This is a genomic window from Mesorhizobium newzealandense (assembly GCF_042682145.1).
In the GTDB taxonomy this organism is placed as follows: Bacteria; Pseudomonadota; Alphaproteobacteria; order Rhizobiales; family Rhizobiaceae; genus Mesorhizobium; species Mesorhizobium newzealandense.
Genome location: NZ_JBHUGZ010000019.1, coordinates 115,047 through 169,372 on the forward strand (window position 1 = coordinate 115,047; position 54,326 = coordinate 169,372).

60 protein-coding genes, 1 pseudogene and 1 riboswitch (2 of these 62 cut by a window edge) are annotated in these 54,326 nt (G+C 62.4%); of the genes and pseudogenes, 12 read left to right on the forward strand and 49 right to left on the reverse strand.

All coding sequences use genetic code 11. The features are described 5' to 3' along the window. Window positions 1–177, forward strand: the final stretch of a protein-coding gene (locus ACFSOZ_RS28910) for an HAL/PAL/TAL family ammonia-lyase (protein ID WP_379103663.1). The gene continues 1,341 nt to the left of window position 1, outside the view; the window shows 177 of its 1,518 coding nt (coding positions 1,342–1,518); its start codon lies beyond the left edge, outside the window; the stop codon is at window positions 175–177. Here the strand turns inward: ACFSOZ_RS28910 and ACFSOZ_RS28915 are convergent. The 11 genes from ACFSOZ_RS28915 to ACFSOZ_RS28965 all read right to left on the reverse strand — a co-directional run bounded on the left by ACFSOZ_RS28915 (window position 142) and on the right by ACFSOZ_RS28965 (window position 11,451). Continuing rightward, window positions 142–942 carry a 3-methyl-2-oxobutanoate hydroxymethyltransferase gene (locus ACFSOZ_RS28915; RefSeq protein ID WP_379103665.1) on the reverse strand — a complete coding sequence of 267 codons (801 nt, stop codon included), beginning with the start codon at window positions 940–942 and terminating at the stop codon, window positions 142–144. The two genes, ACFSOZ_RS28910 and ACFSOZ_RS28915, sit on opposite strands and share 36 nt — an antisense overlap. A gap of 34 nt (window positions 943–976) precedes the next feature. Further along, entirely contained in the window at window positions 977–1,291 is a 315-nt protein-coding gene (locus tag ACFSOZ_RS28920; protein WP_379103667.1) for a MocE family 2Fe-2S type ferredoxin, read from the reverse strand. A gap of 17 nt (window positions 1,292–1,308) precedes the next feature. Continuing rightward, window positions 1,309–2,403 (reverse strand): fatty acid desaturase family protein, encoded by a 1,095-nt coding sequence (locus tag ACFSOZ_RS28925; protein ID WP_379103669.1) that lies wholly within the window; start codon window positions 2,401–2,403, stop codon window positions 1,309–1,311. Window positions 2,404–2,464: 61 nt separating this feature from the next. Next, the gene (locus tag ACFSOZ_RS28930) at window positions 2,465–3,649 is read right to left on the reverse strand and encodes an aldose 1-epimerase family protein (protein WP_379103671.1); all 1,185 of its coding nucleotides are present in this window, start codon (window positions 3,647–3,649) and stop codon (window positions 2,465–2,467) included. A 58-nt stretch (window positions 3,650–3,707) separates the two neighbouring features. After that, window positions 3,708–4,622, reverse strand: a complete 915-nt coding sequence (locus ACFSOZ_RS28935) for a sugar phosphate isomerase/epimerase family protein (RefSeq protein ID WP_379103673.1) — start codon at window positions 4,620–4,622, stop codon at window positions 3,708–3,710. A gap of 42 nt (window positions 4,623–4,664) precedes the next feature. Next, entirely contained in the window at window positions 4,665–5,753 is a 1,089-nt protein-coding gene (locus ACFSOZ_RS28940) for a Gfo/Idh/MocA family protein (RefSeq protein ID WP_379103675.1), read from the reverse strand. 35 nt (window positions 5,754–5,788) lie between these two features. Continuing rightward, window positions 5,789–6,850: an ABC transporter ATP-binding protein gene (locus ACFSOZ_RS28945; protein ID WP_379103677.1), complete on the reverse strand. Its 1,062-nt coding sequence runs from the start codon at window positions 6,848–6,850 to the stop codon at window positions 5,789–5,791. Window position 6,851: 1 nt separating this feature from the next. Further along, entirely contained in the window at window positions 6,852–7,943 is a 1,092-nt protein-coding gene (locus tag ACFSOZ_RS28950) for an ABC transporter ATP-binding protein (protein WP_379103679.1), read from the reverse strand. Beyond that, on the reverse strand, window positions 7,940–8,899 hold the full coding sequence (locus ACFSOZ_RS28955; protein ID WP_379103681.1) for a carbohydrate ABC transporter permease: 960 nt from the start codon (window positions 8,897–8,899) through the stop codon (window positions 7,940–7,942). The genes ACFSOZ_RS28950 and ACFSOZ_RS28955 overlap by 4 nt, the downstream gene beginning before the upstream one ends. After that, window positions 8,896–9,756, reverse strand: a complete 861-nt coding sequence (locus ACFSOZ_RS28960) for a carbohydrate ABC transporter permease (protein ID WP_379103683.1) — start codon at window positions 9,754–9,756, stop codon at window positions 8,896–8,898. Before ACFSOZ_RS28960 ends, ACFSOZ_RS28955 begins: the two co-directional genes overlap by 4 nt. 81 nt (window positions 9,757–9,837) lie before the next feature. Continuing rightward, a complete protein-coding gene (locus ACFSOZ_RS28965; protein WP_379103685.1) occupies window positions 9,838–11,451 on the reverse strand; it encodes an extracellular solute-binding protein in 1,614 nt (537 codons plus the stop codon). Between the two features lie 329 nt (window positions 11,452–11,780). On the opposite strand from ACFSOZ_RS28965, the gene ACFSOZ_RS28970 reads away from it, so the two are divergent. Beyond that, a complete protein-coding gene (locus ACFSOZ_RS28970) occupies window positions 11,781–12,809 on the forward strand; it encodes a LacI family DNA-binding transcriptional regulator (RefSeq protein WP_379103687.1) in 1,029 nt (342 codons plus the stop codon). A 52-nt stretch (window positions 12,810–12,861) separates the two neighbouring features. Here ACFSOZ_RS28970 and ACFSOZ_RS28975 read toward each other — a convergent pair whose 3' ends face one another. The 7 genes from ACFSOZ_RS28975 to ACFSOZ_RS29005 all read right to left on the reverse strand — a co-directional run bounded on the left by ACFSOZ_RS28975 (window position 12,862) and on the right by ACFSOZ_RS29005 (window position 19,489). Further along, window positions 12,862–13,314 carry an aconitase X swivel domain-containing protein gene (locus ACFSOZ_RS28975; RefSeq protein ID WP_379103690.1) on the reverse strand — a complete coding sequence of 151 codons (453 nt, stop codon included), beginning with the start codon at window positions 13,312–13,314 and terminating at the stop codon, window positions 12,862–12,864. After that, the gene (locus ACFSOZ_RS28980) at window positions 13,311–14,561 is read right to left on the reverse strand and encodes an aconitase X (RefSeq protein WP_379103692.1); all 1,251 of its coding nucleotides are present in this window, start codon (window positions 14,559–14,561) and stop codon (window positions 13,311–13,313) included. Before ACFSOZ_RS28980 ends, ACFSOZ_RS28975 begins: the two co-directional genes overlap by 4 nt. Before the next feature lie 71 nt (window positions 14,562–14,632). After that, the gene (locus ACFSOZ_RS28985; RefSeq protein ID WP_379103694.1) at window positions 14,633–15,700 is read right to left on the reverse strand and encodes an ABC transporter ATP-binding protein; all 1,068 of its coding nucleotides are present in this window, start codon (window positions 15,698–15,700) and stop codon (window positions 14,633–14,635) included. Next, window positions 15,700–16,488 (reverse strand): ABC transporter permease, encoded by a 789-nt coding sequence (locus tag ACFSOZ_RS28990; RefSeq protein ID WP_379103696.1) that lies wholly within the window; start codon window positions 16,486–16,488, stop codon window positions 15,700–15,702. The genes ACFSOZ_RS28985 and ACFSOZ_RS28990 overlap by 1 nt, the downstream gene beginning before the upstream one ends. Continuing rightward, window positions 16,488–17,351, reverse strand: a complete 864-nt coding sequence (locus tag ACFSOZ_RS28995; protein WP_378915563.1) for an ABC transporter permease — start codon at window positions 17,349–17,351, stop codon at window positions 16,488–16,490. The genes ACFSOZ_RS28990 and ACFSOZ_RS28995 overlap by 1 nt, the downstream gene beginning before the upstream one ends. 67 nt (window positions 17,352–17,418) lie before the next feature. Then, on the reverse strand, window positions 17,419–18,480 hold the full coding sequence (locus ACFSOZ_RS29000; RefSeq protein ID WP_379103697.1) for an ABC transporter substrate-binding protein: 1,062 nt from the start codon (window positions 18,478–18,480) through the stop codon (window positions 17,419–17,421). A gap of 58 nt (window positions 18,481–18,538) precedes the next feature. Further along, window positions 18,539–19,489, reverse strand: coding sequence for a PfkB family carbohydrate kinase (locus ACFSOZ_RS29005; protein WP_379103865.1), 951 nt, complete (start codon window positions 19,487–19,489; stop codon window positions 18,539–18,541). Here ACFSOZ_RS29005 and ACFSOZ_RS29010 point away from each other — a divergent pair. Next, window positions 19,403–19,594: pseudogene (locus ACFSOZ_RS29010) on the forward strand (hypothetical protein); the annotation flags it as partial. The gene ACFSOZ_RS29005 and the pseudogene ACFSOZ_RS29010 sit on opposite strands and share 87 nt — an antisense overlap. Here ACFSOZ_RS29010 and ACFSOZ_RS29015 read toward each other — a convergent pair. The 3 genes from ACFSOZ_RS29015 to ACFSOZ_RS29025 all read right to left on the reverse strand — a co-directional run bounded on the left by ACFSOZ_RS29015 (window position 19,507) and on the right by ACFSOZ_RS29025 (window position 21,779). Then, a complete protein-coding gene (locus ACFSOZ_RS29015; protein WP_379103699.1) occupies window positions 19,507–20,547 on the reverse strand; it encodes an ADP-ribosylglycohydrolase family protein in 1,041 nt (346 codons plus the stop codon). The pseudogene ACFSOZ_RS29010 and the gene ACFSOZ_RS29015 overlap by 88 nt on opposite strands. Window positions 20,548–20,550: 3 nt before the next feature. Then, window positions 20,551–21,276, reverse strand: a complete 726-nt coding sequence (locus tag ACFSOZ_RS29020) for a GntR family transcriptional regulator (RefSeq protein ID WP_379103701.1) — start codon at window positions 21,274–21,276, stop codon at window positions 20,551–20,553. A gap of 230 nt (window positions 21,277–21,506) precedes the next feature. Further along, window positions 21,507–21,779 carry a DUF982 domain-containing protein gene (locus ACFSOZ_RS29025; RefSeq protein WP_379103703.1) on the reverse strand — a complete coding sequence of 91 codons (273 nt, stop codon included), beginning with the start codon at window positions 21,777–21,779 and terminating at the stop codon, window positions 21,507–21,509. Between the two features lie 71 nt (window positions 21,780–21,850). Between ACFSOZ_RS29025 and ACFSOZ_RS29030 the strand changes: the two genes are divergently transcribed. The 3 genes from ACFSOZ_RS29030 to ACFSOZ_RS29040 all read left to right on the forward strand — a co-directional run bounded on the left by ACFSOZ_RS29030 (window position 21,851) and on the right by ACFSOZ_RS29040 (window position 23,813). Continuing rightward, window positions 21,851–22,108, forward strand: coding sequence for a hypothetical protein (locus ACFSOZ_RS29030; RefSeq protein WP_379103705.1), 258 nt, complete (start codon window positions 21,851–21,853; stop codon window positions 22,106–22,108). A gap of 159 nt (window positions 22,109–22,267) precedes the next feature. Continuing rightward, on the forward strand, window positions 22,268–22,552 hold the full coding sequence (locus ACFSOZ_RS29035) for a hypothetical protein (RefSeq protein WP_379103707.1): 285 nt from the start codon (window positions 22,268–22,270) through the stop codon (window positions 22,550–22,552). A gap of 190 nt (window positions 22,553–22,742) precedes the next feature. Then, window positions 22,743–23,813 (forward strand): sensor histidine kinase, encoded by a 1,071-nt coding sequence (locus ACFSOZ_RS29040; RefSeq protein ID WP_379103709.1) that lies wholly within the window; start codon window positions 22,743–22,745, stop codon window positions 23,811–23,813. 6 nt (window positions 23,814–23,819) lie between these two features. Here the strand turns inward: ACFSOZ_RS29040 and ACFSOZ_RS29045 are convergent, their stop codons facing one another. The 7 genes from ACFSOZ_RS29045 to ACFSOZ_RS29075 form a co-directional block, all read right to left on the reverse strand. Then, window positions 23,820–24,305, reverse strand: coding sequence for a pyridoxamine 5'-phosphate oxidase family protein (locus ACFSOZ_RS29045; protein ID WP_379103710.1), 486 nt, complete (start codon window positions 24,303–24,305; stop codon window positions 23,820–23,822). Window positions 24,306–24,430: 125 nt separating this feature from the next. Beyond that, on the reverse strand, window positions 24,431–24,652 hold the full coding sequence (locus ACFSOZ_RS29050; RefSeq protein WP_379016657.1) for a hypothetical protein: 222 nt from the start codon (window positions 24,650–24,652) through the stop codon (window positions 24,431–24,433). After that, the gene (gene istB / locus ACFSOZ_RS29055; RefSeq protein ID WP_206073656.1) at window positions 24,649–25,425 is read right to left on the reverse strand and encodes an IS21-like element helper ATPase IstB; all 777 of its coding nucleotides are present in this window, start codon (window positions 25,423–25,425) and stop codon (window positions 24,649–24,651) included. The genes ACFSOZ_RS29050 and istB overlap by 4 nt, the downstream gene beginning before the upstream one ends. Continuing rightward, window positions 25,415–26,914 carry an IS21 family transposase gene (gene istA, locus ACFSOZ_RS29060; RefSeq protein ID WP_095085188.1) on the reverse strand — a complete coding sequence of 500 codons (1,500 nt, stop codon included), beginning with the start codon at window positions 26,912–26,914 and terminating at the stop codon, window positions 25,415–25,417. Before istA ends, istB begins: the two co-directional genes overlap by 11 nt. A gap of 856 nt (window positions 26,915–27,770) precedes the next feature. Beyond that, complete coding sequence (locus tag ACFSOZ_RS29065; protein WP_379103712.1) at window positions 27,771–27,944, reverse strand: hypothetical protein; 174 nt, start codon at window positions 27,942–27,944, stop codon at window positions 27,771–27,773. Window positions 27,945–28,221: 277 nt separating this feature from the next. Then, window positions 28,222–28,386, reverse strand: a complete 165-nt coding sequence (locus ACFSOZ_RS29070; RefSeq protein WP_379103714.1) for a DUF3309 family protein — start codon at window positions 28,384–28,386, stop codon at window positions 28,222–28,224. 210 nt (window positions 28,387–28,596) lie between these two features. Then, window positions 28,597–29,232 (reverse strand): methyltransferase family protein, encoded by a 636-nt coding sequence (locus ACFSOZ_RS29075; protein ID WP_379103715.1) that lies wholly within the window; start codon window positions 29,230–29,232, stop codon window positions 28,597–28,599. 267 nt (window positions 29,233–29,499) lie between these two features. Between ACFSOZ_RS29075 and ACFSOZ_RS29080 the strand changes: the two genes are divergently transcribed. Genes ACFSOZ_RS29080 through ACFSOZ_RS29090 form a run of 3 tightly spaced genes read left to right on the forward strand, consistent with a single transcriptional unit; the run spans window position 29,500 to window position 33,658 of the window. Then, window positions 29,500–32,727 carry a tetratricopeptide repeat protein gene (locus ACFSOZ_RS29080; protein WP_379103717.1) on the forward strand — a complete coding sequence of 1,076 codons (3,228 nt, stop codon included), beginning with the start codon at window positions 29,500–29,502 and terminating at the stop codon, window positions 32,725–32,727. A 48-nt stretch (window positions 32,728–32,775) separates the two neighbouring features. Further along, a complete protein-coding gene (locus ACFSOZ_RS29085; protein ID WP_379103719.1) occupies window positions 32,776–33,123 on the forward strand; it encodes a hypothetical protein in 348 nt (115 codons plus the stop codon). Window positions 33,124–33,139: 16 nt separating this feature from the next. Further along, window positions 33,140–33,658 carry a hypothetical protein gene (locus ACFSOZ_RS29090; protein WP_379103721.1) on the forward strand — a complete coding sequence of 173 codons (519 nt, stop codon included), beginning with the start codon at window positions 33,140–33,142 and terminating at the stop codon, window positions 33,656–33,658. Here the strand turns inward: ACFSOZ_RS29090 and ACFSOZ_RS29095 are convergent. The 5 genes from ACFSOZ_RS29095 to ACFSOZ_RS29115 form a co-directional block, all read right to left on the reverse strand. Continuing rightward, the gene (locus ACFSOZ_RS29095) at window positions 33,636–34,658 is read right to left on the reverse strand and encodes an ABC transporter substrate-binding protein (protein ID WP_379103722.1); all 1,023 of its coding nucleotides are present in this window, start codon (window positions 34,656–34,658) and stop codon (window positions 33,636–33,638) included. The two genes, ACFSOZ_RS29090 and ACFSOZ_RS29095, sit on opposite strands and share 23 nt — an antisense overlap. After that, a complete protein-coding gene (locus ACFSOZ_RS29100) occupies window positions 34,651–35,430 on the reverse strand; it encodes an ABC transporter ATP-binding protein (protein ID WP_379103724.1) in 780 nt (259 codons plus the stop codon). Before ACFSOZ_RS29100 ends, ACFSOZ_RS29095 begins: the two co-directional genes overlap by 8 nt. After that, window positions 35,427–36,236, reverse strand: coding sequence for an ABC transporter permease (locus ACFSOZ_RS29105; protein ID WP_379103726.1), 810 nt, complete (start codon window positions 36,234–36,236; stop codon window positions 35,427–35,429). Before ACFSOZ_RS29105 ends, ACFSOZ_RS29100 begins: the two co-directional genes overlap by 4 nt. Before the next feature lie 35 nt (window positions 36,237–36,271). Next, a complete protein-coding gene (locus ACFSOZ_RS29110) occupies window positions 36,272–36,880 on the reverse strand; it encodes a YkoF family thiamine/hydroxymethylpyrimidine-binding protein (protein ID WP_379103728.1) in 609 nt (202 codons plus the stop codon). Beyond that, a riboswitch (TPP riboswitch) is annotated at window positions 36,871–36,984 on the reverse strand. Its footprint overlaps the gene before it by 10 nt. A gap of 171 nt (window positions 36,985–37,155) precedes the next feature. After that, a complete protein-coding gene (locus ACFSOZ_RS29115; protein WP_379103729.1) occupies window positions 37,156–38,067 on the reverse strand; it encodes a LysR family transcriptional regulator in 912 nt (303 codons plus the stop codon). A gap of 151 nt (window positions 38,068–38,218) precedes the next feature. On the opposite strand from ACFSOZ_RS29115, the gene ACFSOZ_RS29120 reads away from it, so the two are divergent. Then, window positions 38,219–38,956 carry an SDR family oxidoreductase gene (locus tag ACFSOZ_RS29120; protein ID WP_379103731.1) on the forward strand — a complete coding sequence of 246 codons (738 nt, stop codon included), beginning with the start codon at window positions 38,219–38,221 and terminating at the stop codon, window positions 38,954–38,956. Window positions 38,957–39,141: 185 nt separating this feature from the next. Here ACFSOZ_RS29120 and msrA read toward each other — a convergent pair whose 3' ends face one another. Both msrA and ACFSOZ_RS29130 read right to left on the reverse strand, forming a co-directional pair. Beyond that, a complete protein-coding gene (gene msrA / locus ACFSOZ_RS29125; protein WP_379103733.1) occupies window positions 39,142–39,660 on the reverse strand; it encodes a peptide-methionine (S)-S-oxide reductase MsrA in 519 nt (172 codons plus the stop codon). 133 nt (window positions 39,661–39,793) lie between these two features. Then, window positions 39,794–41,338: a glycosyltransferase family 39 protein gene (locus tag ACFSOZ_RS29130; protein ID WP_379103735.1), complete on the reverse strand. Its 1,545-nt coding sequence runs from the start codon at window positions 41,336–41,338 to the stop codon at window positions 39,794–39,796. A 193-nt stretch (window positions 41,339–41,531) separates the two neighbouring features. On the opposite strand from ACFSOZ_RS29130, the gene ACFSOZ_RS29135 reads away from it, so the two are divergent. Further along, entirely contained in the window at window positions 41,532–42,239 is a 708-nt protein-coding gene (locus tag ACFSOZ_RS29135) for a hypothetical protein (protein WP_379103737.1), read from the forward strand. Between the two features lie 169 nt (window positions 42,240–42,408). Here ACFSOZ_RS29135 and ACFSOZ_RS29140 read toward each other — a convergent pair whose 3' ends face one another. From ACFSOZ_RS29140 to ACFSOZ_RS29170, 7 genes are all read right to left on the reverse strand, one after another. Continuing rightward, window positions 42,409–42,882, reverse strand: a complete 474-nt coding sequence (locus ACFSOZ_RS29140; RefSeq protein ID WP_379103739.1) for a hypothetical protein — start codon at window positions 42,880–42,882, stop codon at window positions 42,409–42,411. Window positions 42,883–42,889: 7 nt separating this feature from the next. Further along, a complete protein-coding gene (locus ACFSOZ_RS29145; RefSeq protein WP_379103741.1) occupies window positions 42,890–43,183 on the reverse strand; it encodes a DUF982 domain-containing protein in 294 nt (97 codons plus the stop codon). 290 nt (window positions 43,184–43,473) lie between these two features. Further along, window positions 43,474–43,797, reverse strand: coding sequence for a hypothetical protein (locus tag ACFSOZ_RS29150; RefSeq protein ID WP_379103744.1), 324 nt, complete (start codon window positions 43,795–43,797; stop codon window positions 43,474–43,476). Beyond that, complete coding sequence (locus ACFSOZ_RS29155) at window positions 43,797–43,982, reverse strand: hypothetical protein (RefSeq protein ID WP_379103747.1); 186 nt, start codon at window positions 43,980–43,982, stop codon at window positions 43,797–43,799. Before ACFSOZ_RS29155 ends, ACFSOZ_RS29150 begins: the two co-directional genes overlap by 1 nt. After that, window positions 43,967–44,194, reverse strand: a complete 228-nt coding sequence (locus ACFSOZ_RS29160) for a hypothetical protein (RefSeq protein ID WP_379103749.1) — start codon at window positions 44,192–44,194, stop codon at window positions 43,967–43,969. Before ACFSOZ_RS29160 ends, ACFSOZ_RS29155 begins: the two co-directional genes overlap by 16 nt. A gap of 1 nt (window position 44,195) precedes the next feature. Then, entirely contained in the window at window positions 44,196–44,417 is a 222-nt protein-coding gene (locus tag ACFSOZ_RS29165) for a hypothetical protein (RefSeq protein ID WP_379103751.1), read from the reverse strand. Continuing rightward, window positions 44,417–45,133 carry a glycoside hydrolase family 108 protein gene (locus tag ACFSOZ_RS29170; protein WP_379103752.1) on the reverse strand — a complete coding sequence of 239 codons (717 nt, stop codon included), beginning with the start codon at window positions 45,131–45,133 and terminating at the stop codon, window positions 44,417–44,419. Before ACFSOZ_RS29170 ends, ACFSOZ_RS29165 begins: the two co-directional genes overlap by 1 nt. Window positions 45,134–45,216: 83 nt before the next feature. On the opposite strand from ACFSOZ_RS29170, the gene ACFSOZ_RS29175 reads away from it, so the two are divergent. Beyond that, a complete protein-coding gene (locus ACFSOZ_RS29175) occupies window positions 45,217–46,314 on the forward strand; it encodes an acyltransferase family protein (RefSeq protein WP_379103754.1) in 1,098 nt (365 codons plus the stop codon). Window positions 46,315–46,400: 86 nt separating this feature from the next. On the opposite strand, the gene ACFSOZ_RS29180 is transcribed toward ACFSOZ_RS29175, so the two are convergent. The 7 genes from ACFSOZ_RS29180 to ACFSOZ_RS29210 form a co-directional block, all read right to left on the reverse strand. Beyond that, on the reverse strand, window positions 46,401–47,948 hold the full coding sequence (locus ACFSOZ_RS29180) for a hypothetical protein (protein ID WP_379103756.1): 1,548 nt from the start codon (window positions 47,946–47,948) through the stop codon (window positions 46,401–46,403). A 305-nt stretch (window positions 47,949–48,253) separates the two neighbouring features. Further along, window positions 48,254–49,345 (reverse strand): acyltransferase family protein, encoded by a 1,092-nt coding sequence (locus tag ACFSOZ_RS29185; protein WP_379103759.1) that lies wholly within the window; start codon window positions 49,343–49,345, stop codon window positions 48,254–48,256. Between the two features lie 98 nt (window positions 49,346–49,443). Next, window positions 49,444–51,480 carry an SGNH/GDSL hydrolase family protein gene (locus ACFSOZ_RS29190; protein ID WP_379103761.1) on the reverse strand — a complete coding sequence of 679 codons (2,037 nt, stop codon included), beginning with the start codon at window positions 51,478–51,480 and terminating at the stop codon, window positions 49,444–49,446. 515 nt (window positions 51,481–51,995) lie between these two features. Then, entirely contained in the window at window positions 51,996–52,466 is a 471-nt protein-coding gene (locus ACFSOZ_RS29195; RefSeq protein WP_379103763.1) for a hypothetical protein, read from the reverse strand. A 48-nt stretch (window positions 52,467–52,514) separates the two neighbouring features. Continuing rightward, window positions 52,515–52,736: a hypothetical protein gene (locus ACFSOZ_RS29200; protein WP_379103764.1), complete on the reverse strand. Its 222-nt coding sequence runs from the start codon at window positions 52,734–52,736 to the stop codon at window positions 52,515–52,517. Window positions 52,737–52,929: 193 nt separating this feature from the next. Beyond that, window positions 52,930–53,538, reverse strand: a complete 609-nt coding sequence (locus tag ACFSOZ_RS29205) for a T6SS immunity protein Tdi1 domain-containing protein (RefSeq protein WP_379103766.1) — start codon at window positions 53,536–53,538, stop codon at window positions 52,930–52,932. Next, window positions 53,501–54,326, reverse strand: partial view of a hypothetical protein gene (locus tag ACFSOZ_RS29210; protein WP_379103768.1) — the final stretch only. 1,787 nt of this gene lie beyond the right edge of the window; 826 of the gene's 2,613 nt are visible here — the last part of the coding sequence; its start codon lies beyond the right edge, outside the window; the stop codon is at window positions 53,501–53,503. The genes ACFSOZ_RS29205 and ACFSOZ_RS29210 overlap by 38 nt, the downstream gene beginning before the upstream one ends.

Below are 54,326 nucleotides of genomic sequence, written 5' to 3' on the forward strand. Positions count from 1 at the left end.
GGGTTCATGCCGGCGCCCCGCACTGCCGCTGTTCACGCGGCGATACGCGGGCTCGTCCCCGCCCTGAAAGAGGACCGGCCGCTCGGCATCGACGCCGAAGCGCTTTACGCCGCGCTCGCCAATGGGCCTTGGCAGACGGCCTTACGTGCGGCCGACCTTGTCGAGGAACAGCCGTAGCTCGGTCGGGTCCATGTGCACGACGTGCCTGTCCTCGGGATAGGCCAGGCTGTTGACGTCGGCGACGTATTCCGAGAACGCGGCGATACGCTCGGCCTGCAGGCGATCATATTCGGCGGCGAAATTGCGATAGACCTTGGAGTGGCGGGGCATGTGACCGCGGTTCTGGCCGAGAATGTCGTCGGCGAACAGATATTGCGCGTCGCAGCCGGTACCCGCCCCCATCGACAGCATGATCAGCGAGGTCCGCTCCGAGATTGCTTTCGCGACCTCGACCGGCACCACTTCGATCTCGGCGCCGATGGCGCCGGCAGCCTCCAGCTGCTTCACCGCTGCGAAAATCTCCATGGCGGTGTCGGCGGTCTTGCCGACCGCCTTGAAGCCGCCCGTCCAGGTGGCGCGCGATGGAATGAGGCCGACATGGCCGATGACCGGGATGGCGTCGTCCGCCATCCGCTTGATCGTGGCGTAGCCGGCGCTGCAATAGACCGCGTCGGCGCTCGCCTTGTAGAGCCGGAAGGCCCAGCGGACAAAATCGTCTGATGTGCCGATCTCGAAAAAGTTCTCGCCCGGCATGGTGAACAGGCTGGGTGCTGCGTCGCGGTATTGCGGGTTGAGCACCAGTTCGGGCGGCACCGAGACAATGTCGACCCCCGCCCTCTCGGCGGCCTCGGCTTCGTCCATCGTCAGCACGCGCAGCATGGTCAGCTGGCGCTTGCCCTTCATGGCGCGCAGGTCGGCGACGGTCGGTCTTTTTCGGTTCATCGAAGGGGGTCCCTCTGTTACGTGCTGCGGCGGGTCAGCCGATCTGGATCATCACTTTGCCGGCCTCGACCTTCACCGGATAGGTCGCGAGATTGACGCAGACAGGTGCGCCCTTGGCGGCACCGGTCTTGTAGTTGAAACGGCCATTGTGCTTGGGGCATTCGATGATGTCGTCCATCACCAGCCCGTCGGCCAGATGGGTCTTCTCATGCGTGCAGAAACCGTCGGTGGCGAAGAACTCGTCGTCCGGGCTGCGATAGATGGCAAAGCTGCGTCCGCCATGGTCGAAGCGGATGACGTCCTCTTCCTCGACATCATCGATGCCACACGCTTCAACCCAGTCGGCCATCTGTCTCTCCTGCAACTTTATTCCGCTGCCGCCGGGACGGTCAGGGCGTGGAACTCCTCCCGGTACGGCCGCGCCGTCGGTGGCAGCTCGCGCTTGAGGAAGTAGTCCTCGTACTGGAGTTGTTTGATGAGCACCGGCCAGACTTCGCGATAGGCATGCCACATCGAAGGGTTCGGCTCCGGCAGATCATGCTTGATCAGGTCATGCAGCTTCGGCAGCGCGTGATAGGGCACCATCGGAAACATATGATGTTCGACGTGGTAGTTCATGTTCCAGTAGATGAAGCGGCTGATCGGGTTCATGGTGACGGTGCGCGTGTTCAGCCGGTGGTCGGTGACATTGTCGGCCAGGCCGATATGCTGCAGCAGCCCGGTCAGCACCATGTGCCAGCTGCCGTAAAGACGCGGCAGGCCGATCAGCACCAGCGGCAGGAACGACCACAAATAGAGCGCCAGCGCGATCGCAGCGACATAGATGGCAACATGCCAGCGTGCGGCGATGACAGCCTTGTGCTGTTCCATCTCGGGTACGAAGCTTTTTTCGTCGGGCGAGAGATTGCCGAACGCGTTGCGCACCAATGTCGGCAGCGAATAGCGGAAATCGAGGACGCCGGTGAAGGCAAGTGCGGCGCGCAACAGGTCAGGCGGACGCATCACGGCGATCTCGGCGTCGCGGCCGACGATGATGGTGTCGGTGTGGTGGCGGGCGTGGCTCCAGCGCCAGGTAACCGGATTGCGCATCAGCATGAAGCTGGCGATCTGGTAGACGACGTCGTTCATCCAGCGGGTGCGGAAAGCGGTGCCATGACCGCATTCGTGCCAACGCGAGTCGCTGGAGGAACCGTAGAGCACACCGTAGGCGAACAAGAACGGCACGCACCACCATGAACCCCAGAACCAGATGCCGCCGGCAGCCGAGCCCAGGATGGCGGCGATCCAGATGATGGTGTCGCGAATCGCCGGCCCGTCGGAGCGCTGCATCAGCTCCTTCATCGCTTTGCGCGAGACGTCGGTGTGATACCATTCGGCCGAGGCCAGCCCGGTCTCGATCGCGGTTCGCGTGCTTTCGCCGACCAGGCTGTAGTCGCGCTTTGTCGTGCCAGCCGTCATCATGGCCTCCGGATAGTGAACCGGGCGGGCGGATCGGCCTGCCCTTTCTGGCGGCGCGCACCCGTCATCGACCTGTGCCCCCGAGAATCGCAAAATCGCCCGACGGCACCGGGTAATCTTCTTGCGGCTGTCTAGCGATCGCCGCGATCCGCCGCTCGCAAGCGGCGATCGCGCCAGCGCCGTCGAGAACGCGAAACACCACATCATAGGAGCGGCTGTCGCCATGCTCCAGCCAGATCATCTCGCTGCGTTCGCGGGCGGCGAGATTGCCCAGCACATGATGCGTCGAGGGCTCGATGCCCAGCGCATACTGCCCCGCCTGGAAATTCTGCCATTGATAGGCGCAAGGCAGCTGGTCCTTGCGCGTCACCACTTCGAAGCCAAGCCCGAGCTGATCGTTGACCACAGCCACGGGCACGTCGCCATTGGTACCGGCCACCATCTCGTGCTGCCAGACTTGCTCGCTGAAATCCAATTGCGGCGCCGGCACCGTGCGGTAGCCGACCTTCTGCGCCCGGTAGCGCTCGCCGCCATGGCCGGCCCAGACGACATCCCGGATCGGCGCCAGATAGCGCGAGCCTTCGTCGAGCAAGGGATGGCTGACATTGACGTGGTAGAAATACATATGCGGCGTGCGGTTGAAGCCGTGATTGACGACACGGTCGAAGAGCCGGATCTCGTTACCGCCGACATCGGCCTCGATGCGCCGCAGCAGATGCAGGTCCTCGCCGAACACCGCCGACTGCTGGATGATGCCTTCGGCCCACAGCACGCAGCGGTCGCCGTCCCAGGTCTCTCCATAGCCGGTCAGCCTGGCCGGAATGGTGCCGACGCGGCCATGCAGCGAGTGGACCACGGTCTTCTTGCCTGGGTAGTTGTAGTTTTCGGCCGGCACTTCTTCCCGGCCCAATATGTGGTCGAGACCGCACGTCACCAGCAGACCGGAGAACGACCGAGCCCAGCCCAGCCCCCCTTCCCCCTCATACTCGTGCAGACCGGGGTTGCGAAAACCGCTCGGCGAATGCCAGCCGATCGCCTGGCCCTTGAAGTCGCAGTCGGCGAGATCCAGCGCCCGGTCGACCAGCGCGGTGAAACGCAGGCCCGAACCGGTGCGGAATTCCAGCATACGGATGCCGCGCTCCACACCGTCGCCGAGTGTCATCAGCCGCACGCCGGCGAATTGCGACAGCATGCCCGAGCGTTCTCGGACCTGCCGGCGCGACAGTGTCTTGCCGTAGAGTTCTACCATGTCACGGCCGCTTCTTCACTTCACTGTCGTCCCTTCAACCGGCAGCGCGCAGCGACCATCACAGGCCGCTGGCGCGGAACTTCCCGTCAAGGAATTTCTTGGCGCGCGGCACGTCGTCTTCGGCCAGATGCTCGATGATGACGGGGATGTTCGGATGCTTCTCGGCCAGCCGCTGGAGATAGAGATCGTAGTTCAGCGAGCCGAGGCCGGGCGCCGGCAGTTCGATCTCGCCAACGCCGCGGAATGTGTGGCTTTCCATTGCGTTGTCGTCGCCGATATCGGCGTGCTTCTCGGATTTGTCGCTGCCCGAGCGCTTGACGTCCTTGGCGTGAGCGATCTTGATCCTGTCAGTCAGCGTGTCGAACACCTGGTTCAGGATCTGGTCCATCCTGTCGATGTTGTGCGTCTCGAAATAGTTGGTCGGGTCCATCAGCAGGCCGAGCCCGGGATGATCGACCTGGGCGAACATCCTCACCGTCTCCTCGACCGAGCCGACGACGTTGTTGACGTAGGTTTCGAGCAGGAAGACCGCGCCATGGTCATAGGCCGTCTGCGCGAGGTCGGCGACCACCTTGCGGCATTCCTCGAAACCTTCCTCGGTCTTGTTCTTGGGGTGATGCACCCAGTCGGATTCGGTGTTGTAGGTGCCGGTTTCCGAGATCACGTAGGGGCTGCCGAAATGGCGGGCGTTGCGGATGATCTCCTTGAGGTAGCCAACGCGCTTGTCGCGCTCGGCCTTGTCCGGATGGATGATGTTGGTATAGCCCGACACGCAGCAGATCGGCAGATTGTGTTCGCGAAACGTGTCGCGGACTTTCTTGGCCTTGTCCTTGGTGATCTGCCCGGCCGACAGGTCGACATCCCTGAAATGCAGGTCGAGCTGCACCGTGTTGAAATCGAGCCCGCGGATCTTCTTCGCCGTCTCTTCGAGACCGTACGGGAAATAGCCCGTGAAAATACCTGCCTGCATCATGGTGTGAATTCCTCCCTGTAAACGATTCAGTTGCCTGGTGATTCAGTTGATCGAGATTTCGGAAAGCCTGACCGTGCGGCCCTCGTCGATCGAGCGGTAGCCCGCCTCGACCAGCGCCATGGTCTTGACGTTGTCGGCGACGGAAAGCGCCGGCGGCGTGCCGGTCTTCACCGCGTGCTGCAGCTGCTCCATCACGCCGATGAAGGCATGCGGAAACCACATCGTGTCCCAACGCGGCGTCACCCACGCGCCACCGGTCGTCTCGGTCGAGGCGTAGGTCAGCGTCGAGGCCGAGCCCGTCGGCCAGCCGATGCTGCCCTTGGCGACACCCTTGGTGCCGTCGACGCGCCAGTTGATGTGCTGGTCGTCCTTGTAACCATCCTGGCGCGGGCCGGACCAGACATCCTCCAGCGACACGGCGAGCACGCCGGACGGAAAACGCAGCGTCGACACAGTGATGCCGTCCGAATGGTCGAAGCGCGTGCGCGGATCCTTGCGGGTCAGCGTCGTGATCTCGTCGGGATCGCCGAACAGGAAGCGCAGCACGTCGAGATGATGCACGCTCATATTGGCGAGCGTCAGCCGGTCGTAGTCCTCGAGGAAGCTCTGCCAGTGCGGAATGGCGTGCATGTCGATCTGCGCGAAGACGATGTCGCCCAGCGCGCCGCTCTCCATGATCTGCTTCAACACCCGCATCGACTGGTCGTAGCGCATGTTCTGGTTGACCGAGAGGATCTTGCCGGCCTTCGCTGCCTCGTCGCGCAGCTTGACCGCTTCCTCGACCGAGAGCGCCAACGGCTTCTGCGCCAGGATCGCCTTGATGTGCTTCTGCTTCAGCGCATGGCGGATCAGAGCCGGCTGCTGGTCGGGCGGAAAGGCAAGGTCGATGATCTCGACATTTGTATCCTCGATCAGCTTTTCCGGCGTGTCGTGGACGGTCGGGATGCCCCAGCGCGTCGCCACCTTCTCGGCGCTGGCCCTGGTGCGAGAGGCGATCGCCACCACAGGGAAACCGGCTTCCTTGTAGGCGGCGAGATGGCACTCGGCCATGATCATGCCGGCGCCGACGCAGCCTATCCTGTATTCTTTCGTGCGCACCTTCACGTCCGGCTCGAAGCCATTATCTGCCATCTGATCCTCCCGAAGCTTTTTTCTCGCGGCCGCCGTCATCTTGCCAGCGCTCCCCCGCTCTGCCCGAAATAATGCACGCGGGCCGGCTCGCAGGATATCGCCACTATCGCATCGGGCCTGATGTCAGGCTGGCCGCGCAGCAATGCCTTCAGCCGCGCCTGCCCGGCAGCGAGCGTCACCACGGTGTAGCCGCCAAGCGGCTCAACCTCGAACACCCGCGCCGGGCGGCCCGAGCCCCCGTCCGCCCATGGTCCAACCTTGATATCTTCCGGCCTGAGCCCGATCTCGACGGCATCGGTGGGAGCAGCCTTGTCGGCAATGCGGATCGTGCCTTCGGCCGCTTCGACACCGCCCTCACCACGCGCCGATCTGAGGATGTTCATCATCGGCGAGCCGAGCAGCCGCGCCACATAGGTGCTGGCCGGGCGGTCGTAGATTTCAGCCGGTGCGCCGATCTGCCTGATGCTGCCGTCCTCGAGGATGGCGATGCGGTCGGCGACCGACATCGCCTCTTCCTGGTCGTGCGTGACATAGATCAACGTCTTGCCGAGTTCGCGCTGGATGCGCTTCAGCTCGACGCGCGTCTCCTCGCGCAGCCTGGCGTCGAGCGCCGAGATCGGGTCGTCCATCAGATAGGCGTTGGGATCGCGCACCAGCGCGCGCGCGATCGCCACACGCTGCCGCTCGCCGCCCGAAAGCTGCGCCGGCGGCTTGTGCAGGATATGACCGATATGCAGCTTCGCCGCGACGTCGGCGACCCGCCTTTTGATCTCCAGCTCGGCGACCCGGCGTTCGACCAGGGGGAAGCGGACATTGTCGAGCGCGCTCATATGCGGAAACAGCGCCAGGTTCTGGAACACCATCGCCACGTTGCGTTCGGCCGGCGACACCATGTTGACCGGCTTGCCGCCGATCAGGATTTCTCCGGTGTCAGGCGTCTCCAGCCCGAGCACCAGGCGCAGGATTGTCGACTTGCCCGACAGCGGCGGACCGAAGAAGCAGAAGAACTCGTTGTCGTTGACCGTGAACGAGGCGTCATCGACGGCGAGTGTCTTGCCGTAGCGCTTGGTCACATTGCGAAAGACAATATCGGCCATCTCAACCTGCCTTGATCGCACGGCCGGTCGCGGCGTCGAAGACACGCACCGACGACGCGGCGGGGGCGACGACGGCGGTGTCGCCGATCGCCAGTCCGACATCATTGTCGAACACCGTCTTTACCGCGCTTTCGCCCTCGCCGAGATGAACGATAGTGCGCGCACCGATCCGTTCGACGAAACTCACCGGCATGGCGAGGCCTCGCCCGTCTTGCACCAGCGACGCCTGTTCGGGCCGAAATCCGTAAAGCACCTCGCCGCGCGCGCCACGCATGGCCGCCGCGAGCGCGTCCGGCAGCGGCGGGGTGATGCCCAACGGCCCGAGATCGACGACCAGCCCACGATCGCTCTCCGCCGGCCTGCCCTTGAGCAGGTTCATGCCCGGCGCGCCGATGAAGCGAGCGACGAAGACATTGACTGGATCGTTATAGACCTCGAGCGGCGTGCCGACCTGCTGCAGCACGCCGTGATCCATAACAGCGATGCGGTCGGCCATGGTCATCGCCTCGAGCTGGTCGTGGGTGACATAAACCATCGTCTGCTTGAACTGGCGCTGCAGCTGCTTCAGTTCGGTGCGCATGACGGCCCGGAAAGCGGCGTCGACATTGGAAAGCGGCTCGTCGAGCAGGAAGATCGCCGGCTCCATGATCGCCGAGCGGCCGATCGCCACCCGCTGCAATATGTTGACCGACAGCCGATCGGCTTTGCGGTCGAGCAGCGGCGTCAGCTGCAGCATCTCGGCAATGGCGCCGACGCGGCGGTCGATCTCGGCCTTCGCGGCACCACGCATCTTCGGCCCGTAGGCGAGGTTCTGGCGCACCGTCATATGGGTGAAGATGGCATAGTTCTGGAAGACGAAACCGACGCCGCGCCGCCCCATCGGCACGCCGGCCATGTCGCGCTCGCCGAACAGGATCTTGCCGCCGGTCGGCTCCTCCATGCCGGCGATCATGTTCATCGTCGTCGACTTGCCGCAGCCCGAAGGCCCAAGCAGCGCCATGAACTCGCCGTCCGATATGGCAAGATCCATGGTCTTCAGCGCGGTGAAGTCGCCGAACTTCTTGACCAGGCTCTGCAGGTGGATGGCACTCATGCCGGCACCTCGCGCGACCGCGCCATGCGCTTCATGGCCAACACCGCGACGATGGACAGCACGATCAATATGGCCAGCGCGATCGCCGCCACATAGCCCCAGATCAGGTCCTGTGTGGTGAGCTTGTAGATGTAGACGGAGATGGTTTCGGTGGCGACGCCGGGGCCGCCGCCGGTCATGATGTAGAGCGTGTCGAAGATCTTGAAGTTCTCGATCACCCTGATCGCCAGCGCGATGATGATGATCGTCTTCATCTTCGGCAGCACGATGGTGACGAAGCGCTGCCACGGATTGGCGCCGAGCAGCGTCGCCGCCTTGATCTGATCCTCCGGCACGCCGACCAGGCCGGCAAGCAGGATGAGGAACATCAGCGGGGTCCACTGCCAGATGTCGGCGACCATGACTGCAAACAGCGCCAGCGTCGGATCCGACAGCCAGGCAATGGTGACGGGAGAGCCGTTGAGCGACGACAGGATATCGTTCACCGGCCCTCCCGACTGGAACAGCATGAAGAACATGTAGCCGGCCACCGCCGGCACAACCATCATCGGCATCAGCAGGATCGAGTAGAAGATGCGTTTGCCGGGAAAATCGTCGGCAAACAGCGTCGCCAGCGCCAGCCCGAGCAGGAACTCCGCGGGCACGCAGACGATCATGACGATAGCGGTGCGCTTCAGCGCGCTCCAGAAGCGCGCGTCGGCGGCAAGGTCGGTGTAGTTGGCGAAGCCGTTCCACAGCGACCAGGCGTTCCACCAGCCAAGGCCCGACAGCGGCGACCAGTCGGTGATGCTGATGTAGAGCTGCATCAAAAGCGGGAAGGCCGAGATGAACAGCACGAGGATCTGCGCCGGCAGGGTCAGCCGGAAGCCGAGCTTTGCCCCTTCGTCGCGCAGGACCGGTCTTGCCTGGACGGTTTTCATCGCGTCCTCTGAAATCGTAGCCATCACCGCGCTCATTGCTTGAGCGCCCCGAAAGTCAGCCCGCGCACCAGATGGCGCTGGATGGCGATGCCCATGATGACGGGCGGCACGGCGGCGATGAGGCCAAGGGCTGCCTTGGCGCCATAGAGCTGCCCGGTCATCGAGGACGACAGCGAAGCCATGTAGACCGGGATCGTCACCCATTCGCGCGTCGTCAAAAGCAGCGCGATCAGATAGTCCGACCAATTGAGGATGAAGACGAAGAGCGCGGCACTGGCCAGCGGCGCGCGCATCATCGGCAGCGTGATGCGGGTGAAGACGCGCAGCCGCGAACAACCTTCGACCAGTGCGGCCTCCTCGATCTCGCGCGGCATGTCGTCGAAGAAGGTCTTCATCAGCCAGAAGGCGAAAGGCAAGGTGACGATGCCGTAGATCAGCGACAGCCCCCACCAGCTGTCGGTGAAATTGAGGAAGGCCCACATGATCATCACCGGGATCATGACCGCCATCGGCGGAAACAGCCTGAGCTGGATCAGCGCCAGCGGCAGGTTCTGGCCCGAGCCGAAACGTGACAGGCCGTAGGCGGCGGCCGTACCCGCCGACATGGCGATCACCGTACCGAACACCGCCGACAAGAGCGACGACAGGATCGGCTTCAGCGCTGTGCGGTCGAGCGCGACGATCAGATTGTTGGTGGATTCGCCGAAGACGAAACGGAAATTGCTGAGCGTCGGGTTCTTCGGCCACCATGTCAGGTCGGCACCGGTCGCCGACCATTCGGCGATCGGCTTGAAGGCCATCGACACCATCCACAGGATCGGCACCAGCGTCACCGCCATGGCCGCGAGGATCGCGGCGTAGCGGAATATCTCGAAAGGGATGGAACGCTTCATCTGGCGGCTTTTCTGGTGGCGTTGCGGGCAGAGGGGAGAAGCAAGCTCCTCCCCTCCTTCGATGTGATCCTGGGAGAAGGATCAGGCGATTGGATCGAGAACTGTCGGCCAGGCCTCCTTGTTGGACTTGATGGCTTCGAGCAGCTTGTCCTCGCCGGTGCGCCGGGCGATCTTCTTCCACTCGACTTCGGTGTCGGCCATCGCCTGATCGGCGGTCTTGGCCTTGGTCAGTGCCGCCATGAGGTTCTCGTCCAGCGCATTGTGGAAGGCAGTCGCGCCGGGATAATTGATGGTCGGCACCGTCCGCGCCACCGTCTCGCGCACAATGTCCATGTGGTAGGCATGGTAGGTCTGGCGGACCAGCGGATCGGAGAAATCCGAAAGCCGGAACGGATCCAGATAACCGCCGGGATTGGCGCTCATCCAGGCGTAGATGCGGGCGGAGCCCAGCCATTGCAGCAGGAGATAGGCGACCTCCTGGTTCTTCGACTGTGACGAGACCATGCCGGTCAGCGAGAACCAGAGGACGGAACGGCTGATCAGCTTGCCGTCGATCTCGCGTCCGGGCGGCAGCATCGAACCGATCTTGCCGGTGACAGCTGAATCCTTGTTGCCGGCATTGTCGAGGAATTTCGGCAGGTTGGAGAAGGCGCAGGTCATCGCCGCACCACCCTTGGCGAAATTGCCATACTGCTCAGGCCAGCCCCACGAGATCGCATCCGGCGAATGATGCGACAACGATGCGATATATTCGTTGGTGGCGGCGATGCCTTGCTCCGAATTGATCAGCGGCTTGCCGTCATCGCCAAACAGGAACTGGTTGGGCGAAGCCATCGAGACATAGCGCTGGTACCAGTTGGTGTAGCCCCAGCCCTGGTTGCGCAGGTCGGTCGAGCCGAACAGGCCCTTGTCCGGGCGCTGGAAGAAGGCGGCGATGTCGCCGTGCTGCTTCCAGGTTTTCGGCGGCGCCAGATCGTAACCATACTTGTCCTTGAAGGCCTTCTTCTCGGCCTCGTCGCCGAACAGGTCGGTGCGGTAGACCCAGGTCTGGAAGTCGCCGTCCAGCGACACGCCATAGTTCGAGCCGCGATATTTGTTGAGCAGCGACACGCCCTTGGCGCCGTTGACATAGCCGGTCACCGGATCGTCACACTCAGGCTTGTACTGCGCGACAAAGTCGTCGAGCTTGGCGATGCCGCCGGTTTCGGCGAGGTCGCCGAGGCGGTTCCATTCGGTCGAGTAGATGTCGTAGGCCCCACCCTTGGTGGAGATGTCCTGCATCGTCTTGGTGAATTCCTGGCCGTTCGGCAGGCCGACGATTTCGATCGGAATGCCGGTTTCCTTTTCCCACAGATCCTTGATCGACGGCGCGCCGGCCGGGAACGGCTGCGTCAGTTGGCCGATCGAACCGTCCGACAGGCCAAGCACGATCTTGGCCGGTGCCTTGCCGGCACCCTTCAGCGCCTTGGCCGCCTCGATGGCGCGGCCTTCCGGCGTGTCGGCGCCATACTGGTAGTGCTCGGCTCCATCGAAGCCCGTCGGGCCGCCGATCATGCCTGGCGCCAGCGCGTCGGCCGCATAGGCGCGGCTCGGACGAATGAATTTCGGTGCAATACCAGCGGCGGCCATGATCACGGCCGCTTTTCCTCCGGACGCCAGCAAGCGGCGCCGCGACATGCGGATCAAGTCAGACATTGAACTCCTCCCTCAGGGTCACGTTTCCTCCACGACCCGATGAGGGATATTGACGGCAGCATGGTAAGGCTGTCAACATCATAAATACTCAAAACACATCACAACATTGCAAACAGGGCAGAGAAATGCGTCATACTGGGATCCATGCCTCGCTCCTGATGCCTCGATTTGATGGAAAACGCATCTTGCCAGTCCCATGCGGCCCTGCCGGACGATTTGATTTAGCCCGACGGCTTGCACATCGGCCAAGGGCGGATACATCATTTCCCATCAGAATCGCGAATGGCAGAGAAGCCAGCCGACCTGACGCATGCAGGAGATGAAAGACGGTGCGGTCCACCCTGACTGACATAGCCCGGGAAGCCGGTGTCTCGGCCGCCACGGTCGACCGAGTGCTCAACAACCGCCCCGGCGTGCGGGCGCGCACGCGCGAAATCGTGCTCGAAATGGCGCAGCGGCTCGGCTACATCGCCGAAAGCCCGAACGGGGCGCCGCCGCGGCATTTGCCTGGCGATGTCATCCGGCTCGACTTCGCGCTGCCGGCCGGCACCAATTCCTTCATCAAGATGCTGCACCGCCAGATCGAGGCGCAGGCGCAGTCACGGCCCGACCTCGATGTGCACATCGCCACCATCGAAGGTTTCAACCCGGACGGCCTCGCCCGCCTGCTGCAGGAATTGCGCGGACGGACGCAAGGCGTCGGCGTCATCGCGCTCGACCATCCGACGGTGCGCGAGGCGATCCGCTCGCTGTCAGCCAACGACATCAAGGTGGTGACCATCGCCTCCGACATCCTGCATGTGCCGAGGGTTGCCTATATCGGCATCGACAACCGCGCCGCCGGGCGGCTGGCCGGCTATCTGCTCAACCGCTTCATGGGATCGGGGCGTCCGGGCAAGGTGGCGCTGTTCGCCGGCTCGCTGTCCTATCGCGGCCATGAGGAACGCGAGATGGGGTTCCGCCATATCCTGACGGAGGAATCGCCCAATCTGCAGATCGTCGAGATGCGTGAAATGCTCGACGACCGCGAAAAGGCCTATTTGGAGGCGTCCGCCCTGCTGGAGCGGCATCCCGACCTTGCCGCGATCTACAATGTCGGCGCCGGCAACACCGGCATTGCCCGGGCGCTCAAGGAGCGCGGCCGCGCGCAGTCCATGGTCTTCCTCGGCCATGAGGTGACCGACGGCACCAAGGACCTTCTGCTCGATGGCACGCTCGACGCGGTCATCGACCAGAACCCTCGCGTCGAGGCCCGTGAGGCGCTCAACACCTTGACCCATGCGGTCAGGGGACTGCCCTATGAACTGCACCAGCCAAGGCTGCAGGTGATCTTCAAGGAGAATATCCCGGAGATCTGACCCAGCCGAGCGGGGCAGCGCTGCAAAGGCCCGCCCCATCAGATGCTTCCACTCAGTCTGGGAGACTCCCGATGCTGACAATCGCCCGGCCATCCGCTCCGAGGCCGACCGCGATACGGTCACCGGAAGCGATGCCACCGATATCGCACACCACCAGCGGCATGCGGATGTCGTAGAGGAATTCGGCGACGATGGCGCCCACCGCAATGATCGGGTCCGGCCGCTCCAAAAGAATGCCGGCCGGCGCCGTTCCCCTGCGGATCGCCTCAGCCAGGACCGAGGACGAGGACGACGAGCCGCGCCCGCTCGGCAGGACCAGGATCCTGCCGGCGACATTCTGGCCGAGACCGGGATGCGAATGATCCGTTATGTCGCCGGTCTCGGCGTCGACGCCGCCCCAGAAGCTGAGTGGCTGCGAAAACACCAGCGCCTGGCCCGAAGCCTCGCCGGCCAGTTGGAAAGTGCCTGACCGCTCGATGGCCCTCGTTTCCACTGGCTGCGTCATGAGGCGCTCCGCACGACATGCCCGACTGCTGCGGAGCGGATGCAATCCTTCATGTCGGCGAAGGCGACGGACACGCCGATATTGCCCGGCGCATAATGCGCCCATTTGCCGGAATTGGTCATCACCACGCCGTCGAGGCGCTCGAGGATCGAGGTGACATAGGTACAGGTGTCGGCGACCGGGATCAGTCCGAAGGCCTCCATGCCGGCCAGCGCGCCCTCCTCCTGCAATCGCGTCAGCGTTGCGCGGCCAGTGTTGACATAGATCGGGATGCGCCTGCCTGGCGCGACCTCGCGAAGCAACAGCAACAGGCGCATCCATTCCTCATGGGAGAAATGCGGCGTGCCGAGCGATACGGCCGAAAGCGGCGCGCCATCGGGCACACTCGAGAGCTTCGCCAGCGCGTGATCGATGTCGGCGCGGGTGATGCGGATCGTCTCTTCCGGCGCATGGCCCTGGAACGCCTCGTCGAGCGTTCTTGCTTCCGGCGTGATGCCGACCGCATGGAACAACGCCACCGCGCCGGTGGTTGCCGCGGCGGCGCCCAGCGCCTTCAGCTGGTCCTCGTCGCGCGGCTGCGGCAAGCCTGCAATGACCGAAATGCGGTCGCCGCTCGCTTGCCCGACGATCAGTCCGACGCCGACGAACAGGCTGTCGCTCGGTTCCGGCTCGGCAACGGCCAGTTCGAACAGGATCCGGCCGCGCCGGTTCTTGCTCAGATGCAGCCCCCAGGCCGGCGCGCGTCCGGTCATGGCGCAGCACAGGTCGATGAAATCACCGTAGCGGTTGGTGCGGGCGCCGATCACCGAATTGGCAAAGACGATGGCGTTGGATTCGCCCCAGGCGATCTGCTCGCCGAAGCGTGGCCGGAACCGCGTCTGATAGGGCGCGCAGGTGAACGTCGCCTGACAGCCAAGCTCCAGATGCGCCTTCATCAGCCGCCGCGCCGGCACCTCTTCCGCCGCCGGCATCTTCACCATGCCGGGATGGATGAGATCGAACGAGCCGACATTCAATGTCGTCGGCACCCGGACACGGCCGCCGCCCTCGACCAGCCGTTCGACGAAATCGAGCCCGGCCTTGCCGTGGTAGAGACAACCATCGATATGGGCGCCGGCAATATCGAGCAGGCTGCCCGCCCCGACCGCATTGGAAAATGCGACCAGGATCTTCATCGCGGCGGCTGCGGACGGGCCACGCTCGCCGTCGCGCATGGATCGGTCCTCGGCCGTCAATTCCAGCGTCATCGATGTGCTCCGGGCTCGTGCCCGGTTATGCTGTCCCTGATTACGGACAGTCTGGCAAGACCCAGCAAGTGTCAGTTTGCTGCTATCAGCACGGTGCTCTCCGGCGACCAGCGCAGCACCACGTCCTGCCCCTCCGCCAGCCGCTCGATGCCGGTGTTCTGCACGATGACCTTGAGCGTTTGGCCGGCACGCTCGACGAAGTAAGTGCTGTTGTTGCCGGCGAAGATGCGTTTCGACACTTGCCCCCGCAGCACATTCGCATCCGCGGCATCCGAAGCCCCGGCATCGGTGGCGATGCGGATCCGCTCGGGCCGCACGGCGCAGCTCGCCTTGGCACCGGCGGCAAGCTTGGCACCGGCGCCGGCAGCAATCGCCGTGCCGTCCGCCAGTCGGATGCCGTTGCCGGTCGTGTCGCCGCGAAAGATGTTGGCGTCGCCGAGGAAGGTGGCGGCGAATTCGCTCTTCGGCCGGTCGTAGATCTCCTCGGGCGGGCCTTCCTGCACCAGCCTGCCGTCGCGCAAGATGCCGATGCGGTCGCTCATCGTCAGCGCTTCTTCCTGGTCGTGGGTGACGAAGATGGTGGTGATGCCGATCTCGCGCTGGATGCGCTTCAGCTCGATCTGCATGTCGACGCGCAGCGCCTTGTCGAGCGCGCCGAGCGGCTCGTCGAGCAGCAGCACGCGCGGTTTGGTGACGATGGCCCGTGCCAGCGCCACGCGCTGGCGCTGGCCGCCTGACAATTGATGCGGTCGGCGGCCGCCGAGCTTGCCGAGTTGCACGAGGTCGAGCGCGCGCTGTACCTCGGCGGCAATCACCGTCTTGGCCTCGCCGCGCACCGACAGGCCAAAGGCGACATTGTCGGCAACGCTCATATTGGGAAACAGCGCGTAGTTCTGGAACACCATGCCGATGCGCCGCTTCTCGACCGGTACCCGCTCGACGCTCTCGCCGCCGATCGCAATGCGGCCACTGTCGGGAAAGTCGAACCCGGCGATCTGCCGCAGCAGCGTGGTCTTGCCGCTGCCCGACGGTCCAAGCAGCGCATAGAAGCCGCCGTCGGCGAAATCGATGGAGACGTCGTCCAGCGCCTTGTGCGCACCAAAGCTGCGCGACACATTCGATACCTGCACGCCAGCCATTACTTCTCTCCGCCGAATTTGAAGAACCGTGCCGTGAGCAGCATCAGCGCCATCGACACGACAATGATGATCGTCGAGACCGCATTGATCTCGGGCGTGAAACCTTTGCGGATCGCCGCGTAGATTTCGACCGGCAGCGTCGTCTGGCCCGGCGTCGCCAGGAAATAGGACACCACGAACTGGTCGAACGACACCGCGAAGGCGAACAGCCCGCCGGCAATGACGCCGGGCATGATCCACGGGAGCGTGACGCGCCGCGTCACTTGCCACTGGTTGGCGCCGAGCGAGCGCGCCGCCTCTTCCAGTTCCGGCGCGAAGGTCTGCAGCCGGGCCGAGACGACGACGATGACATAGGGCAGCGCCAGCGCGACATGGCCGAGCAGGATGGCATGCAGGCCGCGGCCGATGCCGACGCCGAAGAAGAAGATCAGCATCGCCGTGCCGGTGATCAGCCACGGAATGGCGATCGGCGGAAACAGCAGCGCCTGCAGGAATTTCTTGCCGCGAAATTCATAGCGATAAAGCGCCAGCGACGCCGCCGAGCCGAGCACCGTGCAGATGATGGTGGTGATGATGGCGATCTCGACACTGTTCCAGGTGGCGGCAATCAGCTGATCGTTCTGCCACAGCGATGCGTACCATTCAGTCGTCCATTCGAACGGCAGTTGGTAGAAGGGCGAGACGTTGAACGACATCAGCGCCATGATGATGATCGGCAGATAGAGGAAGGCGAGCAACAGCCAGATGTAGAGGCGGCCGACCCATTCCAGGATGCGGGTCGTCGCCATCACGCAGCCCTCTTCAGCACCGGCGAGGCCACCGCCAGGATAACCAGCACGACGGCCAGCAGGATGAAGGAGAGCGCCGCGCCCAGCGGCCAGTTGAACACCGCCACGAACTGGTCCTCGATCACCGTGCCGTAGAAGGTGCCAGTGCGGCCGCCGAGGATGCGCGGTTCCATGAACGAGCCGACAACCGGCACGAAGATGAGTGCGGCACCCGCCACCAGTCCGGGCATGGAGAGCGGGATGATCACCCGCTTCAACACCTGCAGCCGCGAGGCGCCAAGCGAGCGTCCGGCCTCGATCAGCGAGTCGTCGATCGCCTGCAGCGTGAGGTAGCAGGTCAGCACCATGTAGGGCACGTAGGAATGCACCAGCCCGATGATCACGGCTGGATAGGAATACATCAGGTCGATGTTGATCTTGAACGGCAGCACCGCGTTGAGCGCCGTGTCGAGGATGCCGCCTTCGCGCAGCACCATCGCCCAGGAGAAGATGCGCACCAGCCCGTTCGACCAGAACGGCAGGATGACCAGCAGGAAGATCGCCTCGCGGCTGCGGCCCTTCAGCACCTTGGCCAGCACATAGGCAGCCGGGTAGCCGATGACGATGCACCACAGCGTCACCTCGAGGCCGAGGCGCAGCGAGGCGAGCAGCAGCGTCAGATAGAGGCTTTGCGAGAAGAAGGCGGCATAGTTGCCGAGCGTGAACGCCCACGGCTTTCCCGACAGCGGCAGCTCGGTCATGAACGAGAAGAAGACCATCGCCGACAGCGGCAGGAAGATTGCCACCGTCAGCCAGAGATAGGCTGGTGCCAGCAGCGGCAATGCCGATCTCAGCCCGCTTCGCGACGCTGTCGCAGCTGCCATGATACGCTCCTCCCCAGGATTGAAAGGGCCAGCCGGCGCGAACCGCCGGCTGGCCCGGACGCGAGCTTTACTTCACGTCGACCTTGAGCTGCTGCCAGAGCGCCAGATAGGCTTCGCGCTGTGCGTCGGTGATCGGCGCCTGGAACTGGATGCGCTTGGCCACTTCGGGGTCGCCCATCACCTTGCGGTTGAAGGCATCCTCGGGCAGCGCTTCCACCGCCTTGGTGTTCGCCGATACCGGCGCGCCGACCTTGGTGACCCATTCGACATAGAATTTCGGGTCGATCATGTAGTTGATGAAGGCCTCGGCGCCGGCGACGTTCTTGGCGCCAACCGGAATGGAAAAGGCGTCGAGCCAGGCGACGGCGCCTTCCTGCGGAACAACCAGCGCGACCGGCAGCTTGAAGTGGGTCTTGGCGCGGTCGGCCGAGCCGCTCCAATAGGTGCCGATGTCGATCTGGTTGGATGCGACCATCTGGTTCCAGTCGTTCTCCGAGCTCCAGAACGTCTTGATCTGCGGCATCAGCGAGGTGAGCTTCGCCTTGACGGCGTCCATATCCTTGATGTCGTTGATGTTCTGGCCGGTGGCGATGGCGCCGAACTGCACCGCCTCGACGGCATCGTCACGAATGACGACACGTCCCTTGTGGGCGGCGTCCCACATCTCGGCGATGCTGGTTGGCGGCTTGTCGAAGGATTTCTCGTTGATGGCGAGCGCCGTCAGGCCCCACACCCACGGCACGCCATAGACCTTGCCGTCATGGACGAGCATTGGCGATCCCGCCTTGTCCTTGCTGATGTCGGCGTAGTTCGGCAACTTGGACGTATCGATCGGCTGGATCAGCTTTCCGTCCATCGCCTGGTCGTTGAAGGCGGCATTGATCATGACGACGTCGTAGAGGCCGGGATTGGTCCGGATCTTGGTCAGCATCTCCTGTTCGGAATTGAAGAAGTCGTTGATGACCTTGTTGCCGGTGGCCTTTTCGAAAGCCGCGACGGCCCACGGCTCGTCGGTGCCGTAGCCTTTCCAGTTGAGCACATGCACGTCGTCGGCCTTGGCGGCGAACGCGAGTGCGGAGGTGAAGACGGCGGTCGCCGTCAGCAGAGCAGTCAAGTCAGGCATGCGCATGGTTGGTTCCTCTCTGTGGGTTTGCCCGCTTTCCCGGGCTTGTCAGGCTTTCTGGCAGTTATGCATTGGCCTTCTGTGTCCGGCCTGCGCGCGACGGGTCGGCGGCATGGCTCAGGAATGTCTGGATTTCGTGATCGGCCGGCGCCGACGAGCCGCCATGGCGGGTGACCGAAATGGCCGCCGCCGCATTGGCGTAGCGCGCTGCCTCGAAGGGCGGGATGCCGCGCGCCATGGCGCTGACGAAGGCGCCGATATGACTGTCGCCGGCGCCATTGGTGTCGATGGCGTCAACCTTGAATCCGGCGATGGCCTGCGCTGTTCCGTCGGCCAGCCGCACATGGCAGCCCTTGGCGCCGGCGCGGATGACCACGCCCGCTGCCTTCGGGCAGTGAACGTCCAGCAGCCACGCGGCGACCGTTTCAACGTCGCCCGAACCGGCGATCTCGGCCGCTTCCGTCGTGTTGCAGCTCAGCCAGGTGGTGCGGGCGAGCACCCGCGACAGGATGGGGCGCGGAATGTCCGATATCACCGGCGTCGGATCGAAGACGAAGGGAATGCCTGCCGGCAGTGCCTCGATCCAGTCGGTGAGCGCGTCGCGGCTTGCCGGATAGCTCAGCGTGTAGCCGGAGGTGAACACCCAGTCCCCCGGCGCGACCACCACGGGCTCCATCATGTCGAGGCTGAGCACGCTCTCCGCACCTGGCCAGGACACGAAGGTGCGTTCGGCATCGGCGCTGATCATGGCGACGCAGTTGCCGCTGTCCATGACAGGTGATGACGGCGTCAGCGTCTCGATGCCTTCGCTGGCGAAGGCGGCACGCAAGAAATCGCCATTCGGTCCGCTGCCGAGCTGGCCGCCGAACACCACCTTCATGCCGGTGCGGGAGGCCGCGACCATCATGTTGAAGCCGCCGCCGGCGACCTGGGCGAAGCTCGATGCGGTCTTCTCAGCGCCAGGCGCCGGCAAGGCATCGATACGGTAGACATAGTCGACCACGGCGCTGCCGATATGGACGAGGCGCCCGCTCATGCCGCTGCGTCCTTGCCGGAGCCGGTTTTCGCCACCCTTGCCGCCACGAGATCGGCGGCAAGCGTGCGAACCTCTGACATGTCGATGCCGACGAGCCTGGCGATGTGCTGTTGCGGCAATCGGGAAAAGCCGGTGCAGGCGCCGGCCATGCCCGCCGCGACGGCGCCGATCGTGTCGGTGTCGCCTCCGAGATTGGCGCTGATGACCGCCGCTTGCCATGGATCGCCGCCGGCGACTTCCAGCACCGCGAAGGCGGCCGGAACCGATTCCTGGCTGGCGACGCCGGTGCCGACCAGCTCGGTGATCAGCCGGATCGCATCCTTCAGCGCCTTGCCACGCACGATATCCTGCGCCCACACGATGCGCGCGGCGATGTCGCCGCCTGTCACCCAATTGCCGAGCGTCGCCCCTCGCCTCGCCGCCGCAACGGCGCTGTCGGACGCGGCGCGCCAGCCGCCGCCGGCGACGCCGCAGCTGACGGCGGCAGCGACGGCGGCGGCCGAAGCGATGGCGATAGACGTGTTGTGCGTCGCTCGGCAGGTCTCCGCCACCTTGGCGACCAGCGCGTCGAGCGGCTCCAGCGGCATCATGATGCCGACAGGGGCAATACGCATGGCCGCACCATTGGTGTCGCCGCCGCGCCCGGCCTCTTCCGCTGGCACGCCATTGTTGATGGCGTCGATGGCGCGCTTGGTCGACGGCCCTAGCAGATCGTAGCTGCCGCGCGCCTTGACCTCGCGCTCCCAGTCGAGCAGCGCGTTGACCCAGCGCGCATGGTCGAAGCGGTCGCCGGACTCCACCAGGATGCGGCCAAGCAGCAGCGCCTGTTCGGTGTCGTCGGTGACGGTGCCGGCCAGAAGCCCTTTCGACACCGGGTGGTCGGCAACCGGGGCGACGAAATCGTCGACATGGCCATAGAGCTCGGCGATGCGGGCCGGCGACAAAAGCTGCGTCGGCATGCCCAGCGCATCGCCGATCGCCCCGCCGACAAGTGCGCCCATGGCGCGGTCGATCGCCTTGCTGGTTGCATCCGACATCGCTCAGAACCTCATATGCAGCGCGAAATGCGCCGGGTTGAGCAGGCTGGTGACATATTCGATAGGCCGGTCATCGGCGGCGCGGGTCAACCGGCGACCGCGCAGGAACGGCGTGCCTTGCGGACAGCCGAGGATGCCGGCATCCTCGGCATTGAGCATCTCGATCTCCACCCATTCCTCGCCATGGTCCGCAATGAGACCAGCGTCACGCAGCGTCTGGTGCAGCGAACCCTCGCGCAGGCCGCGCAGCGGCACGTCCTCCAGTTCCGGCGACAGCGGCAGCCGGCTGCGCTCGATGGAAATCGCATGGCCATCGCTGGCGTTGGTGCGCACCCGGTCGACGGCAATGAAAAACGGGCTTTCAATGCCGAGCCAGGCGGCCAGGTCGGCGTCCTCGATCACCTCCAGCCGCAGTGTCCGCGTCTCGGCATTGGCGCCCGCATCGGCGAGCGACCGCGACCAGCCGATCGCATCGTCGACTGGCTTGCCATCGAAGGTGACGAAGGAGCCGATGCCGACCTTGGTGGTGATCAACCCGCGGCTGGACAGTTCCTCGAGGCCCTTGCGGACCGTGTTGCGGCTGACGGAGAATCGCTGGACCAGCTCGTTCTCGCTTTGCAGGCGGTCGCCGAAACCGAGTACGCCGGAGCGGATTTCGTGCTCCAGGACGGTAGCGATCTGCTCGGGCTTGCCCGTGCCAGGAGACAGTTGAACCGCGCGCCGCTTCATATGCGTACCTGTCTAGTGAACCTGTATAGTCCTGTTCAATATATGGATGTCGATACCGTGTCAACGGCATGCCGAAGGCAAGCCCTGCCGGTGCTGAATGGTGCGGAAATTCCTGCGAGGCGTCGACCGGCGGGCAATCTGGACTTCGAAAAAACCGACCTGAACGCCGAAAAGACCGCAATCAATCAAGAGGATAGAGCCAGGTCTTGATGCAATTTTGGCCGGAAAGGCTATGGCATCGAGACTTCACGGGGTTCAACGAGGATGTCTGCCTCGATCGCGGCGCTGATGAACGCTGCCCGTGCCGCCGAGGCTTCTTTCTTGCCCTCAAGCACGGCCAGGCAGACCTTGCGGGCAGCCATGTGCCTTTGCCCTGTCGCAACCGGCCAGCGGTTCATCAGAATATCGGCGGCCTGAGCGACCCGCTCCACATTGAAGATCGAGTTTCGCGATCGGCCGAGCGCGATCCTGACCGGCTCATCGAAACGCTGGTCTCGCACCACGCCACCTCCCGAAATCGAACGTGCCGACCCAATTTCCTGTATTGTGATAGGTTCCGGAAGAAAGGTGCAAGATGTCCGATTCAAAAGGCCAGAAAAGTCCCAAACTGATCGTCGTGGTCGCGTTCGATCGCGGTGAGGATGGCGAATTGTTTCCAGCCTTTGGACCCGCCGACCAGCAGAGCGAGGACCGGGCCATCCGCACCGCCAGGGCTCTGGCGGCAAAACATGCCGGCGTCATCGCCTGGAGTCGCGAGGCGGACCCGGCGCTTGGCGAGTACGGCCCGCCGAACACACTGTTCGTCAGCGGCGACGTGCCTGACATGGAGTAGTCGACTGCTACAGATCCAGTTGACTCGGCGGCGTTCCACACAGGGTCGGTAAAATAAAACGTCATTTTAATATATATTCATCTCAAGGAACTGTTTTCTCTCGATCCCGTTAATCAGCAGGTCGTTTATTCTAATGACCTCACAGAGAGGAATCCCCAGATGAACTTCAAGATGCTCACGATGGGCGCGATGGCGCTTGCGATGATGACTGGCTCAGCTCTTGCTGGCAAAACGTCCGCGCTCGACGATCCGGCGAAGATGTCGCCCTTCTTCACCGATGCCGGCATGAAGACCATGAAGTCAGACGCGGAATTCAAGACCGCCTGGATGGCCATGAAGGAAGAAGACCGCGCAGGCATGATGAAGGAATGTGGCGACGAGGCCATTGCCAAGTCGCATGACAATTTCTGCAAGATGACCAAGCAGCTCGGCGGCGCGAACTGACACAACACGATTTGGGTGCATGCCTGGATAGAACAGCTGGATGAAGGCGGGCCAAATGCCCGCCTTTTTTCAGCGGAGATGCGAGACATCACATCACCGTGCCCGCGGATTCACTTCGCGACAGCGGCCGGGCAAATGTGTAGTGTTCCTGTTTGGAGTGGCAGAACGCCGCTCATTTGGCTTTGTGCCCATGTTTCAACCCATTGCGAATATCGAGGACGCACAGACGCTGGCGCAGGCGATCGTCAACACGATCACCGAGCCGTTTCTCGTCCTCGACGAGCAGTTTCGCGTACTGGCGGCCAGCCGCTCCTTCTACAAGACATTTGAAGTCGACCCCGCCCAGACCCAGGGCTCGCTGCTCTACGCGCTCGGCGACGGTCAGTGGGATATTCCAGCACTTCGCTTGCTGCTGGAGACGATCATTCCCGAGAAGACCGCCATGGACGGCTTCGAGGTCGAGCATGATTTCCCGCGCATCGGCCGCCGCACCATGCTGCTCAACGCCCGCAAGGTGCTTTACGACCACAGTCCGGCCATCACCATCCTTCTCGCCTTCAACGACATCACCGCCCGTCGGGTGATCGAGCGGGAAAAGGAAGAACTGCTCAGCCGCACCGAGGATCTGCTTCGGCAGAAGGACGTCCTGCTGCGCGAGATGGAGCATCGGGTCGCTAACAGCCTGCAGATCATCGCCAGCATCCTGTTGCTGAAGGCACGCTCGGTCACGTCGGAAGAGACGCGCCAGCATCTCAAGGACGCCCACCAGCGCGTTCTGTCCGTGGCAGAGGTGCAACGCCATCTCCACACCTCGGCCGGTATCGACGAGATCGATGTCGGCTCCTATCTTTCGAAACTGTGCGGAAGCCTTGCTTCGTCGATGATAGGCGAAGCCCGGCCGATCGACGTTACCGTTACAGCCGAAGGCGGCAGAATGGACTCGCAGCGCGCCGTCAGCCTCGGCCTGATCGTCACCGAACTCGTCCTCAACGCCATCAAGTATGCCTTCCCCAAGGAGAAGACCGACGCCCGCATCCAGGTGAGCTACGAGACCGCGGGCAGCGACTGGAAACTGACGGTTTCGGACAATGGCGTCGGCAAGATCGCCAACGACGTACCGGCTACCGGCCTTGGAACAGCCATCGTCGAGGCGCTGGTCAAACAGCTCGAGGCCAAGGTGGAAGCCATAAGTGACACCGACGGCACCAGCGTGTCGGTAACCCGGGCGACATTCACCTCGCGGGTGCCGCGAGCAGCGTAAAAACCGCTACCATGATGCCTGCCTGCCGGATATCGCCTCGATCCTGATCTGATAGAAGAGATGGCTGCCCGAAACCGCTGGCGCAGCGCCTGGCTTCAGGGCTCCCGGTTCCCACCAGTTCGGATGCTTTGCAAGAAGCGACCAGGCAAATTTGCGCTCGCTGTCGATCGTGGCAGTCATCCTTTCGGCTCCGGCAGCGCTATCATCCAGGTCCGGCCCTTTGGGCAATTCCTCGAAGAGGCCGTCCACGACGACGCTTCTCCAGCCGTGCGGGCCACCGACATCATCGACCTGCAGACAGACGTGGGGGTTGACCTGCATCCACTCGACCTTTCTGCCGGGAAGCGTGAAACTGCAAATGGAGTTGTCGCCGAAGGCAAAATGGATCGGCACCACATAGGGTCTGAGGTCGCGCACACAGGCCAGGCGGCCAAGGCGTTGCGTCTTCAGCAGGGCGACGCAATCCAGCCGCGTCATCTCCGTGACGTTCATCGCGATCCTTCTTTCTGTGTTGATGGCTTTTCAAAAGCGCGTCTAAACGACGACAAGCGTTTGGTGCTTGTGGACGGAACAAAAAGGCGGCCTTTGCAGGCCGCCGAGTGTGGAGGATGTGTGCTTTAGAGCGAGGACGGGGTTTTTTCGATATCGCTGTGATCGGTCGGTGTTCGTTGCTGCTCCTGGATAAGTTCCTGGAGTTGGACGCCGTAGTGAGACCAGATGCTATCGGCGAGATCGTTGAGGAGCTCGAAGACAGCGAGCGCCTGTTCGGGTGTCCATTCGGGATTGATGAGGAAGTGGATACCACGACTGAGGCCGGACGGTTGAGGATCTGGTTTCATGCTGCGGGCACCTTTTCGCCGGAGGAGCGGCTGGTGCGTTTTTCGCGCTGTGCCTTTGATCGCTCGGCCGCTTCCTTGAAGCGGTAGGAATCGCCTTCGATGGAGATCACCTCGGATCGGTGCATGAGGCGGTCGACGAGGCTGACGACGCAGGCGGCATTGGGAAAGACCTCCGACCAATCAGCGAAGGGTCTGTTGGTGGTGATGATGGTTGAGCGTTTTTCGTAGCGCCGGCTGATGAGTTCGAACAGCAGGTCCGCATGACGGTTCGAGTAGGACAGATACCCGACCTCGTCGATCGCAAGAACGTCGGCGGCGGCGTAGTGGTGAAGGCGTCGGCGCAAGGCTGCGTCGCTGTCGAGGGCGGCGAGTTCGCCGAGCATCTCGCTGGCGGTTCGGAAGACGACGGTGTGACCGCAGATGAGCGCCTGGTGAGCGACATTGCGAGCAAGTGTCGATTTCCCGACGCCGTTGGGGCCGATAAAGACGATGTTGGCGGCATCGTTCATGAAGGACAGGGTCATCAGATCCTCGACGGCGGCGCGGTCGATGCGGCGAGGCCAGTGCCAGTCATAATCGGACAGTTGCTTGAAGTGGCCGAGCCTGGCGGCACGCGTGCGTCGCCGCATCGAACGGTCGGAGCGCTCCTCTTCTTCCCATTGAAGGACGGCGGCCAGCCAGTCCGCGTCAGCGATTTCGTCCCAATGGGTGATCAGGCCATTGAGGCGCAACGCCTTGGCCCGGTTGAGCAGGATGTCGGGATTATTCATCATCTTTGCCTCCAAGGGTCAGTTGGTCGTAGCTGTCGAGGCGATGCGGCCGTACCGTCGTATCCTTGCGCCGCACGTGTTCGGGCAGGCTCGTTTCGACCGGCGGCGGAGCACCGCGGGCGACCCGGCGGCGTTCCAGTACGTCGCGAACCGACCTCGAATGGGAGGCGCCGGCATGCAAAGCTTCCTCGACGGCGGCCTGCAGTTCCTGCGCGCCGTACAGGTCAAGCAGTTTCAGCAACGCGTTTGTGATCGCACCGATATTGGAGCCACGCTCGGCGGCCCGGATCATCAGGGTCTGGCAGGCCGGCACGGCGCGGGTCAGGCTGTTGAGGCCGCGATGCTGGCGCGCCTCGCGCTTGATTGCGACGAGTGCCTTGAGGTGCTGAGGGTCCTCGATCTGCTGGTCGCGATCATAGCTGCGACGGTGACTGGCGATCATCTTTGCGCCGTCGAAGACGCGGACCAGGCCGAGATCGGCGCGCACGCTGAGCGTGCGCCGGACATGAGCATGCGGTACCGAGTAATCGTTGAGGTCGAAGCGCACATAGGGCGTTTTGCCAACCTTGGCGGCGACCTGCTCCTCGACGGGGTATGGGTTGGCGGGCAGCGGCAGAAGCAGTGGCTGCTCTTGCGCAAACGCCTGGCGGACCGTCATCGTCCGGTCCTCGGGGCATGGCCGGTCGGCTGCCTGGTTGCGGCACCACTGTTCGGCCTGGGCGTTCAGATCGTCGAGATCGGTGAACTTGCGGGCGATGAAGAATGCTTCCCTTATATGCCGTATGGCGCGCTCGACGCGGCCTTTTTCGTTGCCCCGGGCAACCGCGACAGGACGTGGCTCGAACCGATAGAAGCCGGCGAAGGCAAGCAGCGTCGGATGGAAGCGGATCGCATCGCCCTGGCGCTCGAGCACCGCACTCTTGAGATTGTCGTAGAGCAGGACCCTGGGCAGCCCGCACCATGTGTTGAACGCGCCGACGTGACCGCGCAGGAAGTTTTCCATGCGCGCGTCGAGGAAGAAGCGCAGGTAGATGTCGCGTGAGTAAGAAAGCACCATCACGAACGCCATGAGCGGCCGGCGGGCGTTGCCGATCTCGATGTGACCGAAGTGGGCCCAGTCGACCTGTCCCTGCTCGCCCGGCAATGTGCGCAGCCGCAGGAACGCCTCGGCCGGCTTGCGGGGACGGTGCAGGGCGACCAGGTGCCGAAAGTGCGTCGGCAAGCCCCGGTAGCCGCGCTCGCGCACCATCGCATAAAGGCGGCTGGCGGTCAGCGAGGGGAACTTTTCCAGCGTCTGCTCAATGAATGGAAGATACGGGTCAATGATTGAGGCTCTCTGCAGCGGCTTGTGCCGGGGCAATCCCGCCTGGGCCAGAACGCGATGCACCGTCGTGTGATGGACATGCAATTGCCTGGCGATGGTGCCGCAGCGCCACTTCTCGGCGTGATACAGGCGCAGGATCTGCGCTTCCAGTTCGGGGCTGATGGTCATGATACGGGCTCTCCGTCTGCGTAGTCAGCTTCACGGGCATAACGAGGCCCCCGGCGACGCACGAAGCCGGTGCGAACGAACGGCGACAGTCGACAGTCGCAGCGCCGACAGCACGGCGTGGGCATGACCGATGTCGTCGCCCGCCCGGCGACGTCAGCAAAAGCAGCGACGACATCGTTCGAGGGACTGACCAGTAGTGAACCGGCAGGAGATGCAGGTGGAGAATGATGCGTCACTTTATTGTGCCGAGCCCGATATCGTCGGGCCCGGACCGCATGAGCCAGGCGTCCCCGGCGGCTGCGCTGATAACGTCGCCCCGCCTCGCGCACACTCTCGCGGCGGGCAGCACGGGCGCAGTCCTGGCCGCAGTAGCGCTGTCCCCGGTCGCAGCTGCGGCAGATCGTTACCTGCGAACGGCAGCGGCCGCACAGAAAGAAGCGGCCCATGAGCATCCGCGACGATCCTTTCGGAGCGCCGCGGGGAGTTCGGGGAAAAGGTCGACGGAATGCGCTGACAATGCGATAATGCAGTCGCGCACCGTCAGTGGAGCGTGACACCGAGCCCGGACTTGCCAGTTGAGATCGGTGTTACGCCGGATTGTTTCTGCGGCGCTGATTACCCGCAGATCTACCACAAGGCACGCGCATGGCGGGGTACGTCGAAAGCCGCCTCAGGGCGGCTGGAGACGTGCCCCGCGTCTATCCCTTCAACCTCCCATGATCAGCACCGCGCCGCAAAGGCGGCCGCCCGCTACAGCGCTAGTTGAAGAGCGCGCGGGCGGCCGCCTTTGCTCTTCCAGCGCTTCAGATCTTGTCGTCGTTTATCAGCGGGTTTCGACCGTCTTCGACATTTCTGTTCAGGCAGCGCGATCGATGCGGCGGATGACCTTGATGGCCTCTGCCTCCGCTACACCAATCAACGCATCGATTCCTTGGATGGTCTCGATATGGCCGCGAGACGCCACCATCCGGCGCAGGACGTGAAGATCATCGCGAATTTCGCAGAGTGTCGTCCGGAGCGTCACGGGCATTGGGCAGCCTTCCGCAACTCAACGGTATCGACACAGACCGGTTCCCTCGACCACAACGCAAAAGCCCGCCACGGCGAAACCGGAGCGGGCCTTGGAGGAGGACAAGGGGTGGGACCCTCTCCTCTTGTTTCCACGGGGGGTGTGGACCGCGGCCATCTTACAAAAGTTTCGAAACAAGCCGCATCACAAGCCGGCTTGCAAACATCACAATCCGGTGCAGGCCGGCATCGGCGCGGTCACGGGATTGCGATTGCGCGGCGACGATCGAGCGGCGCGGCTAAATGCGCCCGAGCACGACAAGCACGATGATGATGAGCAGCACGAGCCCCAGGCCGCCGCCGCCATAGTAGCCGGTTCCGTAGAACGGACCACCGCCGAAGCCGCTGAAGCCTCCAAGTAGCGCAATGACAAGAAGAATGATGAGTATGGTTCCAAGGCTCATGGTTTTCCCGCTCCTGTAGACGCTGACGCGCCGATTTGAACATCGTCGCACGCGATGTTTCGATGAATTGAACGTTCGAGCGGCCTTACCGTTCCGCGAGATTGTCGCGCGGCGCAGGCATGAAGAAGATTCGCCGGGAAATGAAAAAGGCCCGCCACCTTGGGGGCGGCGGGCGCTTGGCGTTTTCCAGCCTTAGCCGGCGACTTGTTGTCAGACGATCCTGTAGAACAGCCTGTATTGGACGCGCTGCATATAGTCCCGGTATTCCGGCGTGGCGGCAAGCAGCGCCTCTTCGCGCAGGATGCGATGTACCTGGAAGAACGTGATGACGGCGTAGACGGCGAGATTGTAGAAGGAAAAGGCCGACAGCAGATACAGGACATGGCCGATCAGATAACCGGCATAGATCGGGTGTCGTACAAGGCGGTAGGCACCGCCGGTCATCACGCCGCGATTGCCCGGCAAAATGGCGAACGAACGCCCCAGCGATATCTTTCCCCAGATCACGAAACCCAACGCCAGGGCTTGCAGCGGCGCCGCGACATAGACCGGGATGATGGTCACGCCTGGCTCCAGGGTGATGAAGCCGACACCGAAGCTGGCGATGATGGATACAACCACCGTGAGCGGGTTCCAGTCGCGAACCTGCGGCCGCCGCGACAGAAGCAGCCAGGTGAAGGTAAGAATCTCGGAAGTCGCCACCAGCGCCACATTGAGACGGGTCGGGTCGAGGATAAGGTGATATAGGCCGCGATAGACAAACAGCCCCGCGAAAGCCAGCGCGCAGGCGCGAAAGAAGCCTTCCCGCAAGTCGACCAGGATTTCGCGCTTTCGGGCTGCGGACAAAATCCCATCGTCGTTGACGTGCGAAAGGGCTTCACTTTTTGATATGAGCAACGCAAGCATCCCAATGATCCCTCAGGGCGACCATTGCATGCAACCATTGCCGGGCAGTTAACCGGCAAGGTCGAAACGCCGCTAAATCGCCGCTGCGTCGAGCATGCGATCGGTTGGGGCAGGACTACAATTTATGCTTGCATTTTGGAACAAATAAGGAACAATACGAGGATTACCGCCAAGGCGGACCAGGGTTTTCGGGGGAGGACCAGCGATATGGCGAGCTGGAAGGGTGCGGGGCTGGCTGCCGCCGCGATTGGATTGAGTGCGCTGATGAAGGTTTCGCCCAGCTGGCCGCTGTCGGCTGGGCTTGCCGTCTTTCTCGCTCTCAACGCACCGGCTCTCGCGGCAGAGAAGGACTATGCCGGCTGCGTCGGCAAGGACATCGAGCCGGACAAGCGCATCGCGGCCTGCACACCGATCGCGGAGGACAAGGGGGAATTCTACCACAACCGCATGATCGCCTATTTCAACCGCGGCATCGCGTGGGATGACAAGCGCGACTATGACCGCGCAATCGCCGACTACGACCAAGCCGTCAGCCTCGACCCTAACGAGCCCTCGGCCTACTACAACAGAGGCACAGCGTGGTTCAACAAGGGTGATAGCGACCGCGCCATCATCGACTTCGATCAGGCAATCAACATCAATCCGCAATATACCAAAAGCTATCTCAATCGCGGAACGGCATGGTTCAAGAAGGGTGACGATAAACGCGCCATCGCCGATTTCGACAAGGCGATCAGCCTCGATCCGGACAATGCCGACGCTTATGTCGGCCGCAGCCGCGCCAGGACGCTCAAGGGAGACAGCGCCGGAGCAGCAGCGGATTGCCGGCGCGCCATAGCCCTCGATCCAACGCGGTCAGGAAGCTGCGGCGATCGAGTTTCCAGCGACGAGAGCAAACCGGAACCGTTGCCCGACACACAACAGCCGAAGCCGCGAGCCGTCGTTCCGAATATTACGGCCACGCAAGACACGCTGGCCGCGAAGGCGCTGGAGGCGACCGACCCGCGCACCTTGGAAGCGATCCTTGGCGGCGATGCCTTCTTGGACATGGGCAAGTACGACCAGGCGATCGGCGCCTACAACCAGGCGATCTCGTTCGATCCGAACAACCGGTTCGCCTATTTCGGCCGCGGTAGGGCCTGGGCTGCCAAACGCGCCTACGAGCAGGCGATCGCCGACTACGACAAGGTCATCGAACTCGCCCCCGATTTTGCCGCGGCTCATTTTCGCCGGGGCCTCGCCAAGGTCACGTCAGGTGATGCCGAGGGCGCCCTTGCTGATTGCGGCCGGGCTGCGACACTCGATCCAAAGGCGCGCGACGCCTACTTCTGTAAGGGCATGGCATGGCACGCAAAGGGCGATCCAGGAAGTGCCGTCACCGCCTATTCGGTGGCGATCGAAATCGATCCGAAGGACGACGCCAGCTATTATGGACGCGGCATGGCGCGTGCCGACAGGAAAGACTACGATCGCGCCATTGCTGACTTCGACCGGGCGATCAAGCTAGATCCGGACAATACGGACTACCTCGTCAGCCGAAAGGCCGCGGTGGCGGCGAAAGGACAGGGCGACACGGCGGCCGCCGCAGCCGGCGCTGACCCCTTCGCCCCGCAGAACGCCGACAACAATGCCCAATCCGACGGCGACTTGTCCGCGGCCAGGATTGCGGAGCTCATTCAGGCGACCGATCCGCGTGTTCTGGTCGCGGTGCAGAACGGCGACAGCTTGTCGAACGCAGGCCAGTATGACCAGGCAATCGGCGCGTATGGCAAGGCGATCGCGCTCGACCCCGACAGCCCCCTCGCCTATTTTGGCCGCGGCAATGCCTGGTCCGCCAAGGGGGCCTATGATCGGGCGATCACCGACTATGACCGGGTGATCAAGCTCCTCCCGAATATGGTCTCTGCCTATATTCGCCGGGGTATGGCCAAGGCAACGTCCGAGGATGCCGAAGGTGCTCTTGCCGATTGCGGCAGGGCCGCCACGCTCGATCCGAAGGTGCTGGATGCATATTTCTGCATGGGCATGGCATGGCACGTGAAGGGCGATACCCAGCGAGCGATCACAGCCTATTCGGCGGCGATCGAGATCGATGCCAAGGATGCCCCCAGCTACTACGGGCGTGGCATAGAACGGGCCGACAGCAAGGATTATAACGGCGCTATTGCTGACTTCGACCAGGCGATAAGGCTCAATCCGGACAATCCGGACTATACGGTCGCCCGCAAGGCGGCGATGGCTGCTTTGAAGAAAGGCGGTGTCGCGCCTGGTGCCGTCGGCTCGGATCCGAAGAACCTCAAGGCCTTCATGGATCGCGGCTATACCTTCTATGGAAAGCGGAAATACGATCGCGCCATTGCCGAGTACAGCCGCGCGATCGCGCTCGATCCAAGGAAGGCCGCCGCCTATGTCGGGCGAGGAATGTCGCGCGCCGGGAAGGGTGATTATGATGGAGCCATCGACGACTATGGCAAAGTGATCGAGCTCTATCCGGCCTATTTCGACGCTTACCTCGGCCGCGCCATTGCCTGGAGCAAGAAGGACCAATTGGATCGCGCCATCGCCGACTACAATCGCGCGGCCGAAATCGAGCCCGGCTACGCGCCTGCCTATTTCGGGCGCGGCAGCGCCTGGTTCGCCAAGGGCGATTACGATCAAGCCATTGCCGACTACGACCAGGCGCTCAAGCTCGACCCAAAGCTGGCCATCGCCCGCAAAGGCCGCAAGCTGGCGGTGACGGCGAAGGCGAACGCCTCAAAAATATCAGACGAAGCCGCTGGCCAGGCTAGCGAGGAGGCGATCAAGCCAAGTAGCGCTTCGCCAGCCGCGCAGGCATTCAGCAAGGGCTGGACACTGCTCGATAGGGACGACTATGACGGCGCCATAGCGCTTTACGACAAGGCGATTGCGCTCTTTCCGGCATTCCACGACGCCTATCTGGCCCGAGCGATGGCCTGGGGATCCAAGGGCGAATACGCTCATGCCGTCGCCGATTACAGCCAGGCAATCACGCTCAATCCAAATTTTGCCGATACCTATTACGACCGTGGTCAGAACCGTAGTTTCCAAAGAGATTACGACGGGGCGCTTGCTGACTACGGAAAAGCCATCAGTCTCAATACCAAGGACGCAAGGGTCTATGCCGATCGGGGCCTCATATTGATGGGCAGGCATGAGGACGTTGCAGCATTACGTGATTTCGAAAAGGCGCTCACCCTCGATCGCAAGAATCCCTTTGCCTATTTGGGCCGAGGCGTGATTCGGATCAGCAAGGCGGATTATGACGGAGCGATCGCCGATTTGAGCCGGACGATAAAGCTCAAACCGGATTTCGCCGCCGCCTACGAAGTGCGAAGCAGGGCGTGGGACGCCAAGGGCAACCACAAGCGCGCCGAGGCCGACCGCAAGAAAGCGATGAGCCTCGGGGCGAAATAGAGACAAGGCTCGGGAGGGTTGCCAGATGACGCTTGGAAAGGCTTGGGCATGGCGGCGGTCGCCGCTTTGTCCTTTGTTGCGGTAAAGGTATTGCCCTGGGCGCTCGGCTTTGCCGGCAGTAAATATCTCTACCAGACAGTGGCGGGCTCGCCCGATCCGAAGACGCTGACCACGGCTCAGGTAAGCGAACAGATTGAGAGCCAAGGAAGCCAAATCCTCAAGGCAATCAAACAAGAGTTCCCGGACGACTATGACGTCGTCGTGGAAAAGATCGCGGCCGTGGCCAGACTTGGAAACGTGGAGCAAGTGCGAAAGGCGAGCAGGATGGCGGTCGCCGGCCTCCAGGCAAAGACACGCATCGCTGCTGTCCTCGGCTCCGGACAGCAACGCCGCTGAGGCGTTGCGTGCACAATTGGCCATGCTCAACCATGTCATGGCGCGGGGAACGGCTGCCATCTGCAACAACTACCTTCGCGGGGGGCCGGGCGCGCTCAGCACACCCGACCAGGATTTCCTGAGTGACATGGACAAGATCGGCGCCACCCTGTTCCACGCCTTCGGCGCAGCGAAGAATGGCAGTCTGCCGGCTGCTTCCGCTAGCGATGAAGACTGGTCGCTGCTGGCCGACGCTTTCATCAACGCTGGCGGCACTCCGGCCGAGATGAATGTATTGCCAATGTCAGCCCGGAATTCGAAGGTCTCTGCCCGGCAGTCGCGAAACTATATATATCCGCTCTGTCGCTGCAGGGTGAGCCCGGGCGACACATCAAAACCGCTCTGCTCTATGAGATCGCCCGGAATTAGCCGAGATCTGCTGATCTGCGTGTCTGACGGGGAGCTGTCACGCCACACGTGCCCCTTCGACTGGCCAGCCATTTTCGCCGAAGTTTCGAAGGCAGATTGGCCCCCTACTCCAGACATGCATTGCTGAAATACCCCGCGAAATTCGGACGTTGCGTTAGAACCTTGCCGTCGGCATCGCGCAAGATGCCGGACGCGAAGAGGTAGTTGCCGATCGCGTCCATCCGGGCCGGATCCATGGTGCCGATGGCGCCGCTTTGGCTGCGCAGGTAATGGCCGTCGATCAGTGCCTTCAGCGAGGCCTCGATCAGTGCCGGATTGGTCAGCGCGTCCTTGTTGGCGGCGATCAGAAGTGCGGCTGCCGCATCGGGATGGTCGACGGCGAACTGGTAGCCGCGCCGCGTCGCCTGGACGAAGGCGGCCGCAGGTTTGGGGTTTGCCTGGAGATAGGCTTCGCTCGAAGAGATCAGCGTCGTGTGCTCGTCAGGCACGCCATGGTCGGCATAGATGAAGCTGCGCTGCTTGACGCCTTTCAACTCGGCTTCGACACCTTCCCAGGTCGAGACCTCCAGCGTGAAATCGACCGAACCGTTGGCCAGCGCCTCATAGGCCGAAGTGCCGAGCGTCACCGTCTCGAATTTGCCCTTGCCGCCATCGTGGCGGATGATGGTGCCGATCAGCGCGTTTTCCCAGGCACTGCCGAAGCCGCCATAGGTCAGGCCGTCAAGGTCTCTCGGGCTTTTGATCTCGCTGCGCGCCGCATTGAACACCAGCCGGCCGGTTTCGGATTGCACCACGGCATAGACACCCTTCAGGTCAGCGCCGGCGGTTTTCTGGGTGAAGAGGCTGATGGTGCCGTTGATGCCGAAATCGGCGACGCGGTTGGCGACAAGCGTGCCGGCCCCAGTATCGCTGTAGGGCAGGATATCGACCTCGAGTCCGGCTTCGGAATAGAAGCCTTTGTCGCGGGCGACGAACAGCCCGATGTGGTTGGTGTTGACCGTCCAGTCGAGTGCGACGGTGACCTTTTGTGCCGCCGATTGCGCTTGAGCCCGCCCCGTTCCGGCAATGAGCGGAACACCCGTGGCAAGGGTCAGCAACAAGGCTTGCCGGCGCGTCAAGTCAGTCATGATCGTATCCTTTGGATGGGTGGGGGTTGGGCCCGGGGTTGAGGATGATGTCGAGAATCTCGGTTTCAAGCGTGCTTGCCTGCAGCGCGGCCACTCCGGTCGGATCGCGCGGCCGCGGCAGCGGCACCTTGATTTCGCGGACGATGCGGGCCGGGCGCGCCGACAACACATAGATGCGGTCGGACAGGAACACGGCTTCGCGCACATCGTGGGTGATCAGGAGCGCCGTCCAGCGGTGGTGCCGCCACATCTGTTCCAGCCAGCGTTGCATGGCGGTGCGGGTCAATGCGTCGAGCGCGCCGAACGGTTCGTCGAGCAACAGCATGTCGCGCTCCTGCACCACGGTGCGCAAAAGCGCCGCGCGCTGGCGCATGCCGCCCGACAACTGCGCCGGAAAATGCCGCTCGAAGCCGGCAAGCCCGAATTCGGCAAACAGCGGCGCGACGCGCGCCCGCGCCGCCTTGCGCCTGATGCCTTGCACTTCGAGCCCGAGTGTCGTGTTGTCGAGGATGCGTCGCCACGGCATCAGCGCGTCACGCTGCGGCATGAAGGCGAAATGCCTGCCGTGGTCGTCGAGCGGTGCGCCATCGAAGAACATCTCGCCCTCGCCGTGCTGCCCGCCGGTCAGAAGCTGGAACAGCGTCGACTTGCCGGCGCCCGACGGACCGAGGATGGAGACGAATTCACCGGCGCCGACGCTTAGCGAAATGTCGGTGAGCACGTCGAGCCCGCCGAACGCCTTGCGCACATGCCGCAGTTCGAGCCTGCTCATTGCCGCGGCCCCGTGCCTGCAGCCCGTTCCCAGGGCATGACAAGGCGCTGCAGCAGCACCGTCAACCCGAACAGGACAAGTGTCAGCGCGGCGCTGACACCGACGGCGGCCAGCACCAGATCGGGGCGGAAATTGTTCTTGGCGTTGAGCATGTAGATGCCCAGCCCCTTCGCCGCACCGGCATATTCGGCGAAGATGGCGCCGACCACGGCATATGTGATGGAGATCCTCAGGCCAGCGAAGAAATAGGGCAGCGCCGAGGGCAGCCGCGCCAGCACGAAGACGCGCCAGCGCCCTGCCCCCATGGCGCGCAGCATCTGGCCGATCTCGGTCTCCGTCGCCTCGTAGCCCTCGACCAGTGCCACCAGCATCGGAAAGAAGGTGACCAGCGCCACCAGCATGATCTTGGGCGTCAGCCCGAAGCCGAACCACAGCACCACCAGCGGTGCGATCGCCACCAGCGGCAAGGTCTGGCTGACGATGAAGACGGGAAACAGCGCACGCCGCAGCGGCCGGAAGAAATCGACCAGCATCGACAGCGCAAAAGCAGCGCCGAGCGAAAAGGCAAAGCCGATCAGCGTGGCGCGGATGGTGGGAATGGCATTGTCGACCAGCGCCTCGCGATTGAGCATCGCCTGCTCGAAGACGCGCGACGGCGTCGGCAGCGTCGTCGGCTTGATGCCGGAACAGGTGGCGTAAAGCTGCCACGCCAGCAGCAGCAGCCCGACCGAGATCACGGCTGGTGCTGCCTTGACAAGAAGGCTCGCGATCGGACGCGAAGCGACTGATGGTGAGGCCACGGACATAACCTTTGACGGGGTCGCGCGAAAGCGCGGCTGGCTCAGACGGCCGACGGGCTGTTGGCCGAGACCGTGACGTCGAGGGTTACGTGGCCGGCGCCGGGCCCGAAGCGGCAAAAGGCCTCGTCGAGCGCCGAAAAGATCGCGCCGGCATCGCCGCGCAATTTCGTGCAGAAATGCTTCGAGCGCTCATAGACGCCGGACTGCTTGAGAAAATCGATGCAGCCGTAGATCTCGTCCATGTGGTCGTCGGTGCCCATCACATAGAGCGAGAACTGCGCTGCCGCCGGCTGGCCGGTGGCGGCCGCGCCGCGCACTGCCGCGATTGCCGCGTCCTTGCGCGGGCCGAGTGGCCCGGCAGGTCCGCCAAGCGCATCGGAGCTGCAGATCGGATCATCCGGCTCGCCGGGGCAACCGCGCGAGATGGCAGCCGACAGCACGCAATGTTTGCCGCTGCGTGCCGCCGCCACGAACAGGTCCCGCATCGCCGGAAACAGCACTTCGGGCGGCCCGACCAGCAAGGTCGAGATGTCGTCGGTCTCGATCCGGAGCCGATCGCGGTAGGGATCGAGCGCGCCCAGCGCGCCAAGGATGACGCCGACGAAATCGTCGGCCATGGGATATAGGGAAATCTGTGCGCCTGAAAACATCGCCCGCCTCGCTCCGCTGGTATTACCCAGATCAGCTTCTAGGGTCTGTGGGCTTGCCGCCCCCGTCTCAGCCCCGACCGTACGGAGCACCCCTGTGGATGCGCGGGTTAAAGCACCATTCGAGCTGAAGCGAAAGCCGTTTTTTCGGCGCGCTGCGCCAAAAGCATTGCGCCAGGCCCGGGCCTGAGCGGAAACCGTCGATGCTGGCGGAGCGGAGTTCTGTCGGGAACCTTCGCTGCCGCGACCGAAACCCGGGCCGCTGGAACGACAAACGCTCAACCATCTGGCAGCGTCTGGCGACCATGGCGCAGGAAATCGACGAAGGCGCGCACGGCCGGCGGCGTATGACGCTGCTTCTGATAGCAGAGGAACCAGCCGGGAAAGGTCGCGCACCATTCATCCAGCAGCGACACCAGCTTGCCGGCATCGATCAGCGGGCGCACGAGATCTTCCGCCCAGAAGGCGATGCCGACACCCTGCACGGCGGCGGCAATCCCCATGTCGCGGCTGGAGACGACAAGCGGGCCGTTGACCGCGACCGAGAACCATTGGCCGTCCCTGGCGAATTCCCAGGGATAGAGGCCAGCACTGCCCGGCCGGCGCCAATTGATGCAGCGGTGCTGGAGCAGATCGGTCGGTTCCGACGGCGATCCGCAACGGGCGATGTAATCCGGCGAGGCCACGGCGAGCTGGCGCTGCATGCCGCCAAGCGCCACGGCGACCATGTCGGCTTCGAGAAATTCCCCTAGCCTGGCGCTGACGTCATAGCCGGCCTCGACAATATCGATGGCCGCATCGTCGATCGTCACATCGAGCACGATGTCCGGCCATGCCTGGTGAAAACGGCCGAGCACCGGCTCCAGATAGGTGGCGGCGGCAACGCTTGGCATATGGACGCGCAAGATGCCGGCCGGCGTGTCGCGCAAGGCGGTCGCATCGCCGACCGCCGCCTCCATCTCGGCCATGGCCGGCGCGAAGCGCGCATGCAGGCGCGCGCCGGCTTCGGTCAGCGAGAGGCTGCGGGTCGTGCGGTTGAGCAGGCGCAGGCCAAGCCGCGCTTCGAGCTGACGGATCGTCTGGCTGAGCGTCGACGCCGAAATCCGGAGATCTTCAGCCGCATGGGCGAAGCTGCCATGCGCGACGACAGCGGCAAAGGCCTTCAGCTCCGCATAGTCACTGCCCCGCATTATGCCGGATTCCTCAATGAGTGTGATAGTATTCTATCGCATTTTCCATAGAGCGTCTGCCGCCTAGCTTGAGGGACATGTCTCGGACGCCGAACACGATAGGCCCGGCACCGAACCCCTTTGAATTTCCCTCTGAGCAGGAGCAACGAGCATGCTGAAACTTAACGGAAAAATCGCCCTGGTGACTGGTGCCTCCTCCGGCATTGGCGCGGCATCCGCACTGACGCTCGCGGAACAAGGCGCGGTCGTTGCCATCGCGGCGCGGCGCCGGCAGCGGCTCGACGATCTGGCCACACGCATCCGCGACAACGGCGGCGAAGCCTTGGCCATCGAGGCCGACATCACCGACGAAGCGCAGGCAACCACCATGGTCCGGCGCGTGCTGGAAGACTATGGCCGGCTGGACATGCTGTTCAATGTTGCCGGTATCGGCGTCGCCGCCCCTTTCCAGAACACCACCACCGGCGAATGCCGGGAAATGGTCGATATCAACATTCTGGGTCTGCTCTACACGATCAACGCGGCGCTGCCGGCGATGAAACGGCAGAAAACAGGCCACATCGTCATCGTCTCGTCGGGCACCGGCCGCTACATCCATCCATCGGTGGTCTATTCCGGCACCAAGCATGCGGCCAGCGCCATGGCGGAATCGCTGCGCCGCGAAATCGGCAAGGACGGCATACGCGTCACCGTGATCGAACCCGGCGCGGTCAGGACCGAGTTCACCGCCAACATGCGCGACGATGTGCGGCTGGCGGTCGAGCAAAGGTTGGGCGACATGGAGCAGCTGGAGAGCGAGGACATCGCCGCCGCCATGCTCTACGCAGTCTTGCAGCCGCCAAGGGTCAACGTCAACATCCTGACGCTCTATCCGACGCAGCAGGCTTGAAAACTCCCGCAGCCCGTTCCCTGCCCCGATGGATTACCTCCGTGGCAGATGAAGGTGGCGCCAGTCCGACAGTTATAAAGTTTTCGCATTTTTCTTATAACTCGCTTGAAATTCGGAGCAAAGCGCACGATGCCGCTCGACCACCTCGTCGAACGGCATGTCCGGCGGAACCGGGAACTGTGAACTTACGAAACCGCCTTCTCGCGAACCGGCAGCTTCCAGCCCGGCCGGACGAAGTGGCAGGTGTAGCCGTTGGGGTATTTCTCCAGGTAGTCCTGATGTTCAGGCTCGGCTTCCCAGAAGGGACCGGCCGGTGCGACATCGGTGACGACCTTGCCCGGCCACAGACCGGAGGCGTCGACATCGGCGATTGTGTCTTCGGCAACGCGCTTCTGCTCGTCGCTGGTGTAGTAGATCGCCGAGCGATAGCTCATCCCGACATCGTTGCCCTGGCGGTTGCGGGTCGTCGGATCATGGATCTGGAAAAAGCGCTCCAGCAGCGTACGATAGCTGATGATGGCCGGATCGAAATTGATCTCGATGGCCTCGGCGTGGGTGTCATGGTTGCGGTAGGTGGCGTTGGGCACGTCGCCGCCACTGTAGCCGACACGGGTGGAGATGACACCGGGATAGCGCCGTATCAAATCCTGCATGCCCCAGAAACAGCCGCCGGCAAGCACTGCGCGTTCGGTCGAAGTCGCCATATCACGTCTCCTCAAAAGCAATTCCAGGAAAAGTGTAGCGGTTTTTCCGTCTGGAATTGCGCAAAAGCAAGTTTGGATCTCCCCATAAATGGGCATTGTCTCTTGCTTCGTCCAGCGGACCGGCCGACCTGCTTCAGTTGCTCGTTTGGGCGAGGCTGTCGATCGCACTCGGCAACTGCGGCGCGCCGGGCAAAACGGCGGCAAAACTGATCGCCACCGGTGGCGCCTTGAGCGACCAGTCGAAAAGAACGGTCTTGACCGGGATGTTGCCCACCCATGCCAGCAGCTGAGCTGGCACGTCGCGCCCAGGCCAGATCAGGAGTATGCCGTGGTCGCGCAGCCGCTCCTTGGTGATCCAGGGGGAGTACTGCATGTTCAGGTCGGTGAAGATCGACGGCTTGTCATAGGCATTGAGGCCCGCCAGCGGCGCAAGAAGGCCATGGCCGCCAACGATGTCGAGCCGATCGGGCGTCGCCGCGTGCCAGACGGCCTCGGCCTCGTCCGAGATCTTCTGCGCCGGCCAGCAGACGGCGTCCATGCGCCCGCGCAGATTGCATTTCGTCCAACGGATGCCCGCATAGGCACCGGAGATGCCGACAATGAAGATGAGTGCGCAGATCGCCAGCTTTCGCATCTCGACGTCGCCGAGACGGTGGCCCAGCAGAGCCAGCGCCACAACGCCGGCAAGATTGTACATCGGCGCGCCCCAGGCCTCGCCTACGCCGGAGAACAGGGACGCCACCATGACGAGCACCGCCGGGCCAAGCCCCATCCACAGGAGATAGACCAGCGTACCGCGCCCGACGGGCTCTTGCGGCGGGGGCAAGCGCCGCAGCAGACCTGATATCGCCAGCACCAGGACAAAGCCGCAGAGCCCGGCCATCTGGACGCCGATGTAATAAAAGCGGGAGCGATGGGCCAGCACCCACTGATCGCGCCAGGCGGCATACGTCAGCGGCAGGAAATCGATGCGGTAGAGCTCGACGGCCAGCGGCGCTGCGACAGCGACGAAAACCGCGAGCCCAAGCCATGGCCAAGGCGTGGCGAGCCGGCTGCGTGCCCGCGCGTCGGACAACAGCCAGATCGCGCCGAACAGCAACAGCAGGCCGGTCGAGAACTTGGCGTAGAGCCCGACGCCCGACACCAGTCCGAGTGCCAGCCACCAGCCCGGCCCGCCGCCACGGCCCGCACGCCACAGCAGCCAGCAGATGGCTGCCCAGAAGGGCATCTGCGCGTAGTCATGATTGAACTGCGGGGTCGGCCAACCGAAGAAATAGAGCGACGGCATCAAGAGCACGGCGGCCAGCGCGCGCCTCTGCCCAAGCAGGTCACGGGCCAGCAGATAGACCAGGACGAAAGTCGCCGAGATCATCAGCTGGGCCACGAGATACTGCGGCCAGCGGAACGATCCGGTCAGAAGATGGCTGGTCTCGAGCAGCCATGCGGGAAGTTGTGGGTGCTTGTAGGTCAACAGCACCCATTCGCGTCCCCACATGAAGCCTTCGACGACATCGTTGGGCGGCGAGACGTTGATAAGTGCGGGCATCGCCGTCCAGCAGATTGTCTGCATCAGGCACAAAATCGCCAGCAAATACCAGGGGCGACCGATCAGACTGGACAAAACCGATGCGGAATCGACACCGGCGGCAGGCAATCCCGCCGGCCCCCATTTGTCCATGGATCGATCTATCCCCACCATGCGGCGCTTAAATCACATAGTCCGGTTTAACGAACAGCCCCAAACATCGAAGCTTACGAAAAAGTATAGCTGTGTGCCATTGCAGCACCAAGATCGAGCAGGAACATCGCGCTCCTCTCTCCAGGCAGGACAGCGCTGCACGTCTGGCCCTGTGCGAAAAATCCGGGTTCCAATGCGCCACCATCATGCCGTCATCCACTACCGTGCGCTCGATTTCTGGATGGCGCGTGCGGCCGTCCTCGTCATCATCTGCCTGCAGCTTCTGGTCATCAACAACCTCTCATTCGGGCCGCGCTGGCTGGCGCCGGGGCTGGAAGCCGCCCTGCTGCTGCCCTTGTCGGTGGCCACGGCCTGGACCCAGGCCGCCACCCGAAAGGCGGTCGAGGATCACGAGTGGCATGCGATCGGCCAGTTTCGCGTCATGATCCGCAGAACCGCCCTGACCATGACCGCCATCATCAGTGTCATGAATTGCGGCTCGCTGGTCCTGCTGGTGCGAGCCTTGCTGGAGGGCCACGCCGGCAATAGCGGTACGACGCTGCTGATCGACGCGCTCAACATCTGGGTGACCAACGTCATCGTCTTTGCCCTGTGGTTCTGGAGCACCGACAGGGGCGGGCCGCCGACCTGCGGCCTCGTCAAGCTTGCTCAGGCCGATTTCCTGTTCGCGCAGATGACGCTGAACGACCGTGAGCTTCGCAACTGGCTGCCCGGCTTCGTCGACTACTTCTTCCTCGCCTTCACCAATGCGACGGCCTTCTCTCCGACCGACACGCTGCCACTCAGTCAACGCGCCAAGCTGCTGATGATGGCGGAAGCCATGATCTCGCTGCTGACAATCGCGCTGGTCGCGGCACGCGCCGTCAACATCCTGGCTTGATCGGGCCGGAAACGCAAAAAAGCCCGCCACCTTGCGGCAGCGGGCTGGCTCTGCAGTGTCAACCCATCACAGGGTCCAAGAGGGGTTGGTTGCGGCGGATATCGCCGGGCAAGCGCACCATCGTACCAGTTGCCCGCGGACACACCACGAACTGCCGGCTGCCCGGCAGTCAGTACCGGGGCCTCTTGTCGGAGACCACGACCAGCCTCCCCCCGACATTTTGGCACCGTTTGCACACCAGCTTCGACGCCAGCCGCCTTTCGCTGATGAAATCGTAGTGGGTGCCGTAGATTTCGATCAGGCTATCGAGATCCAGCGAACGCAAATGACCGCAGCGTGCATTGCCGCAATAGGCGCTAAGGCCCATGCCTTGTTCGCGAAGCTCGCCAAGCTTTGTCGGCAGCGCGACCGGGAAAACGATAGCTTCGGGCATCGCCGGGTTCGCCACCGCTACGAGAATGGGTTTTCGAAACTCGGCGCGGTCAATGTTGCCGATCGCGTGGACTGCCTTGTCTTCCGCGACGCCTATGAGGGAATCGATCTCTCCCATGGCTTCGATATGCCCGCGGACAAATAGAGCCCTTCGCAGCACATGCAACGCATCTCTCGTTTCGCAAAGTGTCGTCCGCAGGGTGAGAGGCATTTGGCGCTCACTTCCTCATGTAGCTGTCGGGAAGACAATCGGCTTCGACCGCCGCGGCAATGAAGGCTCGGTGGACGTCCCTTGTGCTGCAACATCCCACCCTTTCCCCAACCAGGGCAGCAAGTGCTGCTAAAAACAGTGGGCCATCGGAAGGCCAGTCGTTTGCCAAAGCGTCGGCCATCTGGGGAAGTGTACTGAGAATCGAGATGGTGCCGTCACGTCTCTCGATGGGAATTCCGGAAAACATATTAGGTCGACTGACTGTCACCACATAGCTCCCGCTGGGGCGGGAGAATGTCATGCGCTCTCAAGCACCAGCGCCCGCGCAATAGCTGATGACAATTTTATTGAAGCACTTAAAGAAATTTCCGTCTATTAACTATGACATATCACGAAAATAATATGCAACTTTTGGATGATATTCACAATTTACTTAGCGGTGGAACTGTACGCTTCCGACAGTTCCTTAGACGCGGGTTTTCACACGAAACCGACAAACAACAAGCATAGGCAGCGGCAATTCTGGGTGCCGCCGGGGATCAACCCGACGCAAGGTCAACGAGCGGCGGAGGAATGGTTGCTGCTGGCGTTTCACTCCTCCGGCGCAGGCTTGAATCTGCGCACGACAAACTCGAACAGGATATCCGAAATCCACATGGCGCAGACGCCGATCAGGAAGGCAGCGGCAAGCGTGGTGGTGTCGTCGGCCGGATCCGGCATCGGCAGGCCGGTGATCCTGGCGTAGGACACCACCGGCAGCGTCAGGTAGGCTGCGGCTAGCGCGCCGCAGATCGGCGAGGCCACCATTTCGCGCAGCTTGTAGCGATGCCGCGACAACGCCCGCAGAACACCGCCGGCAAGGCCGGCCGCGACGACTGGTACCTTGATGCCGAGCAGGTCGAAAAGATCGTGCATCACGGCCTCCATCCACAAAGCCTCTGGCCCTTTTCGTTGTGCGCCAGGATCGCCGCCACCGACGCATCGGAAAGGCTTTCCACCTCTGCCTTTGTCGGCCTGATCGGATGCTCGACCGCGCAGAACGACCCGCCGGCGGCGGTGCAGCCAGTCAGCATCAGCGAAAGCGCTATGGTCTTGACCATTTGGCCAGCCTCCCCCTGTTTTCGTCAGGCGCCCGGCCCGTGACAGCGTCGTCGATCTTCCGGGCTTCGCTGAGCGCGGCGGCGTCGGCGGCATCCTGCCTGGCCTTCTGGCCGGCCTTGCCCTTGGCATAGGCCGTCCACAGACCGGCGAGCGTGGCACCCGCTGCAAGCAGATACGGCCAGAACTGGCCAAGCAGGGCGAGCGATCCCATCTCATTTCTCCTCGGCCGGCGGCGGCGCGACCATGCCGCGCGGACCGTCACGCACCGCGTTGATAATGATCTTGGCAAGGGCGATGGCGCCGCTGATCTGCAGCGCGGTGCGATCGGTGACGCCGAACATCGTCCAGTCGAAGCCGGCCAGGGCGCCGCCGCAGATGATCGCGATCAGCGTGTTGAGGAGATTGTGCAGTGCGTTGGTGTTGACCCATTTCATCAGAAGGGGCTCCCGAAAAGATCGCTGACGTGATGCCGGAAGGCCGCGAGCGCTGCAGCGATGAGGACGAGGATGCCGGCCGCGGCGGCAGTCTTGCCGGCCGGCGGCACGGGCCGGCCCGCAGGCACCCCGCCAGCGGTCGTTTCGACACCGGACGGTTGCAGAGCCGGCACAGGCGCCGGCGCGGCCGCCGGCGCCGCTGGTTGCGCCGACATCAGCAAGGCTTGAACCCGCACCGATTTGACACGATCGGACCAGCCGCGCCCGAATGTTGCCCATGTCGGCAGCCGCTTGAGAAACGCCAGCCGCGCATCGCAAAGCGCATCGATGGTGACGCCGGCCGGCTTTGCCCTGGCCGCGGCAAGGGTCGCCGGCCCGATCCGGCCATCCTGGGCAACGCCCAGGGCCGCCTGCAGGGTTTTCGCCGCCCGGCCAGGCCCACTGTTCACGGCGAAGTCGAACACCGCATGGTCGACACCATCGGGCAACTCGGCGCCGAGCACCGCGTCCCAGTAGAAACGGCGGTAGACGGCGGCGACCTGCGCGTCGCTGATCTGCTTGAGGTCCGCCTTGGTGGCACCGGCTTTGACGTAGCGGCGGAAGTTGGCGAGCGTCACGCCCTTCATGGTGGCGCCACCGGGATCGGCAGGGTTGTCGCTCCAGCCACCTTCGGATTTCAGGACGAGCGCAAGCGCCCGCGCGAAGTTGCGGTCCATGGCAGTTCCTTCCCACCCTCGCGGGCAAGTTGTTGAGTTTCGGATTCTTGGCTATGTAGTCGGCCTGTGACGGGGGATTTGACTTGCAGAACAACAATGAGCGAATATTTGCGCTCGATGGGCTGCGCGGCATCGCCGCGCTGTCAGTGTTCGTTCAGCATTTCGCGGCCGATGCGCCGTGGCATCCCCACACATTTGCCTGGGCCGGTCTGGTCGGCGTGCAATTGTTCTTCGTGCTGTCCGGCTTTCTGATGGGCCGGAACTACTCGACCGCCCCGATTTCCGGCGCGGCCGTGCTCGACTTCTGGGTCAAGCGTGTCGCCCGCGTGGTGCCGCTGTTCTACATCTGCATCACTGCGGCCTATGCCTGGCTCTGGCTGACCGGTCAGATCCGCCCCTTCTACGCGGTCGAGTGGAAGATGTGGTGGCAGCATTACCTCTTCTGGAACGGTCAATCGGTGTTCTGGACTATCCCCCCGGAGATGCAGTTCTATCTGGTTTTCCCGCTGATCTGGCTGCTTTGCCAGCGCCTCGGCACTGCCGCCAATTTCCTGTTGATCCTGGCCGTCGCCATTTGCCAGATGGCCGCGATCGGCACGCCTCTTTTCATGGCGTACGCTTCGCTGTTCGTCGCCGGCGTCGTCGCCGGACGCATCACCCTTGCGCCCGAGAAATCATATGATGTTCCGTTCGTGGTGCTGATCGTTTTCTACGTCATCTCATGGCCGGGCATGATCGATGTTCTTGGCCTGCCAAAATCCCTGTACAGCGGCCTTTCGCAAGGACCGCTGTACCTGATTTATCTGCCCGCCCTGGTGCTGGTTGCAACGGCCTCACCGCTGGCGTGGCGCCTGTTGGGGCGAGGCGTGCTGCGGCGGTACGGCGACATGTCCTATTCCGTCTATCTGCTCCACGGGCCGATCTATTTCGGGCTCAAAATGTGGACGCCGATCGCGCTTCTGCCGGCAGCCATCTGGTTCTTGCTGACACTGGCGGTCGTTACCGTCGTCAGCCACTATTCATTCCGCTACGTCGAGACGCCGTTGCGCAGACGGATATCGCGCCTGGCGCCCAAGCCACCAGCGAATGCACCCCTCCAACCGGCTGCCAATGGTGGTGACGGTGTTCGATCCGGCCGGCCAGCACCGGAGGAAGCCTTGGTGACGCCGGCCCTCACGTAGCGGCGGAAGCTGGCGAGCGTGGTGCCACCGGGATCGGCCGGATCGTCCGACCACCCGCCTTCCCTCGTCTCGCCCACCACGGAGTTTTACGGGGTTGCGACACCAACCAAATTGCTGACGCCGGAATTGGATACGTTCGTCTTCACGTGGTTGTAGGAGTTGGACGCAACCGTCCAATGACGGGAGCCGGCCTGAAGACCGACACCGAAACCAAGGTTGTAGAATCCATTGCCGGCGATCGCTCCGACGTTGCTGGCACCGTTGGCATTCACCTGAATTCCATCGCCGCCCGTCGTCTTGGTGTTTTCGAAAATATTGCCGAAAATGGTGAACCAGTTTGCGGAAGCGTTGTTGATGTAAATACCATTCCAGGGAGACGCAGGAACCGTAAAAACATTGTTCATGATTTGGCAGCCGACCAAATCACCCTTGATCAGTATCTGGTTGTTGGTGGTGTTGAACTGGCTATCCGACACCGCAAGTTGTGCGGCGCCAATTGAGCCGACAGGGACATTGATGCCCGTTAGACCATTGGTGAAGTTCGCCTGCGAAATTGTAACGCCTTGCGCGCCCTTGCCGTAAAGAAAGCCGATTTTGTCGTTGATGAAATTCGCATGGGTTACGTTCAACACGATGGCAACGCAGGTCTTCGGATTGCTTGATTGATACGTCAAACCGGTAGTGTGGTTGCCCCTGTTGCCGAAGAAATCAACGTCGGTTGCACTGACGTCCGACAGACCGTTGATAAGCAGATCATTCGTCCAATAGGAGGACGGCAGATAGTTTCCCTGTCCGCGAAACGACAGGTCGTTGAAATGCGACGCATATTTTGAACCGCTGCAATCCGAGCTGTTGACCGCGAGCGCCGTATTCGTGTTGAAGCTGCCGGTTTCGAAATCCAGCCCGTCGACTTCAACCGTCATTTCATTGCCGGTGGTCAGGATCATGCCGGCGACGTTCGCATTCCACAAAAGATGCGTGACGCTTTTCCCCATGCCGAAAATTCGGATATGCGCCGTACCGGACGGGGTGGCGGAGGCGGTGTCGCTGAAGACGTAGGTGCCGACTCCAAACTTGATGCAGATATCCTTGGTGCGGAATGACGACACTGCGGCATTCCAGGCCGCTAGAGTGTCGGTCGAGCCGTTGCCGACGCCACCGAACGCTTCGATCGCAACGCAACCGGAAGCGAAATGCTGCCCGTTGGCGTTCATCACATCGTCGCCAGCGGTGTTGGTGAAGCCAGGAATCGTGCGTACCGTTGCGGCGCTCGCAAGATCGGCAGGATTGTTTGCCTTGAGTGCGGCGAGCGGATAATCGGCGGCAACCAAAGCCCGCATGGTGGCCGCGCCTGGGCTGCCGTCAGGAGCTGCAAAAACAGTGTTGGCGGCAGCCGAATTTGCGCCGGCACCGCCGACGGTCGCGATACCGCCGATAACTGGCGAGGCAGGTCCGACAACGGACTGCGCAAGGGCCACGGACGCATGGCAAATGAATGCCAGCGCGGTCAGGAAGCGTCGCAACACGATATACTCCTGTTCAAGGGAATGGCTGGAAGGCCGTTGCCGTTGCGCGCATCCGGATATCATGATCATGGCGCCAACACGGGCGAACACATCAACAATCGGTGACATCCAAACGTACGTCTCAGGCGACGGCCATGTGATGAAGAGCGGTGATCGCAACGATGCCGATTGGATTTTCAACGCGCTGCGAGGCGAATTAGGCGGTCGGATCAAGTTCAAACAGCGGAATGTGATATCAAGCCGCCATGAAACAGATACTTGCCGCCCTGCGAGCTTTAGCCCTCTGGTTTAGCGAAAAAGACGGAGCATGGCACGTTGGCAAAGATCTATGGAGCGGCTACTTCGCACGCCGCTGGTCAAACGGCGCATGGGAGTATCGGACGCCGACTGACGATGAACGCGACGATCAAGAACTAGGCCGGGTGTGGTAACGCTCTCGACGCTGGCGCTGCGCTCGGCTGTTTTGGCTCAACTCCCGCCAGCCTAGACACCCATTTCGACTTGTAGATCGGACGTTCGATCAGACGGTAGCTGGCCACACCCAAGGCAATCGCTACCGGAATTGATACGAGCCTCAAAGGCAGGCCGCCAGCGATCCCCAACTTCACCCACACAGCAGCCATCACGGCGAACAACATCTGGTGCCATAGATACAGGGAATAAGAGGCGTCCCCTAATCTGACCAACACCGGTGGAAACGTCCACCTCTGCCGGATTTCCAAGGCAACAAGCCCATACGCGATGAAGGCGCTGGGCAGGCCAATGCACAGGGTGCGCCACATGGATGGAGCAGCATAGCCACCATTCTGGCTCAAAACATACGCACCGAAGAGAAGCCAGCACACCCCGGAGACCACTGATGAAAGTGCATACCCAGAGATCTTCCGCTCAGCCATCAACGCAACCACGATCCCGAAAAAGAACTCCAAAACGACCGGGATAAAGAAGTAGATCGCCGGGACAACGTAGTACGAATGCCAGTTAACTCCGGCAGCCCATATAGCGAAAACAATCGCGAACCACGTACCCAGCACGATCAGGACGCAGCGCGGGGAAAGCAAGATCGCCAGCGCGCAAACGCTGTAGAAAAGCATCTCGTACTGCAGTGTCCACGCTGCCAGGATTCGATTGTTCGGCTGGGCGATGAGCAGGAACAGTTTCCACGCTGGCCTCTGCGCCAAATCCGCCGGAGCAAGCGAAACCGTGGTTGTCAAAAGCACGATCGAGGCCACGGCAAACGCCACCCAGTAGACCGGATAGATCCGGAACACCCGCTTCACCGCAAACTCACGGAACGCGCGCCATCGCCCGATGACCTTGGCTTTCTTGCCGATCCTGTCAGCGGACAAGAACACCACGAAACCAGAGATCACAAAGAACAGATCGACACCGCCAGGCCCCACCGCATTGATGGCTGGCTGCACCCACGGCGAGTAATAAAAATGGGCGCAAAGCACCATCAAAGCCGCGACGGCGCGGAGGCCTTGGATGTTTTGGTAGAGCATCGCGGCTGGATAGCAGCGAATGCATGAGGCAGCAATGCCCTAAGAAGCGTCGATCTCCACGGTGCACTGGTGAGTTGCCGCCGCGCCAGTCGCGGAGTTCACAACCCGCACCGACAGGCTGTCGCCCTTCGCCACTGCCACCGAATTAACCACATCGGAGGACAGGAGGACTGCCGCCGTGGTCGTGCTTGTGAGGATCGTGGCCACTCCGTTGATGAACAGCGTGTAGGTATACGTCTGCGAGGCACCGGCACCGCGCTTGCAAGTGTGCGAAGGTTCCGCGCGACACCGGCATACGGAACCGTAATCGCCGACACAAGCGCAGAAGCCCCCGCGTAAGAGCCGAGATAGGCGGTCGCCGCAGCCGCCACCGTGCCGCCAACCGAGGTTAGCGCCAGCAGGGTTTTGACGCCGCTTGTGCGCTTTGGTGTCGAAAGGCCATAAGCCGCCCTTGCGCACGCGTGTGCGATCTTGGTGCGGGCGCTGCGGGTTTCGTGGATATTATCCAGAACGTTGGTGTCAACGCGGTTCTGATCAGCGTTCCAGTTCAAATACCGCGCAATGGTCGGGCCAAGTATCTTGCCTGCATCCACAAGCGCCACCGGTTTCCCCGTGTCCCGATATGTGGCAACGACGCGGCGGATAACCTCTCGATAGATCGGCACGGATGAGCCGCTACCGGAGTTCTGACCAAGGCCGCCGTAGAGCGCCGACTCCGTTCTGGTGTAGAACGCTGGGGTGAGCAGCACCGTTACCTTTGCTCCGGAGCTAAGGGCCTGGTCGAGCATGAGCGCAAGGTTGGTGGCGAATGTGGCCGTGGACGTGCCTGCCTGCGTATCATTGGTGCCCAGCCCGATGAACACATCCGTGTAGCCAGTCATGGTTTCAGCAAGGATAAGGGTGAGCTGATCAGATAGCACCGCCCCGGCCAGCGCAATGTTTTTGCTGCTCTCCCATTGAGTGCCCATGGAACCCTGCATGACGCGCGCGATGTCACGCGGCCAGCCGATCATGATGTCGTCCATCTTGCTGTCGCCGACGAACAAGGCGCGGATCGGGCGCGGCGCCAGACGAGCTGGGTTCTTGGTCTTGGTGATGTTCTGGAAGTTGCTCACCTCCGCTGCCGCTGCTGGCCTGTATACACCCGGCCCGACGTACGTCACCGGCTTTGCAAGCTCGCCGTCCGCGATCACCACGCCGTTAAGGCCGATCTGATATTTGGTCGGCGTAAGCATATCGACCGTAATGCTCGCTTTTGTGAACGTATAGCCTGGGTCGGCATTTGCGGCCGGTCCGTCCCCAAAGTGGAAGACGGATACTTCCGTGAAGGTGCTGGCAGCCGTCAGCTTCTTGTGCGTCATGTTGCCAGCGACAGCCGCATAGATCGCGTGATAGCCACCGTCGTAGGCAATGACAACGTAGCCGGTGTCCGTGGCATTGCAGCCGCACACCCACGAATACTGACAGCCAGGCTCGGGAACGATGCCTGCGAAGATCAGCGTGGTAAGGTCGGCGGTGGCCCAATTGAAGTTGATGAGGTTGGTGGCCTTGGAAATGCCGGTCGAGGTGGCCGAGGTGGTGTTGCCGTTCGGCCAGGCGAATTTCAACATCGTGGCGGTGTTCATGTCCACCACGGTCGGTTCATCATAGGCAACGTCGCCGTCGGTGAGAAAGTCGAACTTATCGACCGGCTCGGCATGATGTTGGAAGGTGGTGAGAAGGGCCGTGCTGTTGAACAGCAGTTCGCCTGTCCCGACTACGGTCACAGCGGGATCCTCGCCAACTTTCTGGGCTTGCGTCCTGTCATTGTAGACGTTCGGACCTTTGAAGGTAGGATTGCTGGACGCATCGATCTTGAGGCCGGTGAAATCGCCAGTCGTGGCGAAGTAGAAAACGCCCAGCGCCTTCTTGAGCATGACGAGTGTTTCGACGCTGCCCAACGTCGCCTTGGCCAACGCCCATGCGTCGTCGTTGTTCGTCACCCCATCGTCAATGAAATCGAATTCCGTCGAGTAGCGCTCCGTCCCGGTATGCCCCAGCGATGCCAGGGAAAATGTGATGTCGTTGGTCCCAATGACTGGCTCGAAGGCATCGAAGGCGTAGACGAAGCTTTCCGAAGTGGCACCCTGTTGCACACGTACAGTGGTCCCTTCTGCATGGTGCGAGAGGTGCGCGCATCGGAGGCGCGGTACCATTGGCCCTCGCTGGCCGTGTAGATACCGTTTTGCGTCGCATCGGCCTGGTTCTTCACCAGCACGCGATCGCCGACTTCCGTCAGCACGCCGTCGATGGTCTTCAGACCTGACAGCGTGATGTTGGCCGTGGTCGCCAGGCGCACGGGTTCTCGCTCGCCGGTCAACAGGCGAACGGCGGCAGTTGCAGGTCGGGCCATAAGGCTTGCTCCATGAAAAAAGCCCCGCGAAAGCGAGGCTTGGAAAATTTGGGTATGGAAGGGGCGACGGCGTGGGGCGGCTCGCAAGCTTGCACCAGCCCGGCGCTTCTTCAGTAATCAGGCGCTCGTGTCGGTGGGAATTGCGGCGACAGTGCACCCTTGCCGTGTTCGTCCGGCTGTCATTGTGTGTAAGTTAACCGGGAAGGCGAGGCAGGCGATGAAACGAAAATAGTGCACTGTCACCGTAATTCCCGCACATCACTTTCGAAGCAGTGGCAGGATCTTTTCATCAAGGAATTTGAGACGGCTATCCAGCATTTCGGCGTTGGCAGGACTTGCCGGGACATCGACGGGAATTAACTTCGCCACCGACTTTCCCTGGCGCGCGGCCTCAACCCAGTCTTCAAGGGCACCGATGTAACCATCAAGAGCCGCGAAGGGGGTCCTGGCGTCATCGGCTGGGATATATGTCGGCGGCACGTCGCCGACGATGACCCAAGTCCATTCGGGCACGTCCGGCCTCCCAGGCTCTATCTCGAAGAGGAAGATGTAAATTATACCTTCGGCGCCATATCCGAGATACTCGCCTTTGATGGACAACACCCAATCGTAGAATTCGAGATATTGTCGTGCCTCGATCCTCGCAGAATCAAGGTCGTCTTCACCGGTGCTGATATTGGCCGGAGGCAGACGCGTGACGCTTGTCAGGTCCGGAATTATGTCGTTCATGTCTTCTCCGAAAGCTCAACTGCTGCCCGATCTAGGCCCTGCCTCTAGCTAAGATTGATTCGAACCCAGCTCTAACCGCCAGGTGTCAGTGGCAAATGCCGTTCCCTGCCAATCGTAACCAAAGGAGGTGATCCGGCCCGCGAATTTTGGAAAACCTAGGCAGACACGGGCATTCCAATCCGCCACCTCTGATGCATGGATGATCCGGTACAGACCATGCTTGAACGAAGCGCCGCCAAAACTTGTCAGCAATTCAGTCAATCCAGCCACTTTCGTATCCACCGGAAAATTGCCAGCCTTAGTCGTTAGCCCAGCGTCCATGGGAAAAGTTTGTCGGAATGTCTCAAACACTGCGATGTTACCTCGATAGTCGCCGTTTCGGCTTCAGCCCCTCTCGCGATGTTTGCGCAAATATCTTCGCCGCCCGCGCTTGGTCGACGTCATACTGCCGTCCCCGCAAGCGCTAGATTCGAACAGGTGTTCCCGGTGGCAGGCCTCTCACCTTGGCGATCAATTGGCCCATGATGTGCCAATAGACTTCCAGGTCCGACAGTTCCAGATTTTGGATTGCGTCCTCGCCGCCGAGAAACAGCGGTTTCTTACTACCTATGCATTGAGCATAGGCCGGCTCGGCGCCACCGGCCTCCCGCCACATTGCATACCCATCGGACGCCAATGCAGCATCCTCGTCTTCGATGAGTTCGATATCGTGGAAGGTTCGGACATTGCACGGTATCTGCAGAGCCTCGCCCGTGTCAGGTTCAAACATCACGACACCAGGCTCGCCTTGCTCCAACCTCCCGGTATCGACTGCAAAGGCCGACCCCTGCCAATCATAGGCAAAGCATGTGATCCGCCCGGTGAACTCGGGAAAACCCTGGCTGACCCTGGCGTTCCAGCGTGCCACGTCCTGTGCGCGGATGATCCGGTACAGGCCATGCTTGAACGAGGCGCCGCCGAAGCTCGTTAACAACTCGTTCAATCCAGACACTTTCGTATCCAGCGAAAAATTGCCGGTATCCGTCGGCACCATGCTATCTACCGGGAAGTTTTTTCGAAATGTCTCGAACACTGCGATCTCCAATCGTCACCCTGTTGATTTTAGTTCCATGAGGCAGATGCTTGATTCGGTGTTTTATCTGCGAACCAAGACTGGTGTTAACACTGGCGTCCAATGGGCCCATGTTCCCCAGTATGTCCTCCCCGCCTAGCTGCAAATCAATTCTGTGATCGACATGGCTGCCGGCGGGCACATGGTTGCCGGCGGCTACATATCTTTTGCGAGCTTTCTTGAATAAACGCACAGCACGGCTAACCACGGTGTCGGCTTCGGTCAATATCTTAACTTTGAGGTCGGCCGCAGCACGTTGTGCAGCGTCCCACTCAGGCATGTAGTATAGATGTAAATCGTCGCCAACAGAGGCTTCGCTGAAGCCGGCGCTGTTACCTCCGTTCTCCACTGCAAGAGGGTCTGGGAGCCCCTCGGCAACCGGATGAGCGGAAGCTTCCAGGCTCGCGGCAGACTGAGCATCGGCGGAGCGTTCAGTGAGCTTTGCCACCACTTGACTGCCGATCGCGCTGAGACCTTCGGCAAGGACATTGCCGCCAGCGCCCCAAAGCGCTCCGGCGCCCATTTCTCCTAAGATGTCCCGACCATTGAGGGCGGCGTCGACCCCGCCAAACACCGCCCCATCGGCAGCCGCCGTGGCGCTTCGTGTGAGAAGGCCGCGCAATCCTCCCAGACCTTCCGCTGCGAGTTTTCCGGTGAACGTAATGCCTGCGCTCTGCAGGCTGTGGCCGGTGGCGAAGGCGCCAAGCAGTTCCACGGGTATCGCCGCCGGACCGGCACGATCCGCAGCA

Coding starts and splice junctions, on each gene's coding strand:
- ACFSOZ_RS28945 (WP_379103677.1), bottom strand. CDS start 6,850: ATGGCCGATATTGTCTTTCGCAATGTGACCAAGCGCTACGGCAAGACA.
- ACFSOZ_RS29065 (WP_379103712.1), bottom strand. CDS start 27,944: ATGCCCGTGACGCTCCGGACGACACTCTGCGAAATTCGCGATGATCTT.
- ACFSOZ_RS29165 (WP_379103751.1), bottom strand. CDS start 44,417: ATGAAATGGGTCAACACCAACGCACTGCACAATCTCCTCAACACGCTG.
- ACFSOZ_RS29030 (WP_379103705.1), top strand. CDS start 21,851: ATGTCCGATTCAAAAGGCCAGAAAAGTCCCAAACTGATCGTCGTGGTC.
- ACFSOZ_RS29170 (WP_379103752.1), bottom strand. CDS start 45,133: ATGGACCGCAACTTCGCGCGGGCGCTTGCGCTCGTCCTGAAATCCGAA.
- ACFSOZ_RS28930 (WP_379103671.1), bottom strand. CDS start 3,649: ATGGTAGAACTCTACGGCAAGACACTGTCGCGCCGGCAGGTCCGAGAA.
- ACFSOZ_RS28975 (WP_379103690.1), bottom strand. CDS start 13,314: ATGACGCAGCCAGTGGAAACGAGGGCCATCGAGCGGTCAGGCACTTTC.
- ACFSOZ_RS29135 (WP_379103737.1), top strand. CDS start 41,532: ATGCGCCACCATCATGCCGTCATCCACTACCGTGCGCTCGATTTCTGG.
- ACFSOZ_RS28995 (WP_378915563.1), bottom strand. CDS start 17,351: ATGGCAGCTGCGACAGCGTCGCGAAGCGGGCTGAGATCGGCATTGCCG.
- ACFSOZ_RS29100 (WP_379103724.1), bottom strand. CDS start 35,430: ATGAGCAGGCTCGAACTGCGGCATGTGCGCAAGGCGTTCGGCGGGCTC.
- ACFSOZ_RS29195 (WP_379103763.1), bottom strand. CDS start 52,466: ATGAACGACATAATTCCGGACCTGACAAGCGTCACGCGTCTGCCTCCG.
- ACFSOZ_RS29110 (WP_379103728.1), bottom strand. CDS start 36,880: ATGTTTTCAGGCGCACAGATTTCCCTATATCCCATGGCCGACGATTTC.
- ACFSOZ_RS28920 (WP_379103667.1), bottom strand. CDS start 1,291: ATGGCCGACTGGGTTGAAGCGTGTGGCATCGATGATGTCGAGGAAGAG.
- ACFSOZ_RS28985 (WP_379103694.1), bottom strand. CDS start 15,700: ATGGCTGGCGTGCAGGTATCGAATGTGTCGCGCAGCTTTGGTGCGCAC.
- ACFSOZ_RS29145 (WP_379103741.1), bottom strand. CDS start 43,183: ATGACATTCTCCCGCCCCAGCGGGAGCTATGTGGTGACAGTCAGTCGA.
- ACFSOZ_RS28965 (WP_379103685.1), bottom strand. CDS start 11,451: ATGTCTGACTTGATCCGCATGTCGCGGCGCCGCTTGCTGGCGTCCGGA.
- ACFSOZ_RS29080 (WP_379103717.1), top strand. CDS start 29,500: ATGGCGAGCTGGAAGGGTGCGGGGCTGGCTGCCGCCGCGATTGGATTG.
- ACFSOZ_RS29185 (WP_379103759.1), bottom strand. CDS start 49,345: ATGCTCTACCAAAACATCCAAGGCCTCCGCGCCGTCGCGGCTTTGATG.
- ACFSOZ_RS29115 (WP_379103729.1), bottom strand. CDS start 38,067: ATGCGGGGCAGTGACTATGCGGAGCTGAAGGCCTTTGCCGCTGTCGTC.
- ACFSOZ_RS28935 (WP_379103673.1), bottom strand. CDS start 4,622: ATGATGCAGGCAGGTATTTTCACGGGCTATTTCCCGTACGGTCTCGAA.
- ACFSOZ_RS29035 (WP_379103707.1), top strand. CDS start 22,268: ATGAACTTCAAGATGCTCACGATGGGCGCGATGGCGCTTGCGATGATG.
- ACFSOZ_RS29040 (WP_379103709.1), top strand. CDS start 22,743: ATGTTTCAACCCATTGCGAATATCGAGGACGCACAGACGCTGGCGCAG.
- ACFSOZ_RS29130 (WP_379103735.1), bottom strand. CDS start 41,338: ATGGACAAATGGGGGCCGGCGGGATTGCCTGCCGCCGGTGTCGATTCC.
- msrA (WP_379103733.1), bottom strand. CDS start 39,660: ATGGCGACTTCGACCGAACGCGCAGTGCTTGCCGGCGGCTGTTTCTGG.
- ACFSOZ_RS28960 (WP_379103683.1), bottom strand. CDS start 9,756: ATGAAGCGTTCCATCCCTTTCGAGATATTCCGCTACGCCGCGATCCTC.
- ACFSOZ_RS29120 (WP_379103731.1), top strand. CDS start 38,219: ATGCTGAAACTTAACGGAAAAATCGCCCTGGTGACTGGTGCCTCCTCC.
- ACFSOZ_RS29105 (WP_379103726.1), bottom strand. CDS start 36,236: ATGTCCGTGGCCTCACCATCAGTCGCTTCGCGTCCGATCGCGAGCCTT.
- ACFSOZ_RS28950 (WP_379103679.1), bottom strand. CDS start 7,943: ATGAGTGCCATCCACCTGCAGAGCCTGGTCAAGAAGTTCGGCGACTTC.
- ACFSOZ_RS28955 (WP_379103681.1), bottom strand. CDS start 8,899: ATGAGCGCGGTGATGGCTACGATTTCAGAGGACGCGATGAAAACCGTC.
- istB (WP_206073656.1), bottom strand. CDS start 25,425: ATGATGAATAATCCCGACATCCTGCTCAACCGGGCCAAGGCGTTGCGC.
- ACFSOZ_RS29000 (WP_379103697.1), bottom strand. CDS start 18,480: ATGCGCATGCCTGACTTGACTGCTCTGCTGACGGCGACCGCCGTCTTC.
- ACFSOZ_RS28940 (WP_379103675.1), bottom strand. CDS start 5,753: ATGGCAGATAATGGCTTCGAGCCGGACGTGAAGGTGCGCACGAAAGAA.
- ACFSOZ_RS29140 (WP_379103739.1), bottom strand. CDS start 42,882: ATGCCTCTCACCCTGCGGACGACACTTTGCGAAACGAGAGATGCGTTG.
- ACFSOZ_RS28915 (WP_379103665.1), bottom strand. CDS start 942: ATGAACCGAAAAAGACCGACCGTCGCCGACCTGCGCGCCATGAAGGGC.
- ACFSOZ_RS29180 (WP_379103756.1), bottom strand. CDS start 47,948: ATGTCACCGATTGTTGATGTGTTCGCCCGTGTTGGCGCCATGATCATG.
- ACFSOZ_RS29155 (WP_379103747.1), bottom strand. CDS start 43,982: ATGGTCAAGACCATAGCGCTTTCGCTGATGCTGACTGGCTGCACCGCC.
- ACFSOZ_RS29150 (WP_379103744.1), bottom strand. CDS start 43,797: ATGCACGATCTTTTCGACCTGCTCGGCATCAAGGTACCAGTCGTCGCG.
- ACFSOZ_RS29020 (WP_379103701.1), bottom strand. CDS start 21,276: ATGAAGCGGCGCGCGGTTCAACTGTCTCCTGGCACGGGCAAGCCCGAG.
- istA (WP_095085188.1), bottom strand. CDS start 26,914: ATGACCATCAGCCCCGAACTGGAAGCGCAGATCCTGCGCCTGTATCAC.
- ACFSOZ_RS29085 (WP_379103719.1), top strand. CDS start 32,776: ATGGCGGCGGTCGCCGCTTTGTCCTTTGTTGCGGTAAAGGTATTGCCC.
- ACFSOZ_RS29070 (WP_379103714.1), bottom strand. CDS start 28,386: ATGAGCCTTGGAACCATACTCATCATTCTTCTTGTCATTGCGCTACTT.
- ACFSOZ_RS29015 (WP_379103699.1), bottom strand. CDS start 20,547: ATGTCGGATGCAACCAGCAAGGCGATCGACCGCGCCATGGGCGCACTT.
- ACFSOZ_RS29045 (WP_379103710.1), bottom strand. CDS start 24,305: ATGAACGTCACGGAGATGACGCGGCTGGATTGCGTCGCCCTGCTGAAG.
- ACFSOZ_RS29095 (WP_379103722.1), bottom strand. CDS start 34,658: ATGACTGACTTGACGCGCCGGCAAGCCTTGTTGCTGACCCTTGCCACG.
- ACFSOZ_RS29160 (WP_379103749.1), bottom strand. CDS start 44,194: ATGGGATCGCTCGCCCTGCTTGGCCAGTTCTGGCCGTATCTGCTTGCA.
- ACFSOZ_RS28980 (WP_379103692.1), bottom strand. CDS start 14,561: ATGACGCTGGAATTGACGGCCGAGGACCGATCCATGCGCGACGGCGAG.
- ACFSOZ_RS29050 (WP_379016657.1), bottom strand. CDS start 24,652: ATGAAACCAGATCCTCAACCGTCCGGCCTCAGTCGTGGTATCCACTTC.
- ACFSOZ_RS28990 (WP_379103696.1), bottom strand. CDS start 16,488: ATGGCGACGACCCGCATCCTGGAATGGGTCGGCCGCCTCTACATCTGG.
- ACFSOZ_RS28925 (WP_379103669.1), bottom strand. CDS start 2,403: ATGATGACGGCTGGCACGACAAAGCGCGACTACAGCCTGGTCGGCGAA.